Genomic DNA, 56,741 nt, shown 5'->3' on the forward strand with positions numbered 1-56,741 from the left:
AACTCAAGGCCCATCTCCGCCGGATCGGTGCCAGGACCATCGATGACCTCTGGAAAACCGTCGGATCCATCTGCGACCTGTACGACCCCCACGAGTGCCGCAACTACTTCGCCGCTGCCGGATATGCATCCGATTAAACGCTCGGTGCTCTAGCTAACCGCCTCTCAACTGAAGCAAACTGATGATCCCCCGGTTTGGCGGACACACTGGGCGCTGCCCATCGAGAGAATAAATCCGTCGAAGGATGCGGCGTACAGCTCCTCTCCACCGCATAACCCATCGCTCCGATAGTCTATTCTCTTCCATGGCGACATGGACGTCGCCCTCAGCGCTAATGTTTTGGGCGAAGCGAAGCGCGACGCAATCATATCGTCGATCTGAAGCTGAAGCATGGATGAGAGGACACAGACTAATCCCGTCGAAGGGATGCACAGCATCAAACAGGCTGGGGTATACACAATTGGAATGGTGAAACCCGTCTAAGTGGTCACCGCCGCTCCGCGAGACTGCGAAACGTAATCGACCATCGCGGCCGTTCCACTGGAGCGATGCTATGCTCCCATTCATGCCGAGCAGGTCCGCTCATGTGATAGCCGCCCCGCGGTTCGAGCGGCAACGACGCGCGGTCGAAGCCGCCGGCGCGCCGACGCCGGAAGCGCATCGTTGCCGGTTCGCAGAGGGAGATGCCGAGGACATGGCCGTAGATGGGCCGGTCGCGATGCCAGCCGATCCCGGCGCCTGGGTCGTAGCGGATGAGCAGCGCCTGAATCAGCGCCTCGGGCGCGAGCCCGGCGAAATTGGCGGCCCTGTCGCGAATGGGGACAAGCCAGTCCGGCATCGGTGGCGCCTCCTTCGGGCGCCCGACCTCGAAGTCGTAACTCCATCCGAAGGACGCCGTCAGGCGCTTACCCGTCCAACCCTGAAAGCGGAACGGCTCGAGGTTGGTCGCGTCGATACGGTCAATCAGCATGCGCTCCTCGTCCGCGGCGATCAGGTTCGCCCGCGTGGCGAGCCCCGGCAGGAGCGGCGCGTCAAAGAGGTCAAGCATCACGCCGCCGCCTCCGCGAAGATCGGCAATTCGGTCGGTGCCGCTGCCCCGGCCTCGACAAAGTTCGATACCGTTACGCCGACCAGTCGTATCCCCTTCTGGGTCGGCAGAACCGACCGGATCAGGTCGAGCGCCGCGCGGCGCAGGCCTTCGCGATTGGTGACCGCCACGGGCTGGCTGCGGCGTCGGGTGATCTGATGGAAATCGGCGTACTTGACCTTGACCGTTACGGTCCGGCCGAACACCTGCCGTGCCTCGCACCAGTCCCAGACGTCATCGGCCATGCGAAGCACGCCCGCCTCGATCTCCCCCGGTTCGGTCAGGTCGCGGTTGAACGTCGTTTCCGACCCCGAGGACTTGCGCACGCGGTTTGGATTGACCGGACGGTCATCTTCCCCGCGCGCGATGGCGTAATACCATTCGGCCGAACTGCCGAAATGCTGCTGCAGGAACGCCAGCGATTTGGCGCGTAGATCAGCCCCGGTCTCGATCCCCAGCCGCTTCATCTTCTCCGCCGTCACCGGTCCGACGCCGTGGAAGCGGCTGACGGGCAGCGCCTCGACCCAGGCGGCGCCCATGTCCGGCGTGACGGCGAACTGGCCGTTGGGCTTGCGGTGATCCGAGGCAAGCTTGGCCAGGAACTTATTGTACGAGATGCCCGCCGATGCGGTCAGGCCGGTCTCCGCAAGAATGTCGGCGCGGATCGCCTTGGCGGTCAGCCATGCGGTTTCCAGGCCGCGCTTGTTCGCGGTGACGTCGAGATAGGCCTCGTCGAGCGACAAGGGCTGGATCAGGTCGGTATAGCGCGCGAACACGTCATGGATTTGGCGCGAGACGCCGCGGTACACTTCGAAGCGGGGCGGCACGAAGATCAGGTCGGGACAGCGGCGCAGCGCGGTGACCGAGGGCAAAGCGGAGCGAACGCCGAACGTGCGCGCCTCGTAGCTGGCCGCCGCCACCACGCCTCGCGCGGCGGCATGGCCGACCGCAACCGGCTTGCCGCGCAGCGACGGATCGTCACGCTGCTCCACCGACGCGAAGAAGGCGTCCATGTCGACGTGAATGATCTTACGCACCGCCATGCGCACCTTTTAACGCATGCAGAACAGGATGTGAACATATTATGCAAAAACGTCGGAAACCCGTCGCTTATCTCACATGCCCATCTCTTGGCATACATCCGAGCGCGACGCCGTTCGAGCGATGCTGCGAACGTCGCCGACGCATCAGCCGGATGATCACCGCCGTGCGAAGAGGTCCATATTCGCATCGCCCCAAGCCTTCAGCGCCGCGATGATCGGCGACAGGGATCGGCCGCGATCGGACAGGCTGTATTCGACGCGCGGCGGCACCTGGGCGAAGACCTCGCGCTCGATCAGGCCATCGGCTTCCAACTCGCGCAGCTGGTTGGTCAGCATGCGCGGCGTCACGTCCCCGGCACGGCGGCGCAATTCGTTGAAGCGCGTGCGTCCGTCCTGCAGATGGTAGAGGATCACCGCCTTCCACTTGCCGTCGATCAGGCTCACCGCCGCCTCGACGGCGCAGCCCGGGGTACAATCGAGGCGGGAATGACGGGCTTTCGCCATCGGTGCGGTATCCTTTTCGACACTATGAGCGTTTTTTGTGCCTACGACACAGGCTGACACCGTCCCTATCTCGCGTGCGTCAGCAAAAGGAGCAAGACCCATGCGCGCCATAGCCTATCGCCAGCCCGGCCCGATTGACCGGGACGAAGCCCTTGTCGAGGTCGAAATGCCACGACCCGTTCCGACCGGGCGCGACATTCTGGTCGCGGTCCGGGCGATCTCCGTGAACCCGGTCGATGCGAAGGTTCGCACCGGCGCCGCGCCATTCGACGGGCGTGACGAGCGCGTCCTCGGCTGGGATGCGGCGGGCGTGGTCGAGGCGGTCGGCCCGGAGGCTCGCCGCTTCAAGGTGGGTGACGAGGTCTTCTATGCGGGCGACCTGATGCGCGACGGCAGCAATGCGGAATATCAGCTGGTAGACGAGCGGATCGTGGGCCATCGCCCCCGCAGCATCGGCTTCGCGGAGGCGGCGGCGTTGCCGCTGACGGCGATCACGGCCTGGGAAACCCTGTTCGACCGGTTGAAGGTCGACGACCAGCCGGCCGGCGGTGCCCGCGCCGTCCTGATCATCGGCGGCGCGGGCGGCGTCGGTTCCGCGGCGATCCAGATCGCGCGGGACCGCACCGACCTGACCGTGATCGCCACCGCCTCGCGCGCCGAGACGCAAGGCTGGGTGCGTGACCTAGGCGCGCATCATGTCATCGATCATTCCCGGCCGATGGCACCGCAGATCGCCGCGCTGGAGATCGGCGCGCCCGCCTTCGTCTTCTCGACCACCCATACCGATCGCCATCTGACGGATATCGCCGAGCTGATCGCGCCGCAGGGGCGCTTCGCGCTGATCGACGATCCCGCCAGCCTCGACATCGTCGCCTTCAAGCGCAAGGCGGTGTCGGTCCATTGGGAATTGATGTTCACCCGGTCGCTCTTCGACACACCGGACGTCGGCGAGCAGGGTCGACTGTTGGACGCGGTGGCTGAACTGGTGGACGAAGGGCGCATTCGCACCACGGCCACCGACACGCTCTCCCCGATCAATGCCGCCAATCTGATCGAGGCGCACCGCCGGATCGAGAGCGCCACCACGCGGGGCAAGATCGTCCTGGAAGGCTGGGACAGCCCGCAGGCGTAAGCTCGACACGGGTTCCTACGAAATGCGCGCGCGGGCGGGTCAGGCGAATGCCAACTCGCCCGCGACGATCGCCATGGCATGGTCGACGAAGTGCGCCTTCTCGCCGACCGGCGCGACATAACGAAGTGCCTCGCGCGCCAGTTCGGGCTCGCCTCCGCGGGCGATCAGCCATGCGGCGAGATAGGGCGCGGCAAGACAACCGCCCGCCGTCGCGACATTGCCATGAGCGGCGAACGGTGCGTCGATGACCGTTACACCGGCCTCCACCACCCATGGCTTGGTGGTGAGGTCGGTGCACGCGGGCAAATCACCGATCAGGCCGAGCCTGGCCAGCAGCAGCGTTCCTGAACATTGCGCCGCGATCAACTGCCGCGTCGGATCGAGGCGAAGCCGGGCCAGCATCGCCGGATCGGCGGCAATGTCGCGCGTTCGAACCCCACTGCCGATCAGCACCGCATCCGCCTCCTCGAGGAATGCGAGCGGCCGTTGGCGATGGACGGTGACGCCGTTCAACGACGTTACCGTTTCGGTCGGGGCGGTAATATGCGCAGCCCAGCCATGCGGGCGCAGCCGGTTGATGATCGCGGCGGCGACGAACGAATCCAGTTCGTTAAAGCCGTCGAAGGTCAGGACCGCGACCTGCATCACCCTTGCGTCCGCCCGGAGAACAAAGTCCGCGTCGCTCCGGCGACCCAGACCTGCCCGGTATCGTCCTGCGAGACATGGATACGCCCGCTCCGCCCGAGGCGCGTGCCCTGCGCGGCGACATAGCTGCCGCTTGCCCGACCGCTGGCGAACAGCCACTGGCCGACCGAGGCGTTGAGGCTGCCGGTCACCGGGTCCTCGATCAGCCCGCCATGCGCGTCGGTGAAGAGCGCGCGCAGTTCGAACGCGACCTCGCTGCCGGGCGCATGTGGTCCGACGATGCCGATGTCGATATGCTCGGGGTGGTGCCGCGCCGGTTCTACCGCCAGCACGGCCTCCGCCGACTCCAGCATGACCGCGATCCAGCCGGGGCCATTGTCCGCCCAGGCAGCATCGACGATTGCCGCACGGTCGATCCGCAACAGCTCGGCGACCTGTGCGATCTCGGCTTCGGTCGGCGCGCCCCCGCGCAGCAATGGCGGGGCGGCAAAGGCAAGCTGGTCGCCACCGCGCCGGATCGTCACCAGCCCCACGCCGCATTCTTGCACGATCACGCCGTCCTGCTTCGGCTGCCCGCCCGCTTCGAGCCAAGCGTGGGCGCTCCCCAAGGTCGGGTGGCCGGCGAAGGGCAGTTCATGCGCCATGGTGAAGATGCGCACGCGATAATCGGCCGATGGATCGGTCGGTGGCAGCAGGAAGGTCGTCTCCGAAAAATTCAGCCAGCTCGCGATCGCCTGCATCTCGTCCGTCGTCAGGCCATCGGCATCGGCGATGACGGCCAGCGGATTGCCGGTCAGCGGATCGGTGCCGAATACGTCGACGAGGCGAAAGGGGCGGGTCACGGTTATCTCCTGTTGATGTTGGCTCGTCCTATCGCGCGAAGACTGGCGCCGACAGATACACATCGGTACGATCATGCCGAACTGTATGGGTGAAAATGGCAGTACGATGGCGAGCGCCCCTGACGAAACCCGCACCGGCATGGTGGTCCGGGCAATCCGTGACCGGATCGACGCCCGCGCGCTGACGCCGGGCGCACGGCTGCCGTCGATCCGCGCGATGGCCGAGACGAGCGGCGTCGCGCGCTCGACGGTGGTCGAGGCCTATGATCGCCTCGCCGCCGAGGGCGTCATTCGCTCGCGACCGGGATCAGGGTTCTATGTCGCGGCGCCTTTGGCCCCGCTGACGCTGGATCGGCTGGCCAGCACGAAGGAGCGCGAGGTCGATCCACTCTGGATGCTGCGCCAGTCGCTGGGCGAGCGGCGCCATGAATTGATGCCGGGATGCGGCTGGCTGCCCGATGACTGGCTGGCGGGCGACGCGCTCCGCAAGGCGATGCGCGGGGCGGCGCGATCCGAAGAGAACGGCACCCTGGCGGGTTATGCATCCCCCTTGGGCTCGCCTCCGCTCAGGGCGTTGTTGGCGAGGCGGATGGCGGATCAGGGGATCGAAGCCGGCTCCGACCAAATCCTGCTGACCGACAGCGGTACCCACGCCCTTGATCTGGTGTGTCGCTTCCTGCTTCAGCCGGGCGATACCGTGCTGGTCGACGATCCGTGCTACTTCAACTTCCTGGCGCTTCTGCGGGCACACCGCACCAAGGTGGTCGGCGTGCCGATGACATCGACGGGGCCGGACGTCGCCGCCTTCGCCGAGGCCGCCGCGACGCATCGGCCGCGCTTCTATCTGACCAACTCGGGCGTCCATAACCCGACCGGCGCGACGCTCGCCGCCGCCGCTGCGCACCGGTTGCTCAAGATCGCCGAGGCGCATGACGTGGTCGTCGTCGAGGACGACATCTTCGCCGACTTCGAGCACACGCCGTCGCCACGGCTGGCGGCCTTCGACGGGCTCGACCGGACGATCCGCATCGGCAGCTTCTCCAAGTCGCTGTCAGCGGCGGTGCGCTGTGGCCATATCGCGGCGCGACCCGACTGGATCGAAGGGCTGGCCGACCTGCGCATTGCGACCTCGATGGCGGGCAGTCCGCTCGCCGCCAACCTGCTGCACGCGGTGCTGACCGACGGCAGCTATCGGCGTCACGTCGACGGCGTTCGTACCCGGCTGGCCCGAGCGACGGCCCGTGTGGTGAAACGCCTTAGGGCCTTTGGTATCGAGCCATGGACCGATCCGGCGGCGGGCATCTTCCTGTGGGCGCGATTGCCGGATGGGGTCGATGCAGTCGACCTCGCGCGCAGGGCGATCGACGCAGGTATCGTCCTGGCGCCGGGCCCGGTGTTCAGCACCAATGGAGGCTGGCGGGATCACATGCGCTTCAACGTCGCCATGAGCGACGATGATCGGCTGTACACCTTTCTGGAAAAGACCGTGTCGTGCCCGCTACTCGAACCGGCTGGCTAAGCGCTCGACCAGGAAGTCGACGAACACCCGCACCCGTGCAGGGGTGGCGGAGCCGCCGACGAAGACGGCGTGGATCAGTTCGACGTCGCCTGGATTGTATTCCTCCAGCAATGGCACGAGCCGCCCGTCCGCGATCTCGGCCGCGACGCTGAAGCGGCCGACCCGGGTGATGCCAACCCCGGCAGCGGCGAGATGCCCCAGCGTCTCGCCATTGTTGGCGACGATGCCGCCGTCCACGGACAATGCGAAATCCTTCCCGTCGCGGCGGAACGGCCAGATCGGCTCGGCGCGGCGAAAGTTGAAGTTGAGGCAGTTGTGGGCGTGCAAATCCTCCGGGACCTTAGGCGTGCCCGCCCGCGCCAGATAGTCGGGCGACGCCACGATGACCCGCCGCGCCTCGGACAATTTGCGGGCGGTGAGTCCGCTGTCGGCAAGCGGACCGAAGCGGATCGCGACATCGGCCTGTCCGCCAGCGATGTCGACCAGCGTGTCGGTCAGCGCGATATCGATCAGGATGTGCGGATAAGCGCGCGCGAAGTCGCCGAGCAGCGGCACGACGCATAACCGGCCATGGGCCAGCGCTGCGCTGATCCGCAGCCGTCCGCGTGGCGCGCCTTGGTCGGCGATCTGCTGTTCGGCATCGTCGAGATCGGCGAGGATGCGCCGGGCGGCGAGCAGATAGGCTTGCCCCTCGGCGGTCAGCGTTAACGCGCGGGTGGAGCGGAGCAGCAGCCGGACGCCCAACCGCGCCTCGATCCGGTCGATCGCGCGCGCCACGGCTGATGGCGTCAGCCCGAGCGTGCGACCGGCCGCCGAGAAGCTGCCTTCCTCCACCACGCTCGCGAACAAGGCGAGCGACCGGGCGCGATCGTCATTGCCAGCTACCTTTGCGTCCAAGGCATAGATCCTTTGCACCCGCAGGCGGTTCCGCCGCGCTGCTTCACCGTCCATCTATGCGCCTGAAAATGACATTCGCAAAGGAGGTGTCATGGAATATCGGCAATTGGGATCGTCCGGCCTTCGCGTTCCGGCCCTGTCGTTCGGCGCGGGGACCTTTGGCGGCAAGGGACCGCTGTTCAGCGCCTGGGGCAAAAGCGACGCCCGCGAGGCGCGACGGCTGGTCGACATCTGTCTCGACGTAGGGGTGACCCTGTTCGACACCGCCGACGTCTATTCGGATGGCGCGTCGGAACAGGTGCTGGGCGAGGCGATCAAGGGGCGGCGCGACGCCGTCCTCATCTCGACCAAGACCGGCCTCCCGATGGGTGACGGTCCGCAGGACTGGGGCGCGTCGCGGGCGCGGCTGATCGGCGCGGTCGAGGCGGCGTTGCGGCGGCTCGGCACCGACCGGATCGACCTGCTCCAGTTTCACGCCTTCGACGCCTCGACGCCGACCGAGGAGGTGATGGGCACGCTCGACCGGCTGATCGCGGACGGCAAGGTGCGTTATGCCGGCGTCTCCAACTACCCCGGCTGGCAGATCATGAAGGCGCAAGCGCTGGCCGATCGTCATGGCTGGCCGCGCCTCGTCGCGCATCAGGTCTATTACTCGCTGATCGGCCGCGCCTATGAATGGGACCTGATGCCGCTGGCGGCGGACCAGGGTGTCGGCGCGCTGGTCTGGAGCCCGCTCGGCTGGGGCCGGCTGACCGGCAAGATCGGGCGCGGACGGCCGATCCCGGCGGGCAGTCGCCTGCACGAAACCGCCCAGTTCGCGCCGCCGGTCGGGGACGAGCATCTCTACCGCGTCGTCGATGCGCTGGAGGCGGTGGCGGCCGAGACGGGCAAGACCGTGCCTCAGGTCGCGATCAACTGGCTGCTGCGGCGACCAACCGTGTCGTCGGTCATCATCGGCGCACGCGACGAGGCGCAGTTGCGCGACAATCTGGGCGCGGTCGGCTGGGCGCTGACGCCCGAGCAGGTGTCGTTGCTCGACGCCGCAAGTGACGTGCTGCCGCCCTATCCGCACACCCCCTATCGGCAGCAGGAGGGTTTCGCACGCCTCTCGCCACCGATGGTTTGAGGAGAAGATCATGAAGTTCAACCTCGGATTGCTCGCGCTGGCGGTCGGTGCCTTCGGCATCGGCGTGACCGAGTTCGCGCCGATGGGTATGTTGCCGGTGATCGCGGGCGACCTGCATGTGTCGATCCCCGCCGCCGGATTGTTGGTCAGCGCCTATGCGATGGGCGTGCTGATCGGCGCACCGCTGATGACGCTCACCACCGGACGGATCGGCCGGCGGACGCTGTTGATCGCGCTGATGGGCATCTTCACGCTCGGAAACGCGCTGTCGGCGGTGGCGGGCGGCTATTGGATGCTGATGGCGGCGCGGGTCGTCACCTCGTTCAACCATGGCGCGTTCTTCGGCGTCGGATCGGTGGTCGCCGCCAGCCTCGTGCCGCCGGACAAGCGCGCCGGCGCGGTGGCGGCGATGTTCACCGGGCTGACCGTCGCCACGATCGGCGGTGTGCCGGCGGCGACCTGGGTCAGCGAGGCGGTTGGCTGGCGCACCGCCTTTGCCGGAATCGCGGGCGTCGGCGCGATCGCGATGCTGTCGCTGCGCCTCGCACTGCCGCCGCTGCCGGCTGCTGAGGGCGGCGACATGCGCGCCGAACTGCGCGTGTTGACGAGCGGACCGGTGGTGATGGCGCTGGCGCTGACCACGATCGGCTTTGGCGGCGTCTTCACCGTGTTCACTTATATCGTGCCGATCCTGCGGGATGTGACGCATGGCTCGACCGCCTATGTCACCGCGATGCTGATGCTGTTCGGCGTCGGCGCGACGATCGGCAACGGCGTCGGCGGGCGGCTGGCCGACAGTTCGGTCGACCGGGCGCTCTTGACCATGCTGGCGATCATGGCGCTGACGCTGCTCGCCTTCACGGTTCTCATGCAATGGCCGGTGACCGCCGCCATCGCCATCCTGATCTGGGGCATCGCCAGCTTTGCGATCGTCCCGCCCTTGCAGATGCGGGTGATGGATGCAGCCTCCGACGCGCCGAATTTCGCCTCCGCGATGAATATCGGTGCCTTCAACCTTGGCAATGCGATCGGCGCGGCGCTGGGCGGCGGCGTGATCGGGGCTGGGTTCGGACTGCCGGCCGTGCCGCTCGCGGGGGCAATGATGGCGGCGGTGGCGCTGGCGATGCTGCTGGCGTTCCGGCGTCGGCCGAACGCCAAGGCCTGCCCGGCCTGACGGGCGACGACATTAGCCTTGAGTCACAGCCGCTTCCGCATCCGGGTCAACGGCACGACGACACCATCAACGTGGGTATCGGCGCGATCAACCTGCTCGTAACCGCAGGCCGCGTAGAGCGGTACGCCGCCCGCCGTGCCCATCAGTTCGGCCGCTGCGAAGCCTTCCATCCGCGCTGCCTGTTCGCAGCGGTCGAGGATCATCCGGCCGATCCCGCGCCGGACATGGTCCGGGTGGGTGTACATAGCGCGGATACGGGCGGCGTCCTTCGCCGGATCGAGCAGTGCCGGGTCGCGCAATTCGGCGCTATGGTCGCCGCCATAGAGCGTCGCGCGCCGGCTCCATCCGCCGCAGCCGACCGGCACGCGATGGTCCTCGACGACGAAGTAGGTGCCTTCGCGCACCAATTGGGTGTCGAGTCCCATCACCGCCCGGCTGGCGATGACCTGCGCTGGGGTTAGCACCGCGGCCTGGCCGCGATCGATCGACAGCGTCATCTGGTCGCGCAGCGTCCCGAGGTCGGCTTCGGTCGCGAGGCGGATCGTGAGGCTGCCGGTCATGCCGCCAGCTCCAGCCGCCAGGTTTCGCCCTGAAGTGGAATGCCGAACCGCTCGTGCATCGCCGTCTCGATACATGCGAAGCCATGCGCGGCATAGAGGCGCCGCGCGGACTCCAGCACGGTGTGGGTCCACAGCGTCAACGCGTGATAGCCCGTGTCCCGTGCGAAGGTGACGCAAGCGCCGACAAGCGCATCGCCGATGCCCCGGCGGCGGGCGAAGGGCTCGACATGCAGCAGCCGCAGCCGGGCGATGCCGTCGCCCTCGTCGGTCACAAATACTGCGCCCGCCATGACCCCGTCGATTTCGGCGACCCAGCATTGCTCGCGCTTGGGATCGAAGTCGCGCAGGAACGCCGCGGTGACCTCGCTTTCGATCACCTCCAGTTCGCGACCCCAGCCATGGCTTTCGGCATAGAGGAGCGACTGGCGCGCGGCGATCAGCGCGGGCTCGCCGGTACGGAAGGGCCGGATCACGAACGGCCCACCCGAGGCCGGATCCAGCAGCAGCCGCGCCCGCGTCAGGGCTTCGACCAGATCGCGCCGCGCTTGTCCGTCGACCGCCGTGAGCAGATCGCCGACGGCATGGCTCTGGCGATGGTCGAGCGTGCCGAAGGCCTCACGTCCCGCGTCGGTCAGCCGCAGGTCGCGCGCGCGGGCGTCATTGTCGCGACGCACCCGCACGATCCAGCCGCGCTTCTCGAACCGCGCGACCAGGCGGCTAAGATAACCCGCGTCCATGCCCAGCGCGTCCTGCAACACGCTGGCGGTAACCGGCTCGCGCGTGGCGATTTCGAACAGCAAGCGGGCTTCGGGCAGGCTCGCCTCGGTGCCGAGGAACCGTGCATCAAGCGCGCCGATCGTCTGGGTGTAGAAGCGGTTGAACCGGCGGATGGCGGTGACGTCTGCGTCTTCCATGTCCGCCATGCTGGATCAACTTACTTGACTGAGTCAAGTATCAGGGCAGTGCAGGCTCCGGCGCCAGTTGCGCGCGCATCGCTGCCGCATCACGCCCCGGCGGAGCGCCGAACAGGCGGCGATAGTCGCGGCTGAACTGCGACAGGCTTTCGTAACCGATCGCGAAGCCCACCCGCGCGACCTCCTCGGCGGCAACGAGGCGGCGACGCGCTTCCTGCAGGCGGACCTGTTTCTGGAACTGCACCGGCGTCATCGTCGTCACCGCCTTGAAGTGGCGGTGGAAGCCGGGGACGCTCATGCCCGCCAGCGCGGCGAGGTCGGCCACGCGCAGCGTCTCGGCATAATGGTCGCGGATGAACGCCGTCGCGCGGCCGATCCGCGCGGCATGGGTGTCGACCAAACCCATCTGGCGCAGCGCCGGTCCCAGCGTGCCGCCGAGCAGTCGCCAGACGATCTCGCGCCGGATCAGCGGGGCGAGCACAGCCCGGTCGGCCGGATGGTCGAGCAGATCGAGCAGACGCCTGAGAGGATCACGCAACGCCGGGTCATGGTCGCTGGTCGCCAGCGCATTGAAGGCGGCGACCGGGCCCGGCGCGCTCACCTGCTCCGCCATCAGTTCGGCCACGGTTATGGGCTCGATCGCCAGCGACAGCGCCAGATAAGGCGCGTCCGCGCTCGCCAGCACGATGCGTGACGTGACCGGCAGGTCGACCGAGGCGAGCAGGCATTGGCCCTCGCCATAATGATAGGGCGTCGGCCCCAGCATCGACATCTTTGCGCCCTGCACGACGAGGCAGAAGGACGGCCGATAGACCGTGCGGATGATGCCGGTCGGCTCCTCCGCGCGGGTGATGAGCAGGCCAGGGATTGGCGTTTCGCGACCATGGACGAACCAATGGCGCTCGATCAGCCGGGCAAGGTCGGACAACATCGTCATGGCAGAGATCGTAGCTTCACCGCACACCGAAAGCACCCGTCTACGAATGACTTTGATAGGATCGGGCAGGACTTTGATCGGATCGACGTCGCGGCGCCGAGCGTTCGCGGCGTATCTCCGGCTCATCCGTTCCCACAGGAGTATTATCCCATGCGTATGCGCCAGCTCGGCCATAGCGGCCTGTTTGTGTCCGAACTCTGCCTCGGCACCATGACCTTCGGCGGCAGCGAGGGCATCTGGGGCCAGATCGGCCAGCTTCGCCAGGACGAAGCCGATGCGCTGGTCCAGACCGCGCTCGATGCCGGCATCAACTTCATCGACACCGCCAATGTCTATGCCGGCGGCGAGAGCGAGCGTATCCTCGGCCAATCGCTCAAGAACATCGGCGTCGCCCGCGACGATGTCGTGATCGCGACCAAGGTGCTGGGTCCGATGGGCGACGGTCCCAATGCGCGCGGCGCGTCCCGCGGTCATATCCTCAGCCAGTGCAAGCAGAGCCTCCAGCGGCTCGGCCTCGACCATATCGACCTCTACCAGATCCACGGTTTCGATCCCGCCACGCCGATCGAGGAGACGCTGGAGGCGCTCGACACGCTCGTCCGTCATGGTCACGTCCGCTATCTCGGCTTGTCCAACTGGGCGGCGTGGCAGGTGGTGAAGGCGGTCGGCATCGCGGCGGCGCGGCGGCTCGCGCCGATCCTGTCGCTCCAGGCCTATTACACGCTGGTCGGCCGCGACCTGGAACGCGAGATCGTGCCGATGCTGCGGTCCGAGAAGATCGGGCTGATGGTGTGGAGCCCGCTGGCGGGCGGCTATCTGTCGGGCAAGTACGATGGCGAGGGCCAGGCGGCGGACGGGCGGCGCGCGAATTTCGACTTTCCGCCGGTCGACCGGACGCGCGGTTCAGTGGTGATCCCCGAGATGCGCCGCATCGCCGAGGCGAAGGGCTGCACCGTCGCGCAGGTCGCGCTTGCCTGGCTGCTCCACCAGCCGGTGGTGACCAGCGTGATCGTCGGGGCCAAGCGGGTCGATCAGCTCACCGACAATATCGCCGCGACCGAGGTGTCGCTCGACGCGGAAGACCTTGCCGCGCTCGATGCGGTGACCAAGCTGCCAGCGGAATATCCAGGCTGGATGCTGGAGCGTCAGGGCGGCTATCGCGCCTGACCGTCGCAGGTTCGGTGGGATGGTTACTCGACCGTCCCACCGCTCCGACCGTCCGTCCAGAGGAACAGGGGATCAGCCGGGCGGGATACGACCGGTCCGGGCGGCATGGGCAAAGGCCGGAAAGCCGAATGCCTCCGCCTGACGCGCCGCGATCTCATAGCCATAGGGCACACCGTGCAGTTGGGCTGCCCATCCCGTGCTACGACGTTCGATAATGGCATAGCGCGCCAGCGGGCTGCCCGCTTCCATGACGTGCGGGGTCGCGCCCCGATCCCGGTAGCACGGCATCCCGACGCTGCCGGGGTTGACGATCAGCACGCCATCGACCGCCACGATGCGCGGCGTGTGCGTATGTCCGCACAGCACCAGACTGGCCGACCCGATGCCCTTCAGGCGCGGCCGGATGGCGGTGTCGGCATCCAGTGTCGCGCGGCCGGAGGTCACGTCCTCGAGCAGATATTCCAGATCCCCGCCGGCCGGGCTGCCATGGCAGGCGAAGACGTCGCCATCGCAAGGGGTGAGCGTTGCAGGCAGCCCCTCGATCCATGCCCAATGCTCTTGGTTCAGGAGCGGCCGCGCCAGAACGTCCAAGACCCCTTGGCTGTCATCCTGCAACTGGCGCTCGTGATTGCCGGCGATGGTGAGATAGCCAGAGCGCATCTGAAGTTCGGCGCTTGCCGCAGGATCGAACGGGCCAGACACAAGGTCGCCCAGATTGACCACCATGTCGGGCGCGGCGGCAGTCATTGCGTCGCGGACAGCCTCCAACGCAGCAAGATTTCCATGTGCGTCGGCAATGACCCCGATCTTAAAAACTTCCCCCTTGGTTGATACGCGGCAGCATTGGCAGGCACTTTCTCCAAACACCATGCACGCCGGACGCCCACCAGCAATTGCCGTTACCGTTGGCCACCGGGGATCAGGACAATCTTGCCCGCGAAGCTGCGATCTTCCAGCCAGCGATGGGCAGCGGCCCCCACGCTAAGCGGGAGGGCCGTGATCGCGGGCACGGTGATCTTCCCAACCCGCAGGGCCGCGAACAGCCGGTCGGCACGGCTGTGTCGGCTTTCCTCGCTGGGCGACTATTTCCGGTTGAAGCCCGCCGAGGCCGATCACACCATCGCCGATCTGGCGGATGAGGGCGTGTTGGTGCCGGTTCAGGTCGAGGGCTGGAGCCAGAAGGTGTGGAAGCATCGTGATGTCCCAAATCCGGCCCACAGTCAGGGGGCGTCAAATAATGCTCCCCATGCGTCGTCTCGTTCATTCTCAAAGACGGATTTGCTATCCGGCAACACCGCCTCCCCGAACGCTGTGATCGCCTGCCTAATTTCGGCGTTAAACGCGTCACTGTCGGACGGGTCGATGATTTCTTCTTCGAGGAAATCGTCAATTAGCCGCAATTGCTCGAGATCCGCATCCTTTTGCGTCACGGCAGGCTCCTGTCTTTCGTGGCGTTCATCAACACGCGCTTGAGCTGCCTGCGGCGGGACGCGAGTTCGGTTGCATCGACCCCCAACCGCCGCTGAAGCTCGGCACCCTTTGCCCCATCCAGCAGAGCATCGACCAGCGCTACGAGGCGCGGGTCGCGGTCAATCGCCTCGCGGATTGCAGTGATCGTGCGACGGTAATGTATGGCGTCATGGCCGACCTGCTCTGGCGAGGGCGCGGGTGAAACCAGATCGATGCCACCTTCACCGAATGTGCCGATCAAAACGGGGCGGTGGCCCGCGATGTCAGCTTCACGGTCAGCCGAGGTCAGGCTGCGCATGATTCCAACGAGAAAGTCGGTGACATTCCAACTGCGCTCGCATTTGCGCCGCCCGTCGAGCGCCCGGACGAAGGCTTCCTGCCGCAGGTCTGCGGCGAGAATATGCCTGTCGCGTGCCAGATAGCGAGACGAGGCGACAAGCCGCTGCCGGTCGGCGTTGGAAAGCGTGCCCAGCATCACGCCGATCTCGGCCGGCGTATAGTGACTGTCGGCGGCACGGTCCTCAGCGGCTGAAGGAAGGCTGGGCAAAATGGCGATGCCTCTCAATCATAAAAGCGGACCGGCCGGCATATTCGGACAGGGAGGATGAAAAAATTGCTGCGATTGTCCGAATTTTCTTGGTCGTCCGCTTTATGGATTGAGGGATGCTGTTCCTGCTTGTTCGCCGAAGAGGCTCAGCAGGTGGGCCTCATCTTCTATGGGCGGGACATTACCCCGCCATGCCGCCTCGCCGGATTATGCATAATTTTACCAGCGTGTTACGCCCCGCAGCGTCAAAGCCGCAGTTCAGCGCTTGAGATTATTAACCCGCCCGGCGTAGAGGTGGACTGTTCGCCAGCAGGCGGACCGAGGCGTGAGAACCTTGCTGTTAGTAGCCGAATGCCCGGCCCGAACCAGTTTCGGCCGGGAGGCGGACGCGTATGTCCAGGGTCCTCGGGCCTAAAGGCGTTCGCGCTCGTCTAACAGCGGGTTCTCAACTTCCGGCTCACGGGCCGGCACCGCCTCGTTTTAACAGGGGCGGTGCCGCCGGCTGGGATCAGCCTGACGGCACCGACGCGAACGGGGGTTCGGGCGTGGGTGCATATCACGATTGCCGCAACAGGCGGCTCGCCATTATCAAGAACTCGACGGCAGTCGCAGGAGCCATGATGCTCGGCGCCTGCGGCGGCGGCGGGAGCGTCAACTCCCCCGGAACGACGCCGGTCGTCACCCCGACGCCCAGTCCGACGCCTGCGCCAACCCCGGCTCCTAGTCCTACTCCCGCCCCGACGCCTGCGCCGACCGCCGAGGATGCGAAGAGCGCGGCTGCCATCGGCATGAAGGCCGACTACGCCTATGCGCGGGGCATCACTGGCAAGGGCGTGACGATCGCAATCGTCGACACCGGCATCGACCGTGACGGCCCGGAGTTCGCGGGCCGCATCTCGGCCGACAGTACCGCGTTCGACCAGAAGATCGCCCGTTGCGCGACCTGCCCAAGTGAGACGATCCGGTTCGAGCTCGACGACAAGGACGGCCACGGCAGCAAGACCGCTGCGGTCGCAGCCGGCGCGCGCGACGGGAACGGCATGCACGGCGTCGCCTACGACGCCACCATCCTGGCGCTGAAGATCAGCGGCCCGAACCTCGAGGGCATCACCGCGGGTTCAACCGGCCCGATACCAGAATCGGAGGCCCCGAACGTCGCTCTGATCACTCCGGCGATCAGGTACGCGATCGACAAGGGCGCCTTCGTGATCTCCATGAGCATCAACGGCTCGGGTGGCGGCAAGCAGATGGCCGCTGATCTGAAGTCGGCGATGGATCAGGTACGCGGCGGCAACCGGCTGTTCGTCGAATCGGTGACGAACAACGTCGGCGAGGATAGCTTCTCGGGCAAGGTCGCGGAGAACCTCGTCGGCAAGGACCTGTCGAACAAGGACTGGTTCCTGTTCGGCATCCGCGTCGATGCGAACCTTCAGCCGCCCAGCGGCAACGGCACGCCCGGCGCATTGGCGGACCGCACCCTGTCGGTCGTCGCGAGCAACGTCGCCACCGTGGACCAGAACGGTCAGCAGGTCGTCGTGACGGGCAACAGCTTCGCGGCACCGGGGATCGCGGGCGCCGCAGCCCTGCTGAAGCAGTACTGGCCACAACTCGGCGGCAAGGAGATCAGCCGCATCATGCTCGACACGGCGACCGACCTCGGTGCGCCCGGGGTTGATCAGGTCTACGGCGTCGGTCTGCTGAACGTCGAGAAGGCAATGCAGGCGCAGGCACCGGCGGCGTCGTTCGCCGCAGCACGGACAGAGCTGGCCCGTTATTCGTCGCTAATCGTGTCCGCGCCGTTCGGCGCTGCGGCAGGTGCGGCCGATCTCGGTTCGCGTACGTCGACGATGACCGTGTTCGACCGCTACGGCCGGAATTACCTGATGACGGCGCCCAGCGGCATCCGTGCGCGGTCTTCCGGTCTGCTCGCGGGAGGGCTCACAGCTTCCGCATCTGCCTATCCCCTTCGTTCCTCGTCGTGGTCGGACGCAAGACTTGGCATCGCGACGTCGACGACGACAGGACCCTGGCAGGCCGCTGCGTCCCGTCGACCGGCGGTGGTGGCCTTCTCGCCGGCTGCAGGTCAGACGGTCACGCTGGGCGCGAACGTCGCCGTGGGTCCGGGTGGCAGCTCCTCGCTCGCCAGTTCGTATCTGCGCGGCGCCATCGGGCAGCCGATCGGCATGTTGTCCGAATGGTCCATCGGCGGCTGGTCGGCGTCGTTCGCGTCGGGTTCCTCCATCGCAGCGACGCCCTCGTCATTCCGGCGCGGATCGCGGAGCCGCGAGTCCGGCCTGCACACCGTCGCGATCTCCACCCCGTTCGGTGTCGGCCTGGAGGTATCGGAAATCATCGAACGGGGTCAGGTGCTGGGGTTGCGGGACGATGCGGGGGCCGGTGCGGCCGGTACCCGGACCATCCTGGCGACCACGACGCTGCGCCAGAACGTCGCGGGCGTACAGCTGACTGGTCGCGCCACGGTCGGCAGCACTGGTGCCGCCGACGCGGTCGCAGGCGTCCGTTTCGATGGCCGCATTGTCAGCACCGCCTTCGCGGTCCAGGGCGCGCATCCACTGCTCGGCGGGCTGGCGACGCTCGGGCTGTCGTCGCCGTTGCGAGTCGAGCATGCGCGGGCGTCGCTGCTGGTGCCGGTCGCCTATGACCTGATGTCGGGTGCACTCGCCGAAGAGCGCCGGACCTTCGATCTGTCGCCGACCGCGCGGGAACTCGATCTGGAGTTCGGCTGGTCGACTGCGCTCGCGCCCACCTCGACGCTGCGGATCGGCGTCGCCCGCGCCTTCGATGCCGGCCATGTCCGCGGTGCCTCCGACGTCGCCGCTTTCTTCAACCTCGTCGTCCGCTGAACCGCAGGGAAAATCCATGTCCAGATCCACGTCCATGTCCGCCGCTGTCCTGCTCCTCGCCACTGCCAGCGGCTTGAGCGGGTGTGGCAATTCCAAGGCCCCGAGCAAGGAGGCGTTCGCCGCCGCGCTCGGACCCGTCGTCCGCGACGTCTTCTGCCATCCGATCGACGTGATGCGGTACGAGGTCGAAGGCGAGCCTGGCGGCTCGGGGTTCTCGATCGTCACCTCGCCGAAGCAGACGATGGCGGGGCCAGGCTCCGATGGGAAAGCGGTCGCGATGCTGGACGGTCTGGCCGGCGTCGGGCTCGTCACGCGCGCGACGTTCGAGAAGCCCGCGCGGTGGAGTGGTTCGAATAATCCGTTCGTGCGCCAGCCGTTGATCTCGTACGCACCGACCGAGAAGGGTGCGCCCTACCTTCATACGGTCGAGCGCAAGGCTACGAACGCCATGGTTTCGGTGCCGTCCTTCTGCCTAGCAAAAGGCGAGGTCGTCGACGTGGTGCGCTGGACCGAGCCGGCCGACATCGCCGGTCATCGAGTCAGCCAAGTTACCTACACCTATCACGGCGTCGATCCGATCCCGGTCATGCCGCCGGCGGAACAGGCGCGGATGGCCGAGCCGAAGGAAGCGACGATGCCGTTCGAGCTGCAAAGCGACGGCTGGCGACCCATGCCGCGCTAACGATCGATGTGACCGTCACCATCCCATCCATTTTGACCATGACCCCGGCACCGAGCGCCGGGTTGCCAAGGAACACTATCATGAAAATGACCAAGGCCGCCGTGATCGGCGCCGTAACGGCGCTCTCGCTCGCCACCGCTCCCGTCATGGCGCAGAAGGCGCAGGGGGCTAAACGACCCTCGCTGTCTACGGCGGGGCCGCTGGCGATGGATGTCGCTGGCGTCCGCCTCGGGATGCCGCTTGCCGCGGTGCAGGCAGTGCTGGCAGGGACCTACCGTTGCTCGACCTATCAGTCGGCTTCGTTCCGACAACTCGTCGAGCGAGAGGTTCATAAGCGCAAAGGCATCCCCGACGGCTTTGGCCCGGATGGAACCGCCGTTGGTGAATTGACGTGCGAGGGTCCTGCTGGTGAGCATCTCCGCCTGTTCATGGCGCAGACGCCGGCGGGAGAGATCGTCGACCGGATCGACCTGACGGTGTCGACCAAACGCGTCGATCCGGCCACGCTCGTCGGCCAAGTCGAGGCCAAGTACTCGCGGCCGACCGAGGGCACGCCGGCGAACGGATCGTGGTGCATCACCCGATGCGGCGGCGATCTGACGATGGAGCCCAATCCGCGCATCACCGTCAGGTCCGACGCCTGGTCCCTCAAGATATTCGGCACCCGGGGAAGCAACGCGCGTCTTGCCGATGAGGCGGCGGTGAAGGCGGCCGCCGCGCGCGAAGCACCGGCTGCGGCGCGCGGCGCCTTTTGAGGTCGGGCATGATCACGGCCGCGGTATCGCTTCTCGCGCCTGTAGCCGCGTTGTCGCTGTTGGCCACCGCGCCAACGCTCGCGAACATGCCGGTAGGCGTCCCGCGAAACGGCGTCGGGGCCACTGCGTCCGTGGCACCGTTGCGGCCGCTCTCGATGGCCATGGTCATGAAGGCGGGCGCAGCCGGGACCGGCTGCTCGTGGTCGCTGGCGAAGGACTGGCGCATGCTCTTCGCCGCAGCCGACGACCGCGCCGTGGTCCGTCTCGACAGCAGCATCGTGCATCTTCGGCCTGCGGCTGGCGCTGGTGACCTGTTCCCGTTCACCCATGATCGCTGGATCGGCGACAGCATCACCGTGACGGTGACGCCCGTCGGCCCATCAAGGTGGAAGGGCACCGAGGTGAACGAGGGGGCGGCGGACATCGAGGTTCGCAACGGTGGCCGCCGATGGATCGCGCGGGGGCGCCTGACCTGCGGATCCTGACCCCAGCCGATGAGGATCGGCGAGCTTCGGATGCCTTTCGGATCCAGTAGGAGGAAATAGAAGAAGCCCGGGCAAGATTTAAGGCGTAACAGCGCAAAAAGGTGGTGACCACCTTTTTGCGGGGGACTGACCGACCGTTGTTTCGGCGACATTCCCCATGTCCTCCGCCTTCGGCTCCGGAAGGCATTTTTGTTCGAGGGCCGGGGCGCCCCCTTGAGAATGGGGCGGCGCCGCGGGACACTATATGTCATGACCTGCAGCGCTGACCCTCTGCCTGCCTATCCGCAATATGCGCATCAGCTCCTGGCGCTGATGCGGCGGCTGGCGCGTGAGGATCGCGAGGCGATCGGCGCGAACTTGCGACGCGGTGGCTTCGGCAAGCGGGAGATCGAGCCCAAGCGAAGTGTCGTGCGCGGTCGCGTGCGGGTAACATCCGACGCCGCTTTCGATATTCTTTCGCCCTTTTCTAAAGGCGCCCTCACGCGCCAGCGCGTCGCTAATACTGGCAGCGGTGGCGGACGAGCGACCTCGGTCGACTTCTCACGGGCCAGCCCGCTTTCGGCGAGCCCGCGCCAGACCGGGCCTGTGCGCATCCCGCATTTCGACATGGTGCGGATCAGTCGCACCGTCGTCCCCCGCGCGAAGGATGGGCGTACCCACCCGCGCTATCCCAACCGAAGCGGCATCGCTGCTGCTCACCACAGCTATGTCACCCGCGGCGGTGTCGCCGACTTCGAAACCCATCTCGACTATATCACCCGTACCACCGCCGTGGAGAAGAATGACACCGCGCTGCTGATCGACATGCTCGACATGGACGAAGATCGCCGGCTGCAGAACCACCTCGCCATCATCAGCAACATCCCCGGCGGGCGCGAGCGGGAACGCAGCCTGTTCGAGTCAGCCGAGCGTTGCGAGCGGCAGGCGAAGGGCGGGACGCTGCACGTCTCGACGCAATATGCCGATGACTGGATGCTGCTGGCCACCCGGCATGATGCACCGGGATGGGTGCGCAAGGCGGCAGTGACGCTGCAGCAGAAGCGGCTCGCCCAGGAGGCGAAGGCGAAAGCCGAAGGCAAGGCCTTTGTCGACACCATCGTCGACATCGCCAAGGTCAACTTGGAAGAGGCCTATGACCGACTGGTCTGGTGTGATGACCAGCCTGGCTTGCCCGCGGCTGCGCGACCGAACTGGAAGGCGGGACCATGCGGGCGCACCCAGACCCGCTTCGTCGGCGAGTTTCCACGCGGACTGAAGCCGGCCGAGCGGCGCCTGGTGCTCGAACGTTTTTGTGGGGCGCTGGACGCGGAAGGCTGGATGTATGTCGCGGCGATCCATCGCCCTGATGCGACGAACGACCCCGACAACTTCCACTTCCACATCGATGGCTATGATCGGCCAGCACGCTGGCTGACGGCGAAGCAGATCAATGACGAGCGTAACCCCCGCAAGCCGTTCGAAGGCGAGGGTTGCTGGGATTTCGAATATTCCGAGCGCAAGCGGAACGGCAAGTTCTGTTACCCTTATCGCCAGGACAAGATCGCAGAGCCGACCCGGGACGTGCCGAAGGACGGCGAAAAGGCCGTTTCCCATTTTGTGGCTGGTCAACGCTACGTCAAAGCGTTGCGCAAACGCTATGTCGACATCGTCAACAAGGTCGTGAATGGCCGGGCGGGCAGCCCCGTCTACGCGACGGGGACGTTTAAGGACGCCAGGATCCGGCTGACGCCGATGGAGCATCTCGGCCCCGCCATCACCGCCAGCGAGGCCAGGGGCGTGGTCACGGCTGCCGGTACGCGAAACGCTCATATCCGGTACGATGATGAGATGCGACTGCTTCTAGAGCAGGCCGATCGCGACCGGCTCGAGAATCGTCTCAGGGCCGCGATCCAGCTCGGTCGACGGGCTTCGGCGGCTTCCCTGAAGGCGACTGCGCACTGGCAGGAGCTCGCAAACGCCGCCGTGACGCGACGGTGCCAGGCGGGGCTGGTCGCCATCGTCGAGCGGATGGTGCGCTCACGGGCTGAGACCGTGCTGCGTGTCGGCACCGCCAGTCTGGAAATCCAGGAAGAAGCGCGCGCGTGGCTGGGCGAAATCGACGCCATCGTAGCACCGACCACTCAGCATGCCCGCGCGGCATCGCGGCTGGAGGACCTCGACGGCAAGGTTGAGAAGGCGTGGGCTGAGGTCGTCGCGGTCACGGGCAATGGGCGTGAACGGTTGCGATACGTCCCAGCTGATCACGCCAAGCTGGCGCCCCTTAATCCGATCTCGCCGGCCTATCGACCGCAAGTCGAAAAGCGCCTGCACGCATGGCTGATCAAGCATCGCCGAAGCTCCAAACACCTGCGCTTCGTCCCGGGCGGGTATGCTATCGACAAGACGGTCCCGCCGGCGATCCACCGGTTGTTCCGCCTGCTCGGCGACGAACCTGAAATCCAGAAGTTGCTGTTGGCCGAGCGCGAGCGTCGCAAGATCGCGGCGGCATCGGCGGCTGTGGCCCACGACCTGATGGAACAGGATGATGGCGGCAGGTCGATCCTGCCCGGCGAGGACGTCGGGCACGCGCTCACCGTCGCGGATCGTGCTGCCGATGGCGGACAATCGCGCACGCTGGCGGATATCGACAGTCTGCAGGATGTCGAGCTGCTCCAGACGCTGTCGACAATCCAGGCCAGGCGCCGACGCAAAGCGACGGTTGCGCCGCCCACTGGCCCTGATGAGCCCGCCGCCACGTCGCCCATAGACGTTCCGGAGCCATCGCCCGCCAATCGTGCGTCGAAAGGCAAGTCGACCGGCTTGCTCGGCCAGGCGGTCGCAGCCGTTGGCGACCGGCAGGCGGCTCACCCTCAATCCGGTATGTCGGGTGGAAAACGACATACTGGAAGCAGAGGCCCTGCCGTTGGCGTGACAAGCCAGACGACTAAGAAAGGACAGGAAAGGTAGGCGCTGCAGTAAGGGGGAAGCTGGGCTTTTGAGCCGCTGAAGATCGATGAAAATAGATCTGAAGCGCTTGTCCGGATCGCTCGGTCCGCGACCCTTAAGCTTCGGTACTGCAATGGATTTTCTGACTACCCCTGTGCACTCGCTGCCGCATGTGCTTCTCCACTATCTCGCCGCCGGCTTCGGTAAGCCCGAGGTGCCTGTCCTGGTTTCCGGCGGCGGCATGCCCGCCGATACCCTGCTGTTCGACGCCCAGTCGGTGATCCTGTCGTTCACCTGCGTCGCCGCACCCATGTTCCGCGCCAAGATCGAACGGCTCGCGGCCGCGCAGTCGATCGACGTGATGCTGGTGCGCTGTTGTCTGACCGGCGGTGACCTGCTGCCGGTGTCGATCGATGTCGTGCTGGCGGGCGGCGGGCTCGCGCCCTTCAAGCTGGAGGATTTGGCGCTCTACCGCCACGATGATGGCGGCCTGTGGCTGGTGCCGGCCGCGTTCGGCGGGGCGATCCGGCTGGAGGCCCATGGCCTCGAACTCTATCTGGTGCCACCCTATGCAACGCTCGCCGAACGCGCCGACGGCATCTACCGCGCCGCATCCGATCTGGCGGAACGCCTCTACCCGCAAGGTACGTTCTGATGGGGACCAAGGCCAAGCGCGCAGCGGCAACACCCAGCGTCGAGGTCAACCCGGGCTGCCTGCCGGATCCGGCGAACCCGCATAGCTGGCTCGTGCTGACCGGCGATGACGCCGATCGCGATGCGACCCGTGTCATGTATGGCTGCCTGCGCCCCAGCTTTCGCGGCCACCTGAACAGCGCGGCGGCTTTTGCCGCTGCCAAACTGACCGTTGGTGCGCCACCCGACACGCCGCCATGGACGCTGACCGCCGCACGCGCCGAGGTGTTGCTGCCGCCGGGGGCCGATGACCGGCTGTCCGACCCGCGTATCCTGATGGAGACGGTCGACGCAGAACTGCCGGTCAAGGCCAAGGCGCTGCTCGCCTATCTGACCTTCACTTTCCCGACAGCGCGACTGCACGAGCAGTATGAGCTGGTCCGCGCCTTCACCCGCCAACTGCTCGTCGATCCGTTCGAGGTGGCCGCGCTGCTGGTGCAGCATGCCCCCCACCGCGCCGGGAGTGCCAGCCCGCCGCACGTTCATGCTATCCTTGCTGGACCCAGGCGACTGACGCCGCTGGGCTTTGGCGAATGGGTGACGCCGCTTGCCACCGACAAGGCGCATGCCCTGGTCGGCAACGCGTTTCGCCAGTTCCAGGCCGACTGGCGGCAAGTCTGACCGCGCCGATGCGCGTCGGCGAACCAACACCATCATCAGGAAACAGCATGAACGATAACGAACCCTGGCCACGGATCGGCCAGGCGATAAACTCGCACGTCGTGCGGGCACTGGCGCAGGCGGCTGGGTGGCAGCTGACCGACATGCCGGCCGACCTCGGCCTGCCGCTGGCCGGCTGCTTGTATAGCGAGGCGAACCATCTGCTGGTCACGACAACAGTTGGCAATCTTGCTGCGTCCATCGCCGCGATGGACAGCGCGCTGGTCGCGACGCGGTCCGATGCGCTGATCGTGAGGACACCGCCGGCGGACGCGATGCCGGGCTTTGCCTTGGGCATGTGGCACAGCGGGCGGGTCACCTGGCACTGGATGCTAACGCTTTGGGTTGATGTCGACGCTGGCCTGTGGCTCGTGCCGACACCGGATAAGCGGGATGGCACGGCTGCTTCGGGGTTCCGGCTGACGGCGCGCCATCTTCGTGTCGAAGAGGTGCCATGGCGAACGGCGCACGAACGCGCCGATGGCTTGGTCCGGGCCATCCGCCTGTTGGTGCACGGCGAGCGCGGCCCAGCATCTGGCCCTGCGGACGGGGAGGATCGGTCATGACGGTACCGATGCCCCGCCTGCTGCGGCAGGCGTGCTGGGCGCTCGTCTTAGCCTTTCCGCTGCTCGTGCTGGCCGGCCAGCGCTGGCAGGATGCGGCGGCGGGGCCGGGTACGCGAGGTGTGATGGCGGTCGCCGCCGTCATCTGTCCGGCGGCCCTCGAGCAGGTCCGGGCGGTGCACGTCGCTGACGGGGCGCACGCGCTCGACCGTGCTGTCCTGCGGCGGATCGCGGCGCAGCTTCACATGGGACCGGGGTGCTCGGTCCCGGACAAGCCGCCCGCCCTGCGGGCAGATCGACGGCGCGATCGCGGTGGAGGGGAGAAGATGAGGGGGATGGGCAAGTCGATGTGATCCCCGTGGTGGGGATGAAACAAGGAAGACAGACCATGAACCCCGACCAGACCGCCCATGTCCGCGCCCATGTCGCTGCCGTTTCCAAGCTCCTGCTCGGCAACAAGATCATGAACCCCGGCCTGATGATCATGGCTGGTGATCCGCTCGATTCCCATCAGCGAATCGCGTTTGGTCGCACAGCGGTCGAAGCCCAGGTCGATCTCATCTATCTCGAATTCGCCGTCGGCGAAGACGACGTCCCCGTCATGACCGGGATCACCGTCATGCTGCCGCGCGACACCATCTGCTATGTCTCGACGGGATGCCGCCTGTCGCTCGTCCCCGGCAAGGCTCGCGCGGTGATCGTGCCGCAGGATGGAGCCCCCTCCCACTTCAAGGTGCTGCCGGGCGAGATCGTGCAGGTCCGGGGTCGGCCGGCGTCGCTGGTGGCTGGGTGCGACCGCGCGGCTACGAAGCTGGCGGTGCTGGTTCGCGACGGCGCCGACGTCGCGGGGCAGGTTACGCTACGTGATCACGTCCCCGCATAACGAGGGGATATCGCGCCGGACCCCAGCATTGACGCTTGGCGGTAAGACGTGATCTTCGCCTGTCATGAGGATATCAACGGGCGAAGCGCGTCGGATCGCTTTGGCAGCGCAGGGCTTCGGACGATCTCGGCCAGAGTACCCATCGGTTCGCCACCTGCGCGGCACCGCCGAGCGGCTCAACCTCTTCCAGATCGATAGCGTCAACGTGCTGACGCGGGCGCACTATCTGCCCGCATTCTCACGTCTCGGCAGCTATGACCGTGCCTTGCTGGAGGGCGATGCATGGGGGCCGAAACGCCAGCGGCGTATGTTCGAATATTGGGCGCATGAGGCGTCGCTGCTGCCGCTCGACCTGCACCCGCTGCTCCGCTGGCGCATGGCGCGGGCGGAGCGAGGCGAGATCGGCTATCAGGCGCTGCGCCGGTTTGCGGTCGAGCGCCGGGCCGAGGCTGACGCCGTGCTCGAACGGATCACCGCCGAAGGTCCGCTGACGGCCGCCGACTTCGAGAACGGGTCCAGCCGCAGCGGCTGGTGGGAATGGAGCCACGTCAAGCACGCGCTCGAATGGCTGTTTTGGTCCGGGCAGATCACCACCGCGACCCGGCGGGGCAGCTTTGCGCGCCTGTACGACCTAACCGAACGGGTCATTCCGCCAGCGGTACTGGCGCTCCCAACGCCGTCGGTTGAGGCGGCGCAACGCGCCTTGATCGAACGGAGCGCGCGTGCGCTGGGCGTCGCTACCGCCAGCGACCTGCGCGACTATTTCCGGTTGAAGCCCGCCGAAGCAGATCACGCCATCGCCGACCTCGCGGAGGATGGCGTGCTCGTGCCGGTGCGAGTCGAGGGCTGGAGCCAGAAGGCATGGATGCATCGCGACGCGACCACGCCGCGCCGGGTGCGCAGCGCTGCCTTGCTCGCGCCGTTCGATCCGTTGATCTGGGAGCGGGCCCGCACCGAACGCCTGTTCGGCTTCTACTATCGCATCGAAATCTATGTGCCGCAGGACCGGCGCACGCATGGCTATTACGTGCTGCCCTTCCTGATGGACGAGGCGCTGGTCGCCAGGGTCGATCTCAAGGCCGACCGGCAGGCGGGGCTGCTGCTCGCGCACCGCATCACGCTGGAACCGGGAGCGCCCGTCGATACGCTGCCCCGGCTTGAGGCCGAGCTCGACCGGATGGCGGCATGGCTCGGTTTGGACGCCGTCCGCATCGGCGCGGTCGTGCATCGCGGTTGAGCGTCTTCGCCCGTCACGTTGCTCCACCCCGCTCGGCGGCGGGCACGATGCCATCGTCGAGCAGCGCATGGAGCGCGGCGATATGGCCATTGTCCCGCGCGCCGCTGGATTCGGAGGTCATGACGACCGTCAGCTTCAGGTCCGGCACGATGAACAGCATCTGCCCGCCATAGCCCCAGGCGAAGCGCAACGGATGGCCGCGGCTGGTGCCGACAAACCAGCCATAGCCATATTGCCCACCGCTCCACGGCGATACGGTGCGCGGGGTCCAGCTTTCTTCGATCTAGCGCGCAGGCACGATCCGCTGTCCGTCGATCACGCCACCCAGGCGATAGAGCTCGCCGAACCGGGCCAGACTGCGCGGCGACATCAGCATGTCGTTGCCGCCGAAATAGATGCCCTGCGGATCGCGCGACCATGGCGGGATGGTGATGCCGAGCGGCTCCGCCAGCCAGTCGCGCATCAGCGTGTGGGTGTCGCGTCTCGAAGCGCGGGTCAGCATCGCCGACAGCAGATGCGTGTTGCCGGTGGAATAAAGCATCGCGCCGCCCGGCTCATCGACGAACGGGCGCGCGAGGGCGAAGCGGACCCAGTTGCGACTGGACACCCAGCGCCCATAATTCTCACCCGACGTCCGCTCCAATCCCGCGCGCATCGTCAGCAGGTCCTCGACGGTCAGCCGGGCAAGACGCGGGTCGGGATCGGGCGGCGCATCGCGGCCAAGCACCGACAGCACGGGCTGATCGACGCCGGTCAGCGCGCCTTTCGCGATCGCGATGCCGACCAGTGCGGACAGGACCGACTTGGACGCGGACTTGATATTGACCGGCCGATCGAGCGGCGGCCCGCCGTCGAAGCGCTGCTCGGCCAGCACCTGCCCGTCGCGCAGGACCAGCAGCGAGCGGAGCCGGGGAAGACGGTGGGCTTGGGCAACGGTGTCGGCCAGGATGGCGCCGTCCAAACCGCGCGTCTCGACCGGGCGGGATACGGCTGCTTGCCGTGGCGCAGGTGCAGCATCGCAACCGCTGGCGAGGAGGAGCACCAGCGCGCAGGCATATCGCTTCACGGCGTCATCGCAGAGCGAAGCGATTGCAGGAACGCGGCGGGCGCTTCGACCTGCGGCGAATGGCCGAGATCGTCCAGGCGGATCAGGCGGGCGCCTGGGATGCGCTTTACCGCGTCCTCGGCGGCCTGCGGGACGGTGCGGACGCGGGCGCGCCGGTCCTCGGGCGCACTGTTGGCCCGAAAGGCCGTCAGGTCGCGCTGGCCGATGATGAGCGTGGTCGGGACCGCTAAGCGCGGCAACTCGGCCGCGACCGGCTGGGTTTGGATCATATCGGACAGACGGGCCTGTGCATCGCGCACCGTGTCACCATCGGGGCTGGCATATTGCCCGGCCAGCATGGCGACCCAGCGATCGTAATCCGGCCGCCAGACCCCATGATAATAGTTGCGGAGCTGATAGGCCTTGATCGACGCTGCGTCCGTCTTAGCCTCCTCGGCGCGCAGCTTGCCGAGGTCGGTATAGGGCACGCCCTCGCTTAGCGTGTCGTTGAGGCCGAGCGGGTTGACCAGCACCAGCTTCGCGACCCGCTCAGGGTAGAGGAGCGCGAAGCGGGTCGCGAGGATGCCGCCGGTCGAATGACCGACCAGTACGACCTTGCCGGTGCCGACCCGGTCGAGCAGCGCGGCAGTCAGCGCGGCCATAGTGTGGAAGCTGTACTGATAGCCGCTCGGCTTCGACGATTTGCAAAAGCCGATCTGGTCCGGCGCGATGACGCGGTAGCCTGCAACCGCCAGTCCGCGTGCGGTGTCGCCCCAGGTCGCAGCGCAGAAATTCTTGCCGTGGAGCAGGACGACCGTCGTGCCGTTGGGCGTGGTGGTCGCCGGCCAGTCGAGAAAGGCCATGCGAACCGGATGGCCCTGCGAATTCGCCTCGAACCAGTGCACCGGGGCCGGATAGTCGAACCGCTCCAGATTGGTACCCAGCGGCACGGTTTGCGCCGAGGCGACGCTTGAAAGCAAGGCCGAGCAGGCGGCGACAGCGAGAAAGGGACGAAGCATCAAAGGGTAACACCAGTCGCGAAGCCAATATCCCTGTAAGCGCTTCTTCTATCGAGGCGGGGACTTAGCGATCGGAGTTCACGCGATAGCGCGTAGCTTCGTTGCAACACCCGCTCATGGCCTGGGAGAGCAAAAATCCGCGTAACCTCTCGGCGCCTCGACAGCACGGGACGGTCAGACCCGGTTACGTGGTGATGTCGATTCTGCCGGCCCTACGGATGGTCTGATCGCCCCCCGCGCCGCACGACGACGAACATGATGTTAACCTGGCTCGTAACTGCCATTTTAAAAGACGCGGCGGAGCAAATGATCGGTCCGCGCGACTATCCAACTGATGGCATAAGACTTTTGAAAATCCTCGGTCACTCTGGCTTGGTGGCCTTTGGCCGTCCCAACCGACTGGGCACCCGTACGCCGAACTTCAGCCGATTCGCGGGACGGATCCGGATTGGCAGGGTTGCCGGAATATGCTCGGTCAGTGGCGTAAGGTGTTTGAGCGCCTCCAGCTTGATCGACAGATTCGCCTCCTCGTCATAGGTTCGCGCCGTCTCGGTTTCACCTTCGTCGCCGAAGATGTCGCAACGAACGCTGTCCTCCACGCGGCCCTTCAACATATTTGTGGAAAGGCCCCGGAAGCTGTGGACGTCCTTGTCCTTCCATGCGCCGCCGTCCTGGTGCAGCCATGGCGTTCCATTAGGGAAAGCCCATTTCCTCCAGGGATTGAAGATGCTTTTGTAGAAGGTGCTGGCAAAGCTGGTGCTTTTTGGCGAGTCCATTTCCGGAAAAAGCATGGTACAACCCGCCGCACGGATTTCCCTGATATAGTCGAGGAAGCCTAGCCGAATGAGTTCAGGATGGATCGGCAGCTTGCGGACGGACTGAGTGTTCTTCAGTCCACGGTCTTCGGTGTAGTCAATCTGCAGATACGGAATCGGCTCATCCTCGTGCACATCGCTGAGCGGCAACCCGGCCAGCTCCGAGCTGCGACCGCCGTACAACGGCAGCATCAGCGGTAACCAATACCAAGCATCGTGCAAAACCTCTGTCCCCGGCTTCAGTCGATGATCGATTCCGGCTGACCCGGTCCAGATGGGAGCAGACAACAGATCACGAAGTTCTTGTATCGACCAGTTGGCGCGCTTGTCACGGTCACGCTTACGCTGTTGACGTGCCTTTTTGCCGATGCCCTTTCGAGCTTTCTTGAAGGTGATCGGCTCAGCGGGACGATGCCCCACCTTGGCGTTCGCTCCCTCGGCATGATCGAGAACAGCCGTAATCCAGGTTATGTGTTTGTTGATCGTCATTTGGGACACGCCAAGCATGTCCGGTGCCATAGACTTGGCCCGCTCGAGGCTCGCGGCGATCCCGCCCGCCCGTTCCTCGGTCGTGCGCCCCCAGCGATTGGGGAGGGCCCGGCATAGTTCGGTGAAGGCGGTCACATGTTCCTGTTTTATGTCTTCAATGCAGACATTTTCTCCACATGCGAAGTCGAACAGGCGAATGGCAGTTTGGACCTGTTTGACGGTGTCCGTATCCCACGCCTTCTCTCGCCTGTGGGCGTCAATACATTTGTCGGCTGCATCCCGCAGCCGCATCTTCGGCTTCTCTGGCACTGGCGCCGCTGCTGGTGACTCAGGCGTGACAACAGTCGATCTTTGTGAGGGGACCGCCTCCTCGGGATCGGCCGACGCTTCTTCCCACGCAAATGGTGCGTCGTCCGCCAGTGCGTCGTCGATCCAGTCGGCGGGCACGTCTCCGTCCGCCGACAGGTTCGCCGTCGCCTTGCGGCACGCCACCGCTTTGGCGGCGCAGATCGTGACGCGCAGTTTGTCGAGGTTCGTGGCCGTTGGCACGATCCCGAAGTTGGTGACATAGCTGTCGATCTGCTTTGCGGAGACCGGGCTACCGCTCTGGAGATCGAAGACCGTATCGGCGACAGCCTTCGCCTCTCGCGTGTCCCAACCGTTGTCGATCAGGCGCTCATGGTCATCGAGCGACCATTTTGCATCGACGCCGCGCTTCGACAGGAAGGTCCATGCCTCGGCATAGCAAGAGTTGAGGCTGGCGTGATCGACGACGGGGGTGCTGCTGGCGATCTGATCCTCAAGGATGCGCTGCAACTGCCAACGCAGCGCATCGCTGAATACCTTCTTGAGCTGGTCGGGGCTTACGCCCGAAGATCGTTCGCCATATCCCATGCGCAATGCTTCCGCCGCCAAACCCAGGCGCAGAGCGATAACCCGCGCGTCCATGAAGCTCATCGCACCGATGGGTAACGCCAGCGTTAACCGCACGCCGGCAACCGTCATTTTCTTGCGCCACCAATAGCGACTGCCGCGCAGCGCTACGTTCGAAAAGCCCATTCCGCCACCCCAAGGGGTACAGTCGGGGGTACAACCGTCCCTGATCGCCGTCGTTAAGACGCGAAATCAAAGACTTGCAAGCGGATGGTCGGGGAGACAGGATTCGAACCTGCGACATCCTGCTCCCAAAGCAGGCGCGCTACCAGACTGCGCCACTCCCCGACAGGCGCTTGCCCTTAGAAGATGGCGGGGCGTCCGTGCAAGGGGCAATATGTCCTTCCATCACCATTGGATCAAAGATTGGCCTGCTCCTCCGGCGGCAAATCCGCGTCGGGCGGATAATAGAGGCTGGCGCATTCCTCGCGCAGGCACCCACCCTCGATCACGATATCATCGCGATATGCGTCGGCGATGAACGAAAGCGTATCGATGTGGCGAGCCTCGAAATACATCGGATGCACGTCCTCTCGCCCCGCGCCGTACACGACCCGCCCGACCTTCGACCAGATGGAGGCCATGGTGCACATGCCGCAGGGCTGAAGGGTCGAATAGAGCGTCGCGCCGCGCAACTCCATTTCGCCGCGGGACTCACAGCCACGGCGAATGGCCATCATCTCCGCATGCGCCGTGGCGTCGGGCAACTCCTCCGTCTGGTTGCGCTCGGCCGCGATCATCCGGCCATCGAGAACGATCACCGAACCCAGCGGCGCGGTCGAGGGATCGGATCCCTTCGACCGCGCCACGGCAATCGCCTTGCGCATCCAATATTCGTCTTCTTCGGTCATGCCGGGGCAACGCGCATCCGGTCGCGATGCTCCGATCGAACCGCGCCCATATGGCGTTTTTGCCTAGCAAGAAGGCGGAATAGATGGCTGGGACGACCGCTCATCACGTCAAGGCGTTGCAGCCCCGAGGGATCGGACGAAACCCTCCCCCTACCGGATCACCCCAAATCAGGTTCGCCCGGCCTTTGCCTACTGGCCGCCGTGATCCGGCTCTCCGGTCGGGGCGTCCGTCGGAGCGGAATCACGCTGCACGCGTGCGGTCATGCCCGTGGCCGAGGCATCGTCCATCATCTGCTGATCGGCGGTCCGCGCGGGCGGAGGAGGAGGCGCTTCCTCGGCCATATTCATTGCGGGCGCCGTCTCGACCTCGTTGACCATGGGGGGTGCCTCGCTCTCGGGCACGGTTTCGGTCACGCCCTCATCATTTTCCATCGCGGCGACCGGCTGATCCTCCGGCTCCGACCGGGAACAGCCCGCCAGTGCCGGAAGAAGCAGCCCAGCCGCAGCCAGGCTCAGCAAATGCTTATGCATCGTCTTGATCATCATATCCCCTTTCTAACTCCGTCAGCTCTGCGTGGCGAGCGCGCGCTCGGCGGACCGTGCCTCGATCTTGGCGGCCAGTTGCGCGTCCCAGCCATAGGGATCGTCGCGAAAGCCAACCTGCCCATCGGCATTGGCGAAGGCGGTCCAGTAGAGGAGATAGACCGCCACCGGTTCCGCCATGGTCGCGCGCACCGTCTTTCCCGACGCCAGCACCGCATCGACCGCCGCCGGCTGCCATTCGGGCGTGGTCTTCAGCATGAGCGCGGCGAGTTCGGCGGGCTTTTCCAGGCGGACACAGCCATGGCTCGCCAGTCGGTCGAACTTGGAAAAGCCCGATTGTGCAGGCGTATCATGCAGATAAACGGCGAAGTCGTTGGGGAAGTCGAACTTGAACCGTCCCAGCGCGCTCTTTTCCGAAGCCTGCTGCAACCGCTTGCCGCCGTCTCCGGTGTCGATCACGCGGAACCCGTTGCGCTTCAGATAGCCGGGATTGGCCTTTTCCTTGGGCCACAATTCCTTGTTCGCGATCGAGCTGGGCACATTCCAGGGCGGGTTCAGCACGATGCTGCGGATCGAGGAGACGAGCATCGGGGTTTCGTTGCCGGGCCGCCCGGTCACCGCCTTCATCGACATGACAGGATTGTCGCCGTCGAACACGGTCAGCACGGCGGCGGCGATGTTCACCTGAACCCGCTTGGCCTCCAGTTGCTGGGGCAGCCAGCGCCAGCGCTCCATATTCGCCATGATCTGCCTAATGCGCTGGGCGACGGGCACGTTGAGCATGGCGATCGTCTGGCTGCCGACCGTGCCGGCCGGGTTCAAGCCATAGCGGCGCTGCGCACGGCGGACCGCCTCCAGAAGCGGTTCGTCGAAGGTCGCGCCGCTGGTGCTGACGCTCGGATCCTCGATTGCCAGCCGCTGACGAAGCTTTAGCACCTGCGGGCCGCTCGCGCCGAAATTGATGGTGCTCGCGGGCAAGGACGACCAGCCGCCCGCCGCCGCCATCGCGCGGTAGCGGCTCAGGCCGGCCACCAGCGCGTCATACCCCGCATAGGGCGGCGGCAGCGAGGCCGCCCAGGCCGCCAGCCGATCCCGGCGCACCGCATCCGCAAAGCCGGGCAGCGGGTCATAGGGCGGTGGGCGAATGCCCCAGTCCTTGGAGAAGTCGGCGGTGTCGAGCCGTCCGGCATGTACGGCATGCGCATAGTCCAGCGCGACGCGCGTGAGTGCGGCGGGCGACAGATTGGACAGATCGCGCGGCGGCCCCTGCCGCAGGCCGTGGGTAATCTCGCCCTTGGCGATCAGCGTGGCGAGTTGCCGGAGCTGTGCCTCGCTGAGCGAAGGCATGGGCGTCGTCGGCGCGGCGACCTGGGGCGCGACCTCTGACGGCGGGATGGGAACGGCCTGGGGCGAAGTTGCCGGAGCAGAATGGGTCGGCGTGGGAGCGGGAACCATCACCGGCGGCGGCGCGACCTGCGCCATGATCGGCGTGGCGATCAGCGACCCCGCCGCAAGTGCACCGAGAAACCGGGCGGCCGACGGGCCGGGAACGGAGGGAGTCAAAACGCTCATATCGGTATGGAGGCCCTTGTTCGTCATCATGTCGTCCTGCCCCCTTGTACCACGCTATCCTGCGCCAAGCTGAACCGATCGTCAGTCAGGATATGTTTTTTTGCGGCACATGCCGGATTTCCCATTCTCCAGCGTCGTCGCGCATCCGCGATGGGGCTGGCGCAACCGAAACCCCTCCCCCTGCCCCGACGGGTTGGGCCAACACGCGCGCCATTGGGTGAAAAGGCACGCGATCAGTATTTTAACGAAGGAAACCACCGCGGGGCCCGTCCGTTCAAGCACCGAACACACGAGGACGGATATGGTTATGCCCAACGCTCTGAACGCAGGAAATGGCGGCGAGACGCATCAGGTGACGGATGGCGATCACCCCGTGCTGACCACCAATCATGGCACGCCTGTCGCCGACAACCAGAACCAGTTGAAGGCCGGCGCGCGTGGCCCGGTCCTGATCGAGGACGAAATCTTCCGCGAGAAGATGAACCACTTCGATCACGAACGCATCCCCGAGCGGATCGTGCATGCGCGCGGATCGGCGGCGCACGGCTATTTCGAATGCACCGAAAGCCTGGCCGACGTGACCATCGCCGACCTGTTCCAGAAAAAGGGACAGCGGACCGAGGTCTTCACCCGCTTCTCTACGGTCGCGGGCGGTGCCGGGTCGGTGGATACCCCGCGCGACGTGCGCGGCTTCGCGGTCAAATTCTATACCCGTGAGGGCAATTGGGATCTGGTCGGCAACAACATTCCGGTGTTCTTCATCCAGGATGCGATCAAGTTCCCCGACCTGATCCACGCCGCGAAAATGGAGGCCGATCGCGGATATCCGCAGGCCGCGACCGCGCACGACACCTTCTGGGACTTCATCAGCCTGATGCCCGAGGCGACCCACATGATCCTGTGGGCGATGTCGGACCGTACCCTGCCCCGTACCTTCGCCAATATGGAAGGGTTCGGCGTCCACACCTTCCGCTTCATCAATGCGGAGGGCAAGAGCACCTTCGTCAAGTTCCACTGGAAGCCGCGCGCGGGTCTCGCCTCGACGATCTGGGATGAGACGGTCAAGATCGCGGGCGCCGACCCCGATTTCCAGCGCCGCGACCTGTTCGAGCGGATCGATCGGGGCGACTATCCGACCTGGGACCTGGGCGTGCAGCTATTCGACCAGGCCTTTGCCGACAGCCTGCCCTATGACGTGCTCGACGCCACGAAGATCATTCCCGAGGAGGTTCTGCCGGTCAAGATCGTCGGCAAGATGGTACTCGACCGCTATCCCGACAATTTCTTCGCGGAGACGGAGCAGGCGGCGTTCGTGCCCAGCCATGTCGTGCCGGGCATCGGCTTCTCGAACGATCCCCTGCTACAGGGGCGCCTGTTCAGCTATACCGACACCCAGTTGTCGCGCCTCGGCTCGGTCAATTTCCATCAGTTGCCGATCAATTCGGCCAAGGGACGCGCGGCCGCGGCGGGTTGCCCCTTTATGAACCAACAACGCGACGGCCACATGCAGATGGCCATACCCAAGGGGCGCGCCAATTATGAGCCGAACAGCCTGGCCAAGGCGGGCGAGGAAGCGGGCGCACGGGAGGACCCGGACAAGGGCTACAAGACCTTCCCATCGGAGGAGCAGGGCCAGAAGCTGCGCATCCGGGCGGAGAGCTTTGCCGACCATTATAGCCAGGCGCGCCTGTTCTTCCGGTCGATGGACCCGGCCGAACAGGCGCATATCGCCTCGGCCTTTGTGTTCGAGCTGTCCAAGGTCGGCCTCGAACATATCCGTGTCGCGATGCTCGCCAATCTGCGTAACGTGGACGAGACGCTTGCGACGCGCGTCGCCGACGGGCTGGCGATGGATTTGCCCCCTGCCTCGCCTACCGCAGCGCCGGTCCTGGACCTGGACCCGTCGCCCGCGCTGCGTATCATCCGCGGGCCGCTCGAGAAGCACACGCTGGAGGGGCGGACGGTCGGCATCCTGATCGCGGACGGCACCGATGCCGACGATCTGCAATCGGTGAAACAGGCCGTCGACGCGGCGGGCGGCCATGCCATCACTGTCGCGCCGAAGGTCGGCCGGGTGCCTCTGTCCGACGGGACCAGCGTGGCGGCGGATGCGCAGCTCTTTGGTCAGCCCTCGGTCACGGTCGATGCCTGCGCCGTGATCCTGTCGAAGGAAGCGACCGCCAAACTGGTCAAGGAAGGCGCGGCGATCCAGTGGGTCATGGATGCGTTCGGCCATCTGAAGGCAATCGGTCACAACGCCGCCGCCAAGCCTCTACTGGACAAGGCCGGGGTTGAACCCGACGAAGGCGTGACGGACCTGGCGGGCTTTGTCGAGGCGGCCAAGCGCCGCTATTGGGACCGCGAACCCAAGGTCCGCACCCTGGCCTGATGCCGGAGCCGGGCGGTGGCGTCGATCCGCCGCCCGGCTTCCACCCTTATCCGCGGTCAGGCCGATCCACCGACCCGCTGTCCCGCAACCGCATCCGCCATGAGATCGACGATCTTGCGCATCACCGCGATCGCGGCGTCCTCTCCGAGGCCAGAGCGTCGATGGCAGTCGAAGGCGGCATACATCGCGCCGATCGCCGCATCGTCATAATCGAGTTGCTGCGCCTCCACGGCCTCCGTGGCCATGTCAATGATCGCGCGACGCACCATCTCCGACTTTTCGATTTCGGACATCTTGGACCCTTACTCCCAGTTTCGCGTCGATCTTTATCCGCGCCTATCCGCGCGCGCCAGACTCGACGCCAGGCGCAGCCAGAGGAAGCGGTCAGGCCATGCGTTCGCGCACCACCGTTTCCAGCACGCTGAGCGGCATCGCCCCCAGCGTCAGGACCTGGTGGAACGCCTTCGGGTCCCAGTCCGGCCCCGCCTTGCGCCTCGCCTCGTCGCGCAAGCGGGTCCAGACCGTGTGCCCGATCTTGTAGCTGCACGCCTGCCCCGGCCAGACCGTGTAACGATCGATCTCTCCCTGGCTTCGGCCACGCGCGATGCCGGTCGTCGCGATCAGATAATCGGTCGCCTTCTCCCGGCTCCACCGCTTGGCGTGCATGCCCGAATCCACCACCAGGCGCGTCGCACGGAACAGCAGCGACTGGAGATATCCGACCTGGCCCAGCGGATCGCCCTCATACATCCCCATCTCTTCGGCGAGCTGCTCCGAATAGAGCGCCCAGCCTTCCGAATAGCCCGAATAGAAGCCCCGGCGACGGATCAGCGGGATGTCCTGACTCTCCAGTGCCGACATGACCTGCAAATGATGGCCCGGCACCGCTTCGTGGTAGCTCAGCGTCGCCAGCCCGAATTTCGGCCGGTCGAACGTGTCGCGCAGGTTGATGAAGTAAATGGCGGGTCGCGACCCGTCGAGCGAGGCGGACTGGTAATAGCCGCCCGGCGCGCCCGCCTGGATGGCTTCGGGAACACGGCGGATTTCGACCGGGGCCTTGGGCAGAACCGCGAATTGTTCGGGCAGGCGCCGGGTCATCGCGGCAACCTGCGCGCGTAATTGCTCCAGCAGGGCCTCGCGTCCGGGATCGGTGTTCGGATAAAGCTGATCGGGGCGCCTGTTCAGCGCGACCAACCGCTCGCCGACGCTGCCCTGGCCCATGCCCTGCGCCTTCAGGATCGTATCGATCCGCGCACCGATCTCCGCCACCTGGGCCAGGCCGAGCCGGTGGATCTCGTCGCCGGTCATCTCGGTGGTTGTCGCCGCGCTGACCGCATCGCTGTAATAGGCCGCGCCGTCCGGCAGACGCCAGACGCCCGCATCATGCACCGCCCGCCCCCGCAATTCGGTCACGAGCGCACGCTGGCGATCGAGCGCGGGGAACACCCGCTCGGCCATGAGCAGGGCGACCGTCCGGGCACGCTCGGGCGGCAGGTTCGCCGCCTTCAGCTTGGCGGCCAGATCCATGGCCGGGCCGGTAGCCTCGGGCGCCTTGTCGCGGACCGCCGCCAACTGCTTCAGCGTCGTGTCGAGGATATAGTCGGGCGCGAACACTCCCTTGCCCGCATCCTCGCGCTGGCGCCGGGTTTCGGCATCGATGGCCTGTCCGAACGCCTCGACCCGCGCAACATAGGCATCGGCGTCTGCGGCGGTCGTCACCCGATGCTGGCTGGAGAGGAAATCGGGTACGTCGCGATAGGCACCCGACAACTGGCTGAGGACATAGGGCGCATAGCGTCCCGCACTCGCACCAAAGGCATAACGCTCCCCCGCCAGCGTCCGGTCGAGATTATAGGCCACGACGTCATAATCCAGCCTGGCCGCCGGGCCCAAGCTCTGGCGCGGAATCGCCAGCAGCGCCGCCCGCTCCCGCCGGGCACGCGCGAAGACCTTGGCCTCCCCAGCGCGCGAGGCGTCGGACAGTTTCGCCTTCAGATGCACGCGGGCGCCGGTGTCCAGGCCAAGCGACGTCGCCTGTTCCGGCGCATCCTCCAAGCGTTCGTAGAAGAACTGGTCCAGCAGCGTGCGCAATTCGGCTTCCCGTGCGCCTCCCGCCGCCGATAACGGTCCCGGCACCCCGGCACCGATCGCGGCGAGGCCCGCAGAGGCAAGGAATTGGCGACGTCGCATGGGCGCTCCCGTTATCAAATCGATCGAAGGAACAACGCTAAGCTATTGAGCATGGCTTGCAAAGGCTGCCATTCGAGGGGCTTGTGCGATCAGGGCCGACGCCGGACGGCCGGTTTTCGGCGGGTTCGTGCTGCCCCGTCTCAGCGATATCGCGCCATCGTCACCTTCAGCACGACGGGCCGGTCGACGATATTGATCCCGTAATCGGTCTGGTCGCCATTCCACACCCTGTCCATGACCCAGCGGCCATCGGCGAAATGGCCTTCCTCGACGCGGAGGACCATCGCTCTGGGATCGGGCGTCGCGGGCTCGAAACGGACGCGGACATGATCGCCGACCAGCAGGAATTCGTCGGCCGAAAGATGGAGGACCGCAACGCCGCCGACCGGCTCTGTCGCCCAGGGTGCGGATTCGGACTTCAACCAGGTCCAGCTCTTCTCGCCGAACTGCCACTGGCCAAAGCTCGCCTGGATTGACCATGAACCCATCACCGTCCGCCGGTCCGCTCCGTCGTCGGGCTTGGACGCACCCCAGGCCGGATGCTCGAACGCCAGTCGGGCCCAATCGCGCATGACGGGCGTGAGCGCTCCATAAGGCCCCGCAAAGGCGTTCAGGGTCGTCTCGTCCAGGGCACGCGCGCCAAGAGGATAGTTGAAGAAGCCCGTGTCATCCATGCCGAAGGGGGCAAAGCCGATCGCCCCTCGCCCCAGCGCATCATAGAAATAGCGGGCGAATTCGCGCGCATTGCCGATCTCTGGCACCAGCAGAGGGTTGTCGGGGCGGGCATAGGCGTCGAGATAGAGCCCGACATTCCGGTTCGCGCGATCATAGATATCCGGTGCCTCGGCATCGATCGCAGGCGCGGCGACCTTCCAGATGTCGAGAACGTCCTGCTGGGGCCCGCCGCTCGCCACGCCGTCGGGATCGGGCACGTTGGAAGGGCCCGCCAGCGCCGCGTTGACGAACATGGGCAGCGGCTTGACCGCCTTGCCGGCCGCCGCGATCTCGTTGACGTAGCGCGCGGTGTACCAGCTATTGAACGCCCGGTCGGCCTGCGCCCCGAACACCGCCTGCCAGTTCCCACCCCGCTTGCCGAGCCTGCGGACGAGCGCGTCGGGCACCGGGCCTTCGAACAAGCGCTGGGCCTCCACCCCGAAGTCACGCGGATTGCGATAGCTGCCGACCTCGTTTTCCGGCTGCACCATGATGACGGTGTTCTGCCGGTCCTGCGCCTTCAAAAACGCCATCAGCCGCACGAAGGCTCGCTTGTCGGCCTCCAGCGTGGACCGGGCCATCGGCGACAGGACATCATGATCCCTGCCGTCGCGCGTCTTCATCCTGGGAAAGCGGCGATTGTCCAGCTTCACCCAATCGGGGGTGTAGCCGGGTGAGGTGTTCTTCCAGGTGCCGAACCAGAGAAGGACGATCCGTTTGTCATGCGCCCGTGCCTGATCCAGCAGCGTCTGGACGAAGCCGAAATCGAACCGGCCTTCCTCGGGCTCGATCTGCTGCCATGCGACGGGGATTTCGACGGTGTTGGCATGAAGCCGGTCGAGCAAAGGCCAGACCTGCGGCAGCGCGGCGGCATAGTTGCTCGAATTGTTGACCTGCGCGCCCAATATCACGAACGGTCGCCCATCGACGATCAGCGCATGTCGCCCATCGCGCGTCACGATGCGCGGCACGTCTTCGGACTGGGCGGCAATGGACTGGGCGGCAATGGACTGGGCGGCAATCGGCGGCGCCATCACCAGCATCGCGGCCACCAGCATCCGTGCGGCGCACATCACGACGTGGCGCATGATCATCCTCCCCATTTATCGGCGGCCTGTGTGCACGCACGTCCGGCGGCGATCAACCGCGCTGGGGCTTTACCTGCGCTGCTCAGGCGCTTCGAGGGAGGATAAAGGCATTTCGGCGCACATCGGACATGACGGTCCTATCCCGATGACCCGTCCACGGACGCCGCATTTCCCGGGTCACGTCATTCCCGGACCCTGGGTCGTTCAGGGCGTCTGTTCCATCGCCACGGGGCCGCTCACCACATGCGCCTTGGCATCGCGGGCAGCCTCAGTGCGCAACGAGCGCTGGGCCATGACGGACCACGCCGCTTCCGCGCGCAGACAGCGTTCGCGGACATTGGCCAGATCGGCTTCGGCCGCCTGTTCCCGGCAGTTGGAGGCGCGTTGCATAAAAAGTTCGGAGTCACGCATGGCATGATGTCCTTCGCGAAAGAGGTGATCGAGGATCGTCACCGATCATGCCGGGCGGGGTCGCGAACGCCCCCGCACCGGCCAACCGGTCATTCCACCGGTTGAAGATTGACCGCCGCCATCTTGCCGCGACGATCCTCTTCCAGTTCGTAACCGACACGCTGGTTCTGCTGGAGGGTGATCATCCCAGCCCGCTCCACCGCCGAGATATGGACAAAGGCGTCGTTGCCGCCCTGATCCGGCGTGATGAAACCATAGCCCTTGTCGGCGTTGAAGAATTTGACGGTGCCGTTCTGGCTCATGATATTTTCCTTCGGTTGACGGACCACCGGAGATCGGCAGGCCGCGGGGCCTCGACAGCAGGGAAAGAAGGAAAAAGGGCCGCAAAGCGCCGAAGACCGTCGATATGCGACTAAAGCCTTCGCAATATGGGGATCAGGCGGCCAAAACGCAACCTACGCCGATCATGGGCGGGGGCGCGGCCGATCGATAGTCCGCGGCCAGCCGTCGAATTTCGGAGGGGGTGAACCCCGGACAAGGGGCGCCCGCCGCATCCGGCGCCTCGCGCCAGTCGCCGATCGTGGCCATACGGACGGGGCGCATGGCCACCATCCCGATCCAGTGCGCCAGCAGGACGTCCAATTCGCGAAAGCTGTTGGCCGTCACCCGGCTGCGCACCGCGCGTTGCCGATCGCTCAGCCCGTGACGGTCCTTCGCCCATAGCGGCGCGATCCGTTCCTCGACCACGCCGATGCCGTTCATCAGTGCGCGATAGGCGCGCTCGCGATCCTCGACGGTGGTGCGACGACGGCGGCTCATCGACGGCTCGCCCGATGCCAGTACCAGCGCCGCAGCCAGCGGTTGATCGACCGCGCGATCATGCCGAATGCACCGCGATCGACGACACTCCGTGGCGCGCAACGGACCGTAGCGCCAAGCCCCTGGACAACAACAGAAGAGAAAAGGTCACGGCATGCTCCTGCGCGACAAGCGGGAGCACGAAGTCTCTCAGCCGCCAGCGCTTGTGGTCGTCAAACCGGCGATATCCGGGACTAGCACGATGCCGTCTGGCCGTCGCGCTGTTTCTGAGGTTCGGACCGCGCGGCCCTCGCCGACTGCACGCCCCATTTGCCCCGGGACGTTTTCGTGCGGGACCAAATCGCGTTACGCACGTTGTTCGAGGCACTTGGGGAACGGACCGTCGTTCCGAGCGGCTGGCCGATACGATAACGATATCAGGGGAAATGGGATGGTGGCGGAGAAAAGCGAGTTTTCAGTTTCGCGGCGAGGCGTCATCATGGGAAGTGCCGCGACCGCCATGGCCGCCCATGCCCCGGCCGAGGCCCAAGGAGGAAGGACGACCATGCCCGCCGATCCCGGCCTCATGCCCCTGACGCTCAAGGTCAACGGACAGTCGCGCGCCCTGTCGCTCGACCCGCGTACCACGCTGCTCGACGCCCTGCGCGAGCATCTGCACCTGACCGGCACCAAGAAAGGGTGCGACCATGGCCAGTGCGGTGCCTGCACGGTGATCGTCAACGATCAGCGGATCAACAGTTGCCTCAGCCTCGCGCTCCAGCATGACGGCGATGCGATCACCACGATCGAAGGGCTGGGCACGCCGGAGGCGATGCACCCGATGCAGGCCGCATTCGTCCGGCACGACGGATATCAGTGCGGTTACTGCACGCCCGGCCAGATCTGTTCGGCGGTCGCGGTGCTGGATGAGATCAAGCGCGGCATTCCCAGCCATGTGCAGGCCGATATCACCGCCCGCCCCCAGGCCACCAATGCCGAGATGCGCGAGCGGATGAGCGGCAATATCTGCCGCTGCGGCGCCTATTCCAACATAGCCGACGCCATGGCCGAGGTAGCGGGAGTCGAGGCATGAAGGCCTTTACCTATGAGCGTGCCAAGGATCCGGTCGTGGCGGCGCGCGCGGCCACCCGGCCGGGCGCGAAGTTTCTGGCGGGGGGCACCAATCTGCTCGACCTGATGAAGATCGAGGTCGAAACGCCGACCCATCTGATCGACGTGCAGGATCTGGGTCTCGATCGGATCGAAAAGACCAAGGAGGGAGGCCTGCGGATCGGCGCCTTCGCGACCAATACCGCGCTGGCCGCCGACGAACGGGTGCGCCGTGATTATGGCGTGCTGTCCCGCGCGATCGTGGCGGGCGCGAGCGGCCAGTTGCGCAACAAGGCGACGACCGCGGGCAACCTGCTCCAGCGGACGCGCTGCCCCTATTTCTACGACACGAACATGGCGTGCAACAAGCGCAAGCCCGGCACCGGGTGCAGCGCGATCGGCGGCTATTCGCGCCAGTTGGCGGTCGTGGGATCGAGCAACGACTGTATCGCCACCAATCCCAGCGACATGAACGTCGCGATGCGCGTCCTGGACGCGGTGGTGGAGACGGTAGACCCGCAGGGGCAGGCCCGCACGATCCCGATCGCCGATTTTCACCGCCTGCCGGGCGATACCCCGCATATCGAAACGACGTTGCAGCCGGGTGAGCTGATCACCGCCGTCACCCTCCCCCGTCCGATCGGCGGCACGCATATCTACGAAAAGGTACGCGACCGCGCCTCCTATGCCTTTGCGCTGGTTTCGGTGGCAGCGGTCGTCCAGAAGGACGGGACCGGCCGGGTGGCGGTGGGCGGCGTCGCACACAAGCCATGGCGGGTAGAGGCCGCCGAAGCCGTGATGCCGCGAGGGGCCAAAGCGGTGACGGCGACATTGCTCGCCGATGCCCGCCCCACCCAGGACAATGCCTTCAAGCTGCCCCTTGTCGAACGGACGCTGGCGGCGGCGATCAGCCAGGCGAGGACCGCATGAAGTTCACCGAGCCGTCAGGCCCCAACCCCATCGACCGGATGACCGTGGTCGGCCATGCGCAGGACCGTATCGACGGCCCCAAAAAGACCACCGGCCTCGCACCCTATGCCTATGAGTGCCACGCGGAGGCCCCCGACGCGGCCTATGGGTGGATCATCGGCTCGGCGATCGCCAAGGGGCGTATCCGCGCGATGAACCTCGATGAGGCGCGGGCGGCCCCCGGCGTGCTGGCCATCGTCACCGCCGCCGAGGCGGGCAAGCTGGGCAAAGGCCATTTCAATACCGTGAAGCTGCTCGGTGGCCCGGAGGTCGACCATTACCACCAGGCCATCGCGATCGTCGTCGCCGAAACCTTTGAACAGGCGCGCGCGGCGGCGGGTCTGGTCCGCATCGACTATGAGCGGACCAAGGGCCAATATGATCTGGCCGATGCGCTCAAGACCGCGCCGCTGACCGGCGGAGGCGCGGATGGCAACGCCCCCGCCGCCGAACGGACCGGTCAGTTCGAGCGGGCCTTCTCCGCCGCCCCGGTGACGCTCGACGCGACCTATACGACACCGGACCACAGCCATGCGATGATGGAACCCTTCGCCTCGACCGCGTCCTGGGACGGCGATGCGGTCACCGTCTGGACATCCAACCAGATGATCGCATGGGGCCGCGGAGACCTGGCCAAGACGCTGGGCCTGCCCAAGGAGAAGGTGCGGCTGATCTCGCCCTATGTCGGCGGCGGCTTCGGCGGAAAGCTGTTCCTGCGCGCCGACGCGGTGATGGCGGCGCTGGGCGCGCGGGCGGTCGGCCGGCCGGTCAAGGTCGCGATGCAGCGGCCGTTGGTCGCGAACAACTCCACCCACCGCCCCGCAACGACGCAGCGCATCCGCATCGGCGCGGCCAAGGACGGCACGATCCAGGCCATCGCACATGAAAGCGGTTCGGGCGATCAACCGGGCGGTGGTCCCGAAACCGCGGTCAACCAGACCAAGCTCCTCTATGCCGGTCCCAACCGGTTGACCTCGATGCGGTTGGCGGTCCTCAATCTGCCTGAGGGCAATGCGATGCGTGCGCCGGGTGAGGCGCCGGGGATGATGGCGCTGGAAATCGCCATGGACGAAATGGCGGAAAAGCTGGGCATGGACCCGGTCGCCTTCCGCGTGAAGAACGACACCCAGGTCGATCCCGAGAAGCCCGACCGCCGCTTTTCGCAGCGCCAGCTTGTTCGCTGCCTGGAGGAAGGTGCGCAGCGTTTCGGCTGGTCGCAGCGCAACGCACGGCCGGCGCAGGTTCGCGACGGCCGCTGGCTGGTCGGCATGGGTGTGGCGGCGGCCTTTCGCAACCACATGAACATGAAGTCCGCCGCACGTGTGACGCTCGATACGAGCGGCCGGGTCGTCGTTGAAACCGACATGACCGATATCGGCACCGGCAGCTATACGATCATCGCCCAGACCGCCGCCGAGATGATGGGCGTACCGTTGAACGCCGTCGATGTCCGGCTGGGCGACAGCGCCTATCCGGTATCGGCGGGCTCGGGTGGCCAGTTCGGTGCGGCCAATGCGACGGCAGGCGTCTATGCGGCCTGTGTGAAGTTGAGAGAGGCGATCGCCCAACGGCTGGGATTCAACTCTGCCGACATGACCTTCGCCGACGGAAAGGTGACGGGCGGCAATCGCTCCGTCCCGCTGCGCGAAGCCGTCGGCGGGAGCGCCCTGTCGGCGGAGGACGGGATCGAGTTCGGCGACCTCGACAAGACCTATCAGCTATCCACCTTCGGCGCGCATTTCGTGGAGGTCGGGGTCGATGCCTATACCGGGGTCACGCGGCTGCGGCGGATGCTGGCGGTCTGTGCGGCGGGGCGCATCCTGAATCCCAAGGCGGCGCGTAGCCAGGTGATCGGGGCGATGACCATGGGCGTCGGCTCGGCGCTGATGGAGGAACTGGCGGTCGACAAGCGCTTCGGCTTCTTCGTCAACCATGACCTGGCGGGCTATGAGGTGCCGGTGCACGCCGACATACCGCATCAGGAGGTCGTTTTCCTCGAGGAAGCCGATGACAAGGCCAATCCGATGAAGGCCAAGGGCGTGGGCGAACTGGGCCTGTGCGGTGTCGGCGCGGCGGTGGCGAACGCCGTCTACAACGCGACCGGCGTGCGCATCCGCGACTATCCGCTGACGCTGGAAAAGCATCTGGATCGCCTGCCCGCCATGGCGTGATCGGAACGCGCGGGCGCAGGACGAGGAAGCCAGCGATCCGCCCGTCTGCACCAAATCGACACGGCCTCCCCATGGAAATCCGGCACGCACGTCCTATAGTCATCCCCAATTGGGGGTGACGATGAAGCTGTTTCTGATCGCGCTTGTGGGGACGAGCGCATTGACCCAGGTGGCGCAGGCGGCGGACAAGCCGGTCATCGCGCCGGTTCCTGCCTGGGTCAAAACGGTAACCCCCGCCCCCATCCCGGCCAAGGCGGACGAAATGCCGATCCGCCTGCTGCTCTCCGACCAGCAGGTGCTGCTCGACAAGGAGGGCACGGAGACGGTCTTTGGCCGCACGGTCATCCAGATCCAGACACCGCAGGGGCTGGCAGCGGGCAACATCTCCATTCCCTGGCGGCCGGAGACGGACACGCTGACCGTCCACAAGCTGTTGATCCGGCGTGGCGACACGGTGATCGACGTACTTGCGTCCGGCCAGACCTTCACCGTCGTCCGGCGGGAGCAGAATCTGGAAAGCGCGACGCTCGACGGGGTGCTGACTGCCAATATCCAGCCCGAGGGACTTCAGGTCGGCGACACGCTGGAAATCGCAACGTCGGTCACTTCACGCGATCCGGTGATGAAGGGGCACGTCGAACATATGGCGGGCGCGTGGAACGGCTATCCGGTCGGGCGCGCGCATCTGCGTGTCGAATGGCCAAGTGCAATGCCGCTTCGCTTGCGCGCGACGAGCGCACTGCCGCCCATCAAGCCGGTAAAGGCCGGCGACCGGACCAGTACCGAGATGACGCTGGACGGCGTCCAGCCGCTGGTCGCGCCCAAGGGCGCACCCGCGCGCTATGGCATGGGCCGGATCGTCGAAATGACCGATTATGCCAGCTGGGCCGATCTGGGCGCGCTGATGGCCCCACTCTATGACAAGGCCGCCGTCATCCCGGCCGAGGGACCGCTGCGCACGGAACTGGAGCGCATCCGGGCGCAGTCCCCCGATCCGAAGGTCCGGGCCGAGGCCGCCCTGGCGCTGGTCCAGGACAGGGTGCGCTATGTCGCGTTGCAGATGGGCGCGGGCGGCTATGTCCCGGCCGATGCGGCGGAAAGCTGGTCGCGCCGCTATGGCGACTGCAAGGGCAAGACCGCGCTTCTGCTGGCGCTGCTGCATGCGATGGACATCAGCGCCGATGCGGTCGCGGTCAATTCCGGTGGCGGCGACGGGATCGATCAGCGTTTGCCGATGGCCGGCCTGTTCAACCATGTCATCGTTCGCGCGCAGATCGCCGGGCGGACCTATTGGATGGACGGAACGCGGACGGGGGACACCAGCCTCGACCGGCTGATCGTGCCGCATTTCGGATGGGGCCTGCCCCTGGTGGCGACGGGCGCGACGCTGGTCCATATGGTGCCGCCACCGATCGACGTGCCGACCAACGACGTGACGATCCAGATCGACGCGACAGCGGGACTGGCCGCCCCCGCTCCTACGCGGATCGAGACCATCCTGCGCGGCGACGATGCGATCGCCACCAATGCCATGATCGCCTCCCTGGCGGGGGACGCGCGCGACCGGATGCTGCGCGAATATTGGAAGAACCAGTATGACTTCATCGAGGTGAAGTCCGCCACCGCCAGCTTCGATCCCAAGACCGGCGAGGACCGGCTGGTGATGGAGGGGGTTGCCCGCATGGACTGGGGCGGCGACAGCTATACGACCGACGGCACGGGGGTCGGCTACCGCGCGGATTTCACTCGCGACCCGAGCGCCGACAAGGATGCGCCCTATACGGTCGACTATCCGATCTTCAACCGCGTGCGGGAGACGATCCTGCTGCCCAAGGGCAATGGTGCGTTCCGGCCGGCTGCGGGGATCGAGGTCGACCAGACGATCGCCGGGATCGCCTATCGCCGCCACGCCACGCTGAAGGACAATGTCTTCACCATCGAGCGGAGCGAGCGCAGCCTGGTTTCCGAAATTTCCGCCAAGGACGCGATCGCGGCGCAGGCGACGCTGCGCACACTGGCCGACACGCCCGCCAAGCTGAACAAGCCGCTCGGCTATGTCGTCACCGACAAGGAGGTCGCGGCGGCGGCGGCGGACACGCCGACCTCGGCCTATGAATATGGCCAGCGCGCCCTGCTCTATGTCAGTCGCGGCATGCGGCAGGAGGCGATCGCCGATTACGGCAAGGCGATCGAGCTGAACCCCAACAATGTCTGGGCGATGGCGAACCGCGCGATCACGCGGATCGAAATGGGCGACCTGGCCGGCGCCAAGGAGGACCTCTCCCGCGCGGACAAGATCGACCCCAACCACGGCCCTACGCATCTCGCACGCGGCATGATCGCGGAGCGGGAAAACCGGCCCAAGGATGCGATCGCCGCCTATGGCAAGGTGCTGGAGCAGGATCCGACCGACCTCTTTGCGCTCGATCGCCGGGGACGCGCCTATTACATGATCGGCGACGCGAAACGTGGGATGGCCGACAGACAGGCCGCCGTCGATGCGGGGATCAAGGCGGCCCCCGAAGCGGCGAACGCCTATGTCGACCGCTCCAACCTGTTGATCGATCAGCAACGTTATGCCGAAGCGATCAAGGATCTCGACCACGCCCTGTCGATCGAACCCGGGAATGCGCAGGCCCTGGCCAATCGCGCCATCGCCCAGGCCTGGTCGGGAAACTATGAAGCGGCCGGGAAGGACCTGACCGCGGTCGAGGCGATCGCCCCCCGCAACATCACTGCCATGCGGGCGCGTGGCCTGGTCGCGCAGCGACAGGGCAAGGATCGCGATGCGATCACCGCCTATTCCAAGGCCCTTGAGATCGATCCCGGCGACATCTTCGCGCTCAGCCACAGGGCCGAGTCCGCCTATCGGCTTCAGGAATATGACAGCGTGTTGAAGGATATGGCGACGATCCTGGCCATCCAGCCGCGCCTGATCGAAGCGCATATGCTGCGCGCCAACACCCTGCTTCGCCAGCACAAGGAGGCGGAGCTGACGGCGGCGGTGGAGACGATGGCCGCGGCCGATCCGGGCAATGCCTATACGCAGGTCGCCGCCGCCAATTTCTATTACGGCATGGGGAAACCCGCCGAAGCCATGAAGGCCTATGACCGTGCGATCGCGGCGGGCGCGGAGGGGTTCATCTATCTCAACCGTGCGATGCGGCGGCCCAAGAGCGATGTGGCCGGACGCCGCGCCGATTTCGACGCCGCGCTGCGCCTCGAACCCGACAATGAGGAGGCCATCACCGGCAAAGCCAATTTCCTGGCAGAGACCGGCGACCTTCCCGGCGCCATTGCCGTCTATTCCAAACTCCTCGCCAGCAAACCCGATCAGATCGATGCGCTGGTCGGACGCGGCATGGCCTATAGCCGACAGGGCGACGCCGCACGGGCCGACGCCGATTTCCGTCATGCCCGCGACAAGGCGTCCCAACCGACCGAACTTAACGCCATGTGCTGGAACAAGGCGACGGCCGGTATCGCGTTGGAATCTGCCTTGGCGGACTGCAACGCCTCGCTGGCCAAAGCGGACGATGCCGCAACGCTCGACAGCCGGGGTCTGGTCCAGTTGAGGCTGAACCATCCAGACGAGGCGATCGTCGACTATGACAAGGCGCTCGCCAGGAACGACCGCAATGCTTCTTCGCTGTTCGGACGCGCTATCGCCTGGGCGCGCAAGGGGGACAAGGCGAAGTCGGACGCCGATGCCGCCGCCGCCATCAAGCTACGGCCCGATATCGAGAAGACCTATGCGGACTATGGCGTGACCCGGTAGCGCCATCGGCCTGGGATGGTGGCGAACAGCGGCTCGATCAGTCGGGCTGCTCCGCTCTGTGTCGCCGAGACCATGATTTTGCGCGAAGCATCCGAAATTCGCGCGACCATATGGATATTCTCGTTGCATCCAAACCACAAATGCTTCGCTATCGGCTCGCCGCCCAGGAGGTGGTGACGGGGGGAACGTATCAAGGCATGAACGACGCGATCGACAGTTTCTGGCACAGCGCAAGTGGCATATTGTCGCCGCATGGCCCGGCCACCGCCGCCACCGCGACCAGCTATGCCCCCGGCGACTACAGCATTCACTTTTTCCTGCAACTGGCAGTCATCCTGTTCGCCTGCCGCGTCGTCGGATGGCTGGGGCAACGATTCCTCGCCCAGCCGCCCGTGGTGGGCGAGATGATCGCGGGCGTCGTGCTGGGGCCGTCGCTGTTGGGGTTGGTTTTCCCCGATCTGCAGGGCGCGATCTTTCCCAAGGAAACCCGCAACGTCCTTTATGCGGGCGCTCAGCTCGGCGTCGCGCTCTACATGTTCCTCGTCGGCCTGACCCTGCGCCTCGATCATTTCCAGTCCAAGGCTAGAAGCGCGATGGCGGTTTCGGCGTCGGGGGTCGTCGCGCCTTTCCTGATCGCGGTGGCGATCACGCCGCTCCTCCTGCCCGTGCCCGGCCTATTCGCGCCGGGGATCAGCCAGGCCAATGCGACCCTCTTCATGGGGGCCTGCATCGCCCTTACCGCCTTCCCGATGCTGGCGCGGATCATCAATGAGCGCGGGCTGGCGGACAGTCCGCTGGGCACGCTGTCGCTGGCGGCGGGGGCGTTCGACGACGCCGCGTCCTGGTGCGTGCTCGCCATCGTGCTGGCGACCTTTGGTGGCGGCAGTGGCATCGCGATCCTCGCGATCGGCGGCGCTATCCTGTATGTCGGCTTCCTGGTCCTGTTCGGCCGCCGTCTACTCGCGCCGCTCGGCCGTGCGGTCGAGGCACGGGGGGAGATGAGCATGAACGTGCTCGCCCTGACCCTGATGGCCTTTTGCATATCGGCCTTCATCATGGATGCGATCGGCGTCCACGGCATCTTCGGCGGCTTCATCCTGGGGGTGTTCATGCCGCGCGGCCTGTTCGTCAGCGAGCTGAAGAAAAAGGTCGAGCCGCTGGCGGTCGTCCTGCTTCTTCCCATGTTCTTCACCTATTCGGGGCTGAACACGCGAATGGACATGGTGAACTCCGCGATGCTGCTCATGATCGCGCTGGGCATCCTGGCGGCGTCGATCGCGGCCAAGTTCGGAGCCTGCTATCTCGCCGCGAAGCTATGCGGCGAGGATAACCGGACCGCGTTGGGCATCGGGGCGCTGATGAACTCTCGCGGTCTGATGGAACTGATCATCATCAATATCGGCCTGCAAAAGGGGATTATCGGGCCGGCGCTGTTCTCCATGCTGGTGCTGATGGCGATCGTCACGACGATGATGGCCAGCCCGCTGTTCGAGCTGGTCTATGGCCGCAAGGCGCGGGTGATGGGCGAGATGGAGGCATTGAAGACCAGCGCGGCCTGACGACCGGCTGGAAGCGTAGGCATACCCCTCCTCCGTGCCCCGCAAACACGAAAAAGGCGGCCTCGGCCGCCTTTTGTCGCCCAGCAAGGGTCGGGGGATCAGGCCGTCTTCCTGCGCCGACGACGTGACGCGGCGACCAGGCCAACGATGCCGGCACCGAAAAGGGTCAGCGTCGCTGGTTCCGGTACCGAGGCCGGACGGTTGAAAAAGGCCACATTGTCCAGTTCGAACGCGGTTCCCGCAGATTCGAATTTCAACGACCCGATCTTCTGAAGCGAGCTTGGATCCAGCGTGAAGGTGACATAGCGATTCACTTCCGCCGTGTTATAGGCCGCACCGGCGCCTGCGCCGGGGCCGATGTCCAGGCCGGTGACCGCGCGGATCAGATTGCCCGCGGTGTCAAGGATCGACAGCGTATTGTAGCTGTCGGCCGACCCCCAATAGAGGCTGATGCCGTCAAAGCCCGTCTGCGAAGAGATCGTCGCGGCCTTGCCCCCATCGATCATCAGATACTTGCTCGTGTCGCCCTGCGGCGTGCTGTATCCGTTCCGCGATCCGAACGTGATCAGACCGTTCCCGGACAGCGAGAAGCCGTTGGGAATGGCGCTGTCGAAATCGACGACGGTCGCGCCGGCTGGCGCGGGCTGATCCCAGGCCTGCGATGTCAGCGAGTCCGCCGCCATGGCCGGTGAAACCAAAACTGCGCCGAACAGAATGCCCGCCATCGCCTTGCCGATCTTCGCCATCATCAATCTTCCTGCCAATGCGAACCCGCGACGTCCGAAATCGCCCGGTGAGAGCCGATCGCCCTCGATATGATACCCCATAGAACCAGGCCGCCCGGTCCCGCACCCCCAAATGGCCGCCGGAACTGCCGCATAATGAGACAGTCCCGCCCGATGCCACTCTGGGACGAGCCGAGGGTACGCGACCGTCCCTTTACGCTATGTCAACGCGAATCGCACACATGACGACTCAGTCGGGACAGTGAACAGGGAATGGGCGTGAAACGCGGCAAGGTCTTCATCATCGCAGGCATCCTACTCGTGCTGGTCATATTGGGGTTCATCGCCCTGTCACTGTTGCGGCGCCCCGCCGCGACACCGGCGCCGACACCAGTCTTTGTCGATCGCCCTGCCCCGGCAATCGCGCCCGCCGCTGCGCAGGCTCAGGCGACCAAGGCGCCGGGCGATGCCGCGACGCAGAAACGGCTCGGCGACGCGTTGCTGGCCGCGCGTCGTTTCGAAGAGGCCGCCGCCGCCTATCGCGCCTCGCTGGCGATCGATCCCAACCAGTCGACCGCGTGGTCGGCGCTGGGCGAAGCGGTGATGCAGACCACCAAGTCGAATTCGGTCGATCTGCCCGCCCCGGCAACCGAGGCGTTCAACAAGGCGCTCGCGCTCGATCCCCGCGACGCCAGGGCCCGCTTCTACTTCGCAATGCAGAAGGATCTGAAGGGGCAGCATGACGAAGCGATCGGCGAATGGCTCGCACTTCTTCGCGAAGTCCCCGCCGGTTCCGACGCCGATGAGGCGATCCGCTCGACGCTGGCGGCCTCGATCAAGCGGAACGTCAATCTGATCCGCCAGGCGGTCGATGAAGCGGGGCGCGCCCAGCCGCGCTACAAATCCAAACCCTGATCGCGCGATAAGGCTCGGGATCAGACGCTCGACCCGGATCGGGCGACCAACGGGGCGTGAAGGGGCTGTCCTTCGCGCCCCTTTTCCTTGCCCGGAGCATCGCATCTCTTTCGCACAATGTTATGTGAGCGGTACATATTGCCTGTCAAACCTCTCATGAACACCACAGAGGCGCCGCGCCCCCAAAAGGCTGATCCAGGACAAGATGCAATTTTTCCGTTGTTTGATCGACTAATCCGGCCCAGACTGATGCTTGGACGACGGCCGAAACGGTCGCGGCCCAGCGTGGCGTGGATGCCGGAAATCATTGTTTAACCCATCCCCGTCGCAGTCATTAATGATAGCGCTATCTTAAGGAGGGGTTATGCTGAAGCGGACAGGGATCGCCCTATTGGGCACATCAAGCCTATTGGCATGCGGCATAGTGGCGGGGAGCCTGCTGGCCCCGGCAGATGCGGTCCAGGCCCAGTCGCTGGCGGTCACGCCCGCACAAACGCTGGAGACGCAGGGACTGACCGTCATGGTCGACCAGAATCAGTTCAGCCCGATCTTCTTCGATGAGAAGAACGCCGGGATCCAGATCGTCCTTCATGGCGAACGGATAGCGACCGACGGTGCGGTCCGGCTGAACCCGACGCCCGAGCAATGGGATCCGGTTCCCGCCTTTGTCAGCCGCACGCGCGGCGCCCAGGCCAATCAGATCGTCGTGCGCTCTACCTATAAGGATGTCGATCTGGATTACCGGGTGAAGGTGACGGCCGAAGGCGACGGCTTCCGAATCGCGGTCGATCTCGACAAGCCGCTCCCGCAGGCGCTGGCCGGCAAGGCCGGGTTCAACCTCGATTTCCTGCCCACCAGCTATTTCGGCAAGACCTATCTGATGGATAGCGCGCCTGGGCTTTTCCCGCGCCACGCGACCGGGCCGATGGCGAAGGACGGATCGGGTGACCCGATGCCGCTGGCCTCGGGCGGCCGGTCGATTACCCTGTCCCCCGAAGACCCGCTGACCCGCGTGACCATCACCTCTGACGCCGGCCCTATTCAGCTCTACGACGCGCGCAACCGGGCGCAGAATGGCTGGTTCGTGGTCCGCTCGCTGATCGCCGCGGGCGCGAAGGACGATGCGATCGTCTGGCACGTCCGCCCCAATGTCGTGAAGAACTGGGTCCGTCCGCCGGTCGTCTCGTTCAACCAGGCGGGATATACACCTGCCCGCGCCAAGATCGCCCTGATCGAGACCGATCCGCATGCGACAGTGCCGGGCGAAGCGGAACTGGTCCGCCTCGCCGCCGATGGCACGCGCCAGTCGGTGCTGCGCGCCGCCGTCACGCCGCGCGGGCGCTGGATGCGGTACAACTATGCCGCGTTCGATTTCTCCAGCGTGCGGGAGCCCGGCATCTACGCCATCGCCTATGGCGGACAAGTCACCAATCCCTTCCGTATCGCCCCGGACGCCTATGATCGCATCTGGCAGACGTCACTGGACACCTTCATCGCCGAGCAGATGGATCATGTCGGCATTCGCGAGCAATATCGTGTCTGGTCGGCCCCCTCGCACCTCGACGACGCGCGACAGGCACCGCCCAATCATGTGCACTTCGATGGGTATAAGATGGGCCCGAACCTCGATTCCCCCTTCAAGCCCGGCGAACATATCCCCGGCCTGAACGTCGGCGGGTTCCAGGACGCGGGCGATTACGACATCCAGACGCCGCAGAACGCCGCCGTGGTGCGCGACCTGGTCTGGGGCCGCGAACTCTATGGCCTGGACTGGGACGAGACGAGCGTGGACGAAGTCGCCCGCGCGGTCGAAATCCGCAAGCCCGATGGCAAGCCGGACGCGGTCCAGCAAATCCGTCACGGCGTCTTGCAACTGCTGGCCCAATACAAGGTGTTCGGCCATGCGATCGTCGGCATCGTCGATCCGGTCCAGCGCCAATATGCGCATCTGGGCGATGCGGGGTCGCAGAGCGATAATCTGACCTATGACGCTTCGCTCAGCGCAAGCGAGCGCAAGGGGGGATCGTCGGGCGCGCAGGACGACCGCTGGGCCTTCACCACCGATCTGCCCGCCAACAACCTCGCCGTGGCAGGAGCACTGGCCGCCGCATCACGGGCGCTGGCCGACAGCGATCCGGCCATGGCGGCCGAGGCATGGGATGCGGCCAAAACATTATGGGGCCGCTTTCAGAATGGACCGATCAAGTCGGGTGACGGCCGCGACGACTCCGGTTCGCCCTGGTCGGCGGACGGCGCCAATGTCGGCGCCACGGTGGAGATGCTCATCACCAGCAAGGGCGACCGCGCCTATGCCGATCGCCTCCGCAAGTTGATGCCGGTGATCGCGAGGAATTTTGCCTGGGTGGGTGCTCCCGCCGTCCGGGCCATTCCCTTCATGGACGCCGGGTATCGCGCCTCGCTCGCCCCGCTGGTCCGCCAGGCCAAGGCCAGGATGGACAGGGAGGCCGCCGGGAACCCCTTTGGTGTGCCGATCAGCGAGGGCAGTTGGGCCGGATCGCATCAGGTGGTTGAGTTCGGCTCGACCGCCTATCTGATGCACAAGGCGTTTCCAGAGATCGTCGGGACCGAATACACGCTGAACGCGATCGACTATGTGCTTGGGCGACATCCGGCCAACAACCTGTCGCTGGTCTCGACCGTGGGCACCGCGTCCAAGCTGATCGGCTATGGTCACAACCGGGCCGATTACGGCTTCATCCCCGGTGGGTTGGTGCCGGGGGTGTTGATCGTGAAACCGGATTTCCCCGAATTGAAGACCGAATGGCCGTTCCTGTGGTTCGAGAACGAATATACGGTCGCAACCACCTCTGCCTATATCCTGGCCGCCAACGCGGCGATCGAGGCGACGAAGGAGGCGCGGTAACGGGCCGACCGGCGGGGCGAGACGATGATGGTCCCGCCCCTCCTCCCCGTCGCGATCATTCCGCGCTGACATATCCCGTCCTTCGCAAAACGCCTCAGATGAAAAATACGTCATGATCGACGCAGGAAATTGACTGCCTAGGCAACTATTGCCATGGCAGCAATATGACATCGCCCGAACCCGATCCCTACGACCCCGAACGTTCCGTCGGTTATCTGACCAAGCGGGTATTCCAGCTTGGTCGTATCGGCATGGAGCCGATCTTTGCCGATGAGGAAGTGACGCACGTCCAATGGAGCGCGTTGATGGCGGTCCAATATGGCGTGGGCGGCACCGCCGCGGAGCTGTCGCGCCATCTGTGCCATGACACCGGGGCCACCACCCGCATCGTCGATACGCTGGAGGAGCGCGGTCTGATCCAGCGCTGCCGCTGTACCGAGGACCGTCGCGTCGTGCGATTGA

General features: G+C 65.8%; 51 protein-coding genes, 1 tRNA gene and 1 pseudogene (1 of these 53 running past the window's edge). 26 read left to right on the forward strand and 27 right to left on the reverse strand.

Annotated features, from left to right (window positions below; genetic code table 11):
• A pseudogene (locus ABDV78_RS12010) lies at positions 1-137 on the forward strand (IS630 family transposase); the annotation flags it as partial.
• A 350-nt stretch (positions 138-487) separates the two neighbouring features.
• Here the strand turns inward: ABDV78_RS12010 and ABDV78_RS12015 are convergent.
• The 3 genes from ABDV78_RS12015 to ABDV78_RS12025 all read right to left on the reverse strand — a co-directional run bounded on the left by ABDV78_RS12015 (position 488) and on the right by ABDV78_RS12025 (position 2,634).
• Positions 488-1,048 (reverse strand): alpha-ketoglutarate-dependent dioxygenase AlkB, encoded by a 561-nt coding sequence (locus tag ABDV78_RS12015; protein ID WP_343527674.1) that lies wholly within the window; start codon positions 1,046-1,048, stop codon positions 488-490.
• A complete protein-coding gene (gene dinB, locus ABDV78_RS12020; protein ID WP_343527610.1) occupies positions 1,048-2,130 on the reverse strand; it encodes a DNA polymerase IV in 1,083 nt (360 codons plus the stop codon). The genes ABDV78_RS12015 and dinB overlap by 1 nt, the downstream gene beginning before the upstream one ends.
• 156 nt (positions 2,131-2,286) lie before the next feature.
• A complete protein-coding gene (locus tag ABDV78_RS12025; RefSeq protein ID WP_058751874.1) occupies positions 2,287-2,634 on the reverse strand; it encodes a helix-turn-helix domain-containing protein in 348 nt (115 codons plus the stop codon).
• A 100-nt stretch (positions 2,635-2,734) separates the two neighbouring features.
• Here ABDV78_RS12025 and ABDV78_RS12030 point away from each other — a divergent pair, with 100 nt between their 5' ends.
• The gene (locus ABDV78_RS12030; protein WP_343527612.1) at positions 2,735-3,766 is read left to right on the forward strand and encodes a zinc-binding alcohol dehydrogenase family protein; all 1,032 of its coding nucleotides are present in this window, start codon (positions 2,735-2,737) and stop codon (positions 3,764-3,766) included.
• A 39-nt stretch (positions 3,767-3,805) separates the two neighbouring features.
• Here ABDV78_RS12030 and ABDV78_RS12035 read toward each other — a convergent pair whose 3' ends face one another.
• Together ABDV78_RS12035 and ABDV78_RS12040 are read right to left on the reverse strand one after the other, a co-directional pair.
• Positions 3,806-4,411 (reverse strand): DJ-1/PfpI family protein, encoded by a 606-nt coding sequence (locus tag ABDV78_RS12035; RefSeq protein ID WP_343527675.1) that lies wholly within the window; start codon positions 4,409-4,411, stop codon positions 3,806-3,808.
• Positions 4,411-5,253: a PhzF family phenazine biosynthesis protein gene (locus ABDV78_RS12040; protein WP_343527613.1), complete on the reverse strand. Its 843-nt coding sequence runs from the start codon at positions 5,251-5,253 to the stop codon at positions 4,411-4,413. The genes ABDV78_RS12035 and ABDV78_RS12040 overlap by 1 nt, the downstream gene beginning before the upstream one ends.
• A gap of 106 nt (positions 5,254-5,359) precedes the next feature.
• Between ABDV78_RS12040 and ABDV78_RS12045 the strand changes: the two genes are divergently transcribed.
• A complete protein-coding gene (locus ABDV78_RS12045; RefSeq protein WP_343527614.1) occupies positions 5,360-6,772 on the forward strand; it encodes a PLP-dependent aminotransferase family protein in 1,413 nt (470 codons plus the stop codon).
• Here ABDV78_RS12045 and ABDV78_RS12050 read toward each other — a convergent pair.
• Complete coding sequence (locus ABDV78_RS12050) at positions 6,752-7,669, reverse strand: LysR family transcriptional regulator (protein ID WP_343527615.1); 918 nt, start codon at positions 7,667-7,669, stop codon at positions 6,752-6,754. The two genes, ABDV78_RS12045 and ABDV78_RS12050, sit on opposite strands and share 21 nt — an antisense overlap.
• Before the next feature lie 91 nt (positions 7,670-7,760).
• On the opposite strand from ABDV78_RS12050, the gene ABDV78_RS12055 reads away from it, so the two are divergent.
• Positions 7,761-8,795 carry an aldo/keto reductase gene (locus ABDV78_RS12055; RefSeq protein WP_343527616.1) on the forward strand — a complete coding sequence of 345 codons (1,035 nt, stop codon included), beginning with the start codon at positions 7,761-7,763 and terminating at the stop codon, positions 8,793-8,795.
• A 10-nt stretch (positions 8,796-8,805) separates the two neighbouring features.
• Positions 8,806-9,969 (forward strand): MFS transporter, encoded by a 1,164-nt coding sequence (locus tag ABDV78_RS12060; RefSeq protein WP_343527617.1) that lies wholly within the window; start codon positions 8,806-8,808, stop codon positions 9,967-9,969.
• Positions 9,970-9,992: 23 nt separating this feature from the next.
• On the opposite strand, the gene ABDV78_RS12065 is transcribed toward ABDV78_RS12060, so the two are convergent.
• The 3 genes from ABDV78_RS12065 to ABDV78_RS12075 are packed head-to-tail and all read right to left on the reverse strand — an operon-like array spanning position 9,993 to position 12,380.
• A complete protein-coding gene (locus ABDV78_RS12065; protein WP_343527618.1) occupies positions 9,993-10,529 on the reverse strand; it encodes a GNAT family N-acetyltransferase in 537 nt (178 codons plus the stop codon).
• Positions 10,526-11,443, reverse strand: a complete 918-nt coding sequence (locus ABDV78_RS12070; protein WP_343527619.1) for a helix-turn-helix domain-containing GNAT family N-acetyltransferase — start codon at positions 11,441-11,443, stop codon at positions 10,526-10,528. Before ABDV78_RS12070 ends, ABDV78_RS12065 begins: the two co-directional genes overlap by 4 nt.
• A gap of 40 nt (positions 11,444-11,483) precedes the next feature.
• Positions 11,484-12,380, reverse strand: coding sequence for an AraC family transcriptional regulator (locus ABDV78_RS12075; RefSeq protein WP_343527620.1), 897 nt, complete (start codon positions 12,378-12,380; stop codon positions 11,484-11,486).
• A 150-nt stretch (positions 12,381-12,530) separates the two neighbouring features.
• On the opposite strand from ABDV78_RS12075, the gene ABDV78_RS12080 reads away from it, so the two are divergent.
• Positions 12,531-13,547 carry an aldo/keto reductase gene (locus tag ABDV78_RS12080; RefSeq protein ID WP_343527622.1) on the forward strand — a complete coding sequence of 339 codons (1,017 nt, stop codon included), beginning with the start codon at positions 12,531-12,533 and terminating at the stop codon, positions 13,545-13,547.
• 72 nt (positions 13,548-13,619) lie between these two features.
• Here the strand turns inward: ABDV78_RS12080 and ABDV78_RS12085 are convergent, their stop codons facing one another.
• The 3 genes from ABDV78_RS12085 to ABDV78_RS12095 form a co-directional block, all read right to left on the reverse strand.
• Entirely contained in the window at positions 13,620-14,417 is a 798-nt protein-coding gene (locus tag ABDV78_RS12085; protein ID WP_343527624.1) for a metallophosphoesterase family protein, read from the reverse strand.
• A gap of 350 nt (positions 14,418-14,767) precedes the next feature.
• A complete protein-coding gene (locus ABDV78_RS12090) occupies positions 14,768-14,977 on the reverse strand; it encodes a hypothetical protein (RefSeq protein ID WP_343527625.1) in 210 nt (69 codons plus the stop codon).
• On the reverse strand, positions 14,974-15,582 hold the full coding sequence (locus ABDV78_RS12095) for a hypothetical protein (RefSeq protein ID WP_343527626.1): 609 nt from the start codon (positions 15,580-15,582) through the stop codon (positions 14,974-14,976). The genes ABDV78_RS12090 and ABDV78_RS12095 overlap by 4 nt, the downstream gene beginning before the upstream one ends.
• Before the next feature lie 599 nt (positions 15,583-16,181).
• Between ABDV78_RS12095 and ABDV78_RS12100 the strand changes: the two genes are divergently transcribed.
• The 11 genes from ABDV78_RS12100 to ABDV78_RS12150 all read left to right on the forward strand — a co-directional run bounded on the left by ABDV78_RS12100 (position 16,182) and on the right by ABDV78_RS12150 (position 27,311).
• Positions 16,182-18,428 (forward strand): S8 family serine peptidase, encoded by a 2,247-nt coding sequence (locus ABDV78_RS12100; RefSeq protein WP_343527627.1) that lies wholly within the window; start codon positions 16,182-16,184, stop codon positions 18,426-18,428.
• 34 nt (positions 18,429-18,462) lie between these two features.
• Positions 18,463-19,110 (forward strand): hypothetical protein, encoded by a 648-nt coding sequence (locus tag ABDV78_RS12105; protein WP_343527629.1) that lies wholly within the window; start codon positions 18,463-18,465, stop codon positions 19,108-19,110.
• Positions 19,111-19,190: 80 nt separating this feature from the next.
• Positions 19,191-19,865: a hypothetical protein gene (locus ABDV78_RS12110; protein WP_343527630.1), complete on the forward strand. Its 675-nt coding sequence runs from the start codon at positions 19,191-19,193 to the stop codon at positions 19,863-19,865.
• A gap of 8 nt (positions 19,866-19,873) precedes the next feature.
• Positions 19,874-20,350: a hypothetical protein gene (locus tag ABDV78_RS12115; protein WP_343527631.1), complete on the forward strand. Its 477-nt coding sequence runs from the start codon at positions 19,874-19,876 to the stop codon at positions 20,348-20,350.
• Between the two features lie 249 nt (positions 20,351-20,599).
• On the forward strand, positions 20,600-23,296 hold the full coding sequence (locus ABDV78_RS12120) for a hypothetical protein (RefSeq protein ID WP_343527632.1): 2,697 nt from the start codon (positions 20,600-20,602) through the stop codon (positions 23,294-23,296).
• 112 nt (positions 23,297-23,408) lie between these two features.
• Positions 23,409-23,930: a hypothetical protein gene (locus ABDV78_RS12125; RefSeq protein WP_343527633.1), complete on the forward strand. Its 522-nt coding sequence runs from the start codon at positions 23,409-23,411 to the stop codon at positions 23,928-23,930.
• Positions 23,930-24,589, forward strand: coding sequence for a hypothetical protein (locus ABDV78_RS12130; protein ID WP_343527634.1), 660 nt, complete (start codon positions 23,930-23,932; stop codon positions 24,587-24,589). Before ABDV78_RS12125 ends, ABDV78_RS12130 begins: the two co-directional genes overlap by 1 nt.
• A gap of 47 nt (positions 24,590-24,636) precedes the next feature.
• Positions 24,637-25,194, forward strand: a complete 558-nt coding sequence (locus tag ABDV78_RS12135; protein ID WP_343527635.1) for a hypothetical protein — start codon at positions 24,637-24,639, stop codon at positions 25,192-25,194.
• Positions 25,191-25,544, forward strand: coding sequence for a hypothetical protein (locus tag ABDV78_RS12140; RefSeq protein ID WP_343527636.1), 354 nt, complete (start codon positions 25,191-25,193; stop codon positions 25,542-25,544). The genes ABDV78_RS12135 and ABDV78_RS12140 overlap by 4 nt, the downstream gene beginning before the upstream one ends.
• Before the next feature lie 35 nt (positions 25,545-25,579).
• Positions 25,580-26,074, forward strand: coding sequence for a hypothetical protein (locus ABDV78_RS12145; RefSeq protein WP_343527637.1), 495 nt, complete (start codon positions 25,580-25,582; stop codon positions 26,072-26,074).
• A 64-nt stretch (positions 26,075-26,138) separates the two neighbouring features.
• Positions 26,139-27,311 (forward strand): crosslink repair DNA glycosylase YcaQ family protein, encoded by a 1,173-nt coding sequence (locus ABDV78_RS12150; protein ID WP_343527638.1) that lies wholly within the window; start codon positions 26,139-26,141, stop codon positions 27,309-27,311.
• A gap of 13 nt (positions 27,312-27,324) precedes the next feature.
• Here the strand turns inward: ABDV78_RS12150 and ABDV78_RS12155 are convergent, their stop codons facing one another.
• The 8 genes from ABDV78_RS12155 to ABDV78_RS12190 all read right to left on the reverse strand — a co-directional run bounded on the left by ABDV78_RS12155 (position 27,325) and on the right by ABDV78_RS12190 (position 34,578).
• Positions 27,325-27,501, reverse strand: coding sequence for a hypothetical protein (locus tag ABDV78_RS12155; RefSeq protein WP_343527639.1), 177 nt, complete (start codon positions 27,499-27,501; stop codon positions 27,325-27,327).
• A gap of 93 nt (positions 27,502-27,594) precedes the next feature.
• Positions 27,595-28,377, reverse strand: a complete 783-nt coding sequence (locus tag ABDV78_RS12160; protein WP_343527641.1) for a serine hydrolase — start codon at positions 28,375-28,377, stop codon at positions 27,595-27,597.
• The gene (locus ABDV78_RS12165) at positions 28,374-29,375 is read right to left on the reverse strand and encodes an alpha/beta hydrolase (protein ID WP_343527643.1); all 1,002 of its coding nucleotides are present in this window, start codon (positions 29,373-29,375) and stop codon (positions 28,374-28,376) included. The genes ABDV78_RS12160 and ABDV78_RS12165 overlap by 4 nt, the downstream gene beginning before the upstream one ends.
• A gap of 362 nt (positions 29,376-29,737) precedes the next feature.
• Positions 29,738-31,738 (reverse strand): hypothetical protein, encoded by a 2,001-nt coding sequence (locus ABDV78_RS12170; protein WP_343527644.1) that lies wholly within the window; start codon positions 31,736-31,738, stop codon positions 29,738-29,740.
• 85 nt (positions 31,739-31,823) lie between these two features.
• Positions 31,824-31,900: transfer RNA gene (locus tag ABDV78_RS12175), tRNA-Pro, on the reverse strand.
• Positions 31,901-31,971: 71 nt separating this feature from the next.
• Complete coding sequence (locus ABDV78_RS12180) at positions 31,972-32,463, reverse strand: nucleoside deaminase (protein ID WP_343527645.1); 492 nt, start codon at positions 32,461-32,463, stop codon at positions 31,972-31,974.
• 189 nt (positions 32,464-32,652) lie between these two features.
• Positions 32,653-33,009: a hypothetical protein gene (locus tag ABDV78_RS12185; RefSeq protein WP_343527646.1), complete on the reverse strand. Its 357-nt coding sequence runs from the start codon at positions 33,007-33,009 to the stop codon at positions 32,653-32,655.
• 18 nt (positions 33,010-33,027) lie between these two features.
• Positions 33,028-34,578: a L,D-transpeptidase family protein gene (locus ABDV78_RS12190; protein WP_343527648.1), complete on the reverse strand. Its 1,551-nt coding sequence runs from the start codon at positions 34,576-34,578 to the stop codon at positions 33,028-33,030.
• A 307-nt stretch (positions 34,579-34,885) separates the two neighbouring features.
• Here ABDV78_RS12190 and ABDV78_RS12195 point away from each other — a divergent pair, with 307 nt between their 5' ends.
• Positions 34,886-36,967: a catalase gene (locus ABDV78_RS12195; RefSeq protein ID WP_343527649.1), complete on the forward strand. Its 2,082-nt coding sequence runs from the start codon at positions 34,886-34,888 to the stop codon at positions 36,965-36,967.
• 56 nt (positions 36,968-37,023) lie between these two features.
• Here the strand turns inward: ABDV78_RS12195 and ABDV78_RS12200 are convergent, their stop codons facing one another.
• The 6 genes from ABDV78_RS12200 to ABDV78_RS12225 form a co-directional block, all read right to left on the reverse strand.
• A complete protein-coding gene (locus tag ABDV78_RS12200) occupies positions 37,024-37,260 on the reverse strand; it encodes a hypothetical protein (protein WP_343527650.1) in 237 nt (78 codons plus the stop codon).
• A 91-nt stretch (positions 37,261-37,351) separates the two neighbouring features.
• Positions 37,352-39,157 (reverse strand): DUF885 family protein, encoded by a 1,806-nt coding sequence (locus tag ABDV78_RS12205; RefSeq protein ID WP_343527651.1) that lies wholly within the window; start codon positions 39,155-39,157, stop codon positions 37,352-37,354.
• Between the two features lie 140 nt (positions 39,158-39,297).
• On the reverse strand, positions 39,298-40,905 hold the full coding sequence (locus tag ABDV78_RS12210) for a DUF5597 domain-containing protein (protein ID WP_343527676.1): 1,608 nt from the start codon (positions 40,903-40,905) through the stop codon (positions 39,298-39,300).
• 258 nt (positions 40,906-41,163) lie between these two features.
• A complete protein-coding gene (locus tag ABDV78_RS12215) occupies positions 41,164-41,412 on the reverse strand; it encodes a hypothetical protein (protein ID WP_343527652.1) in 249 nt (82 codons plus the stop codon).
• 47 nt (positions 41,413-41,459) lie between these two features.
• Positions 41,460-41,672, reverse strand: coding sequence for a cold-shock protein (locus ABDV78_RS12220; protein WP_343527653.1), 213 nt, complete (start codon positions 41,670-41,672; stop codon positions 41,460-41,462).
• Between the two features lie 133 nt (positions 41,673-41,805).
• On the reverse strand, positions 41,806-42,189 hold the full coding sequence (locus ABDV78_RS12225; protein WP_343527654.1) for a hypothetical protein: 384 nt from the start codon (positions 42,187-42,189) through the stop codon (positions 41,806-41,808).
• A gap of 433 nt (positions 42,190-42,622) precedes the next feature.
• Here ABDV78_RS12225 and paoA point away from each other — a divergent pair, with 433 nt between their 5' ends.
• The 5 genes from paoA (at position 42,623) to ABDV78_RS12250 (ending at position 51,755) form a co-directional block, all read left to right on the forward strand.
• Positions 42,623-43,261: an aldehyde dehydrogenase iron-sulfur subunit PaoA gene (paoA, locus tag ABDV78_RS12230; RefSeq protein ID WP_343527677.1), complete on the forward strand. Its 639-nt coding sequence runs from the start codon at positions 42,623-42,625 to the stop codon at positions 43,259-43,261.
• A complete protein-coding gene (locus ABDV78_RS12235; RefSeq protein WP_343527655.1) occupies positions 43,258-44,208 on the forward strand; it encodes a xanthine dehydrogenase family protein subunit M in 951 nt (316 codons plus the stop codon). The genes paoA and ABDV78_RS12235 overlap by 4 nt, the downstream gene beginning before the upstream one ends.
• Positions 44,205-46,418 carry an aldehyde oxidoreductase molybdenum-binding subunit PaoC gene (gene paoC / locus ABDV78_RS12240; protein ID WP_343527656.1) on the forward strand — a complete coding sequence of 738 codons (2,214 nt, stop codon included), beginning with the start codon at positions 44,205-44,207 and terminating at the stop codon, positions 46,416-46,418. Before ABDV78_RS12235 ends, paoC begins: the two co-directional genes overlap by 4 nt.
• 121 nt (positions 46,419-46,539) lie before the next feature.
• Positions 46,540-50,196 carry a tetratricopeptide repeat protein gene (locus ABDV78_RS12245; RefSeq protein ID WP_343527657.1) on the forward strand — a complete coding sequence of 1,219 codons (3,657 nt, stop codon included), beginning with the start codon at positions 46,540-46,542 and terminating at the stop codon, positions 50,194-50,196.
• A 197-nt stretch (positions 50,197-50,393) separates the two neighbouring features.
• Positions 50,394-51,755: a cation:proton antiporter gene (locus ABDV78_RS12250; RefSeq protein WP_343527678.1), complete on the forward strand. Its 1,362-nt coding sequence runs from the start codon at positions 50,394-50,396 to the stop codon at positions 51,753-51,755.
• A 98-nt stretch (positions 51,756-51,853) separates the two neighbouring features.
• Here the strand turns inward: ABDV78_RS12250 and ABDV78_RS12255 are convergent, their stop codons facing one another.
• Positions 51,854-52,504 carry a PEP-CTERM sorting domain-containing protein gene (locus ABDV78_RS12255; protein ID WP_343527658.1) on the reverse strand — a complete coding sequence of 217 codons (651 nt, stop codon included), beginning with the start codon at positions 52,502-52,504 and terminating at the stop codon, positions 51,854-51,856.
• Positions 52,505-52,759: 255 nt separating this feature from the next.
• Here ABDV78_RS12255 and ABDV78_RS12260 point away from each other — a divergent pair, with 255 nt between their 5' ends.
• The 3 genes from ABDV78_RS12260 to ABDV78_RS12270 all read left to right on the forward strand — a co-directional run.
• Positions 52,760-53,395, forward strand: a complete 636-nt coding sequence (locus ABDV78_RS12260; protein WP_343527659.1) for a tetratricopeptide repeat protein — start codon at positions 52,760-52,762, stop codon at positions 53,393-53,395.
• Positions 53,396-53,759: 364 nt separating this feature from the next.
• Positions 53,760-56,279: a glycoside hydrolase family 9 protein gene (locus tag ABDV78_RS12265; protein ID WP_343527660.1), complete on the forward strand. Its 2,520-nt coding sequence runs from the start codon at positions 53,760-53,762 to the stop codon at positions 56,277-56,279.
• Positions 56,280-56,443: 164 nt separating this feature from the next.
• A protein-coding gene (locus ABDV78_RS12270; protein ID WP_343527661.1) for a MarR family winged helix-turn-helix transcriptional regulator crosses the window boundary here: on the forward strand, positions 56,444-56,741 show its 5' portion. 155 nt of this gene lie beyond the right edge of the window; only the first 298 of its 453 coding nucleotides appear in the window; it begins with the start codon at positions 56,444-56,446; its stop codon lies off the right edge, out of view.

Source organism: Sphingomonas sp. (assembly GCF_039594485.1).
Lineage (GTDB): Bacteria > Pseudomonadota > Alphaproteobacteria > Sphingomonadales > Sphingomonadaceae > Sphingomonas.

Excerpts from the sequence above, each read along its gene's own strand:
- ABDV78_RS12015 (WP_343527674.1), bottom strand. The coding sequence starts at position 1,048 with ATGCTTGACCTCTTTGACGCGCCGCTCCTGCCGGGGCTCGCCACGCGG.
- dinB (WP_343527610.1), bottom strand. The coding sequence starts at position 2,130 with ATGGCGGTGCGTAAGATCATTCACGTCGACATGGACGCCTTCTTCGCG.
- ABDV78_RS12025 (WP_058751874.1), bottom strand. The coding sequence starts at position 2,634 with ATGGCGAAAGCCCGTCATTCCCGCCTCGATTGTACCCCGGGCTGCGCC.
- ABDV78_RS12030 (WP_343527612.1), top strand. The coding sequence starts at position 2,735 with ATGCGCGCCATAGCCTATCGCCAGCCCGGCCCGATTGACCGGGACGAA.
- ABDV78_RS12035 (WP_343527675.1), bottom strand. The coding sequence starts at position 4,411 with ATGCAGGTCGCGGTCCTGACCTTCGACGGCTTTAACGAACTGGATTCG.
- ABDV78_RS12045 (WP_343527614.1), top strand. The coding sequence starts at position 5,360 with ATGGCGAGCGCCCCTGACGAAACCCGCACCGGCATGGTGGTCCGGGCA.
- ABDV78_RS12055 (WP_343527616.1), top strand. The coding sequence starts at position 7,761 with ATGGAATATCGGCAATTGGGATCGTCCGGCCTTCGCGTTCCGGCCCTG.
- ABDV78_RS12060 (WP_343527617.1), top strand. The coding sequence starts at position 8,806 with ATGAAGTTCAACCTCGGATTGCTCGCGCTGGCGGTCGGTGCCTTCGGC.
- ABDV78_RS12065 (WP_343527618.1), bottom strand. The coding sequence starts at position 10,529 with ATGACCGGCAGCCTCACGATCCGCCTCGCGACCGAAGCCGACCTCGGG.
- ABDV78_RS12070 (WP_343527619.1), bottom strand. The coding sequence starts at position 11,443 with ATGGAAGACGCAGACGTCACCGCCATCCGCCGGTTCAACCGCTTCTAC.
- ABDV78_RS12075 (WP_343527620.1), bottom strand. The coding sequence starts at position 12,380 with ATGACGATGTTGTCCGACCTTGCCCGGCTGATCGAGCGCCATTGGTTC.
- ABDV78_RS12080 (WP_343527622.1), top strand. The coding sequence starts at position 12,531 with ATGCGTATGCGCCAGCTCGGCCATAGCGGCCTGTTTGTGTCCGAACTC.
- ABDV78_RS12085 (WP_343527624.1), bottom strand. The coding sequence starts at position 14,417 with ATGGTGTTTGGAGAAAGTGCCTGCCAATGCTGCCGCGTATCAACCAAG.
- ABDV78_RS12100 (WP_343527627.1), top strand. The coding sequence starts at position 16,182 with ATGATGCTCGGCGCCTGCGGCGGCGGCGGGAGCGTCAACTCCCCCGGA.
- ABDV78_RS12105 (WP_343527629.1), top strand. The coding sequence starts at position 18,463 with ATGTCCGCCGCTGTCCTGCTCCTCGCCACTGCCAGCGGCTTGAGCGGG.
- ABDV78_RS12110 (WP_343527630.1), top strand. The coding sequence starts at position 19,191 with ATGAAAATGACCAAGGCCGCCGTGATCGGCGCCGTAACGGCGCTCTCG.
- ABDV78_RS12115 (WP_343527631.1), top strand. The coding sequence starts at position 19,874 with ATGATCACGGCCGCGGTATCGCTTCTCGCGCCTGTAGCCGCGTTGTCG.
- ABDV78_RS12120 (WP_343527632.1), top strand. The coding sequence starts at position 20,600 with ATGACCTGCAGCGCTGACCCTCTGCCTGCCTATCCGCAATATGCGCAT.
- ABDV78_RS12125 (WP_343527633.1), top strand. The coding sequence starts at position 23,409 with ATGGATTTTCTGACTACCCCTGTGCACTCGCTGCCGCATGTGCTTCTC.
- ABDV78_RS12130 (WP_343527634.1), top strand. The coding sequence starts at position 23,930 with ATGGGGACCAAGGCCAAGCGCGCAGCGGCAACACCCAGCGTCGAGGTC.
- ABDV78_RS12135 (WP_343527635.1), top strand. The coding sequence starts at position 24,637 with ATGAACGATAACGAACCCTGGCCACGGATCGGCCAGGCGATAAACTCG.
- ABDV78_RS12140 (WP_343527636.1), top strand. The coding sequence starts at position 25,191 with ATGACGGTACCGATGCCCCGCCTGCTGCGGCAGGCGTGCTGGGCGCTC.
- ABDV78_RS12145 (WP_343527637.1), top strand. The coding sequence starts at position 25,580 with ATGAACCCCGACCAGACCGCCCATGTCCGCGCCCATGTCGCTGCCGTT.
- ABDV78_RS12150 (WP_343527638.1), top strand. The coding sequence starts at position 26,139 with ATGAGGATATCAACGGGCGAAGCGCGTCGGATCGCTTTGGCAGCGCAG.
- ABDV78_RS12165 (WP_343527643.1), bottom strand. The coding sequence starts at position 29,375 with ATGCTTCGTCCCTTTCTCGCTGTCGCCGCCTGCTCGGCCTTGCTTTCA.
- ABDV78_RS12170 (WP_343527644.1), bottom strand. The coding sequence starts at position 31,738 with ATGGGCTTTTCGAACGTAGCGCTGCGCGGCAGTCGCTATTGGTGGCGC.
- ABDV78_RS12180 (WP_343527645.1), bottom strand. The coding sequence starts at position 32,463 with ATGACCGAAGAAGACGAATATTGGATGCGCAAGGCGATTGCCGTGGCG.
- ABDV78_RS12185 (WP_343527646.1), bottom strand. The coding sequence starts at position 33,009 with ATGATGATCAAGACGATGCATAAGCATTTGCTGAGCCTGGCTGCGGCT.
- ABDV78_RS12190 (WP_343527648.1), bottom strand. The coding sequence starts at position 34,578 with ATGAGCGTTTTGACTCCCTCCGTTCCCGGCCCGTCGGCCGCCCGGTTT.
- ABDV78_RS12195 (WP_343527649.1), top strand. The coding sequence starts at position 34,886 with ATGCCCAACGCTCTGAACGCAGGAAATGGCGGCGAGACGCATCAGGTG.
- ABDV78_RS12200 (WP_343527650.1), bottom strand. The coding sequence starts at position 37,260 with ATGTCCGAAATCGAAAAGTCGGAGATGGTGCGTCGCGCGATCATTGAC.
- ABDV78_RS12205 (WP_343527651.1), bottom strand. The coding sequence starts at position 39,157 with ATGCGACGTCGCCAATTCCTTGCCTCTGCGGGCCTCGCCGCGATCGGT.
- ABDV78_RS12210 (WP_343527676.1), bottom strand. The coding sequence starts at position 40,905 with ATGGCGCCGCCGATTGCCGCCCAGTCCATTGCCGCCCAGTCCATTGCC.
- ABDV78_RS12220 (WP_343527653.1), bottom strand. The coding sequence starts at position 41,672 with ATGAGCCAGAACGGCACCGTCAAATTCTTCAACGCCGACAAGGGCTAT.
- ABDV78_RS12225 (WP_343527654.1), bottom strand. The coding sequence starts at position 42,189 with ATGAGCCGCCGTCGTCGCACCACCGTCGAGGATCGCGAGCGCGCCTAT.
- ABDV78_RS12235 (WP_343527655.1), top strand. The coding sequence starts at position 43,258 with ATGAAGGCCTTTACCTATGAGCGTGCCAAGGATCCGGTCGTGGCGGCG.
- paoC (WP_343527656.1), top strand. The coding sequence starts at position 44,205 with ATGAAGTTCACCGAGCCGTCAGGCCCCAACCCCATCGACCGGATGACC.
- ABDV78_RS12245 (WP_343527657.1), top strand. The coding sequence starts at position 46,540 with ATGAAGCTGTTTCTGATCGCGCTTGTGGGGACGAGCGCATTGACCCAG.
- ABDV78_RS12250 (WP_343527678.1), top strand. The coding sequence starts at position 50,394 with ATGAACGACGCGATCGACAGTTTCTGGCACAGCGCAAGTGGCATATTG.
- ABDV78_RS12255 (WP_343527658.1), bottom strand. The coding sequence starts at position 52,504 with ATGATGGCGAAGATCGGCAAGGCGATGGCGGGCATTCTGTTCGGCGCA.
- ABDV78_RS12265 (WP_343527660.1), top strand. The coding sequence starts at position 53,760 with ATGCTGAAGCGGACAGGGATCGCCCTATTGGGCACATCAAGCCTATTG.